Below are 49,470 nucleotides of genomic sequence, written 5' to 3' on the forward strand. Positions count from 1 at the left end.
ATATAGCGCTTGCGCGGTGTCATCGGCCTCACTAACGTAGCGGCTTTCGATGACACCACCCCCCGCAGGAGCTTTGCCATGGCCTCGCCAGCCCTTATTCAATTTCTACCCCGGTTCGGCGTTGCCGCGGCAGTAGTCAGCCTGTTGGGCTTGGCCGGTTGCCAGATAAACAACACCGCCACTGAAAGCCTGGTGCCAGCTTCCGGCGTGCAACCGCTCAAGGGCCTGGCGCAGAACGTGTCGGTGCGCCGCAACAGCCAGGGCATGCCGCTGATCGAAAGCAGCAGCTTTCATGACGCCCTGTTCACCATGGGTTACGTACATGCTGGCGACCGTATCAGCCAGATGGTGCGTTTGCGTTTGCTGGCCCAAGGCCGTTTGGCCGAACTCAACGGTGCCGATGCCCTGGAAACAGACCGGTTGATGCGCACCATCAATCTGAAAAGGAACGCCGACGAACTATATAAAAGCGCATCGCCACGCCTTAAAAAGTTCTTCGAAGTCTACGCCCGCGGGGTCAATGCCTACCTGTTCCGCTACCGCGACAAGCTCCCGGCTGATCTGGCGCAGGCCAGCTACAAGGTCGAGTACTGGAAACCCGAGGATTCGGCGCTGATTTTCAGCCTGTTGAACTTCGGCATGTCGGTCAACCTGCAAGAAGAGCTCAACGCCCTGGCGCTGGCGCAAAAAGTCGGCACTGACAAACTGCCCTGGCTGATGCCGACCTACCCCAACGAAGCCTTGCCCACCAGCGAAGCCGACAAGCTCAAGGGGCTGGCCCTGGGCAGCCAGTTGCAAGGTTTGAACGGCGTAACCCTGGCCCTTGAGCAGGTAAAACAACTGAGCCTGCCAGGCGTTACGGCATCCAGTGACTGGGCGATTGGCCCGCAGCGCAGTCGCAGCGGCAAGAGCCTGCTGGCCAACGATATCCATCAGCCCATAGGCGTGCCTTCAGCCTGGAGCTACGTGCAGATTCGTGCCCCCAAATACCAGGCGGCCGGTGCAACCATTGCTGGCTTGCCGACCCTGTTTGCCGGGTTTAACGGCAAGGTGGCGTGGGGCATGAGCATGGCCATGGGCGATAACCAGGACGTATTCCTGGAGAAACTCAAACGCCAGGGCAGCAGCCTGTACTACATGGCTAACGGAAAGTGGCAACCCGCGACTGTGCGCAACGAAACCTTTTTCGTCAAAGGTCAGCGCCCGGTTCGCGAAGTCGTCTACGAAACCGGTCACGGCCCGTTGCTCAACAGCCTCCTGGGCAGCCCCAATGCACTCAACAGCAGCCTGGGCCTCGCCCTGCAAACCCCGGACTTGAAGGGCGACAAAACCCTCGACGCTTTTTTTGACCTGTCCCGCGCCCAGAACAGCGACAAAGCCTCGGATGCCAGCCGCGAAATACGCGCTGTAGCACTGAACCTGCTGTACGCCGACGCCAACCATATTGGCTGGCAAGTCACCGGGCTCTACCCCAATCGCCGCGAAGGCCTTGGCCTGTTCCCGTCGCCGGGCTGGGATGGCCGCTACGACTGGGAAGGTTACGCCGACCCGATGCTGCACCCCTACGACCAGGACCCGACCCAAGGCTGGCTGGGTACCGCCAACCAGCGTACGGCCGCCTATGGCTACGGCATGCAACTGTCCAACTCGTGGCTGTCACCTGAGCGCAGCGAACGCCTTGCGCAACTGGCAGGCAGCGGCAAGCAGGACACCCGCAGCATGATCGCCATGCAATACGATCAAACCACCCTGTTCGCGGCCAAGCTGAAAACCATGTTTACCGCCCCAGGTATGGCGCAGCCGCTCAAGCAAGCGATTGCAGCCTTGCCCCCCGCAGACCAGGCCAAGGCCCGCGAAGCCCTGGGCCGGCTGATGGCCTTTGACGGCAAGCTCTCCGCGACCTCGGCCGATGCAGCACTGTATGAACTGTTCCTGCAGGAAAGCACCCGGCAAATCTTTCTTGATGAACTGGGCCCCGAAAGCAGCGCCAGCTGGAAGGCATTTGTTGCCAACAGCAACCTGTCGTACCCGGCCGTGGCTGATCACTTGCTGGGCCGCGAAGACAGCCCATTCTGGGACGACATCCGGACCCCGCAAAAAGAAGACAAACCGGCCATTCTGGCCCGCAGCCTGGCGGGCGCCATCAGCAGCAGTGACAGCCTGATGGGCAGCGACCACAAGGCCTGGCAATGGGGCAAGCTGCATCAGTACCTATGGCGCAATGCCAATGGCCAGACCGTTCGCGGCCCGGTCATGGCAGGCGGCGATCACACTACGCTCAACACGGCGGCCTACAACCTGGCAGGCACAGGCTTCGAGGTGACGCAGATCCCGGCCATGCGCATGATCATCGACTTCGGGCAAACCGAACCGATGATGGGGCAAAACAGTACCGGGCAATCCAGTAACCCGGCCAGCCCGCACTACATCGACGGCATCGACCCGTGGCTGAAAGGGCAGTACATCAGCTTCCCGCTCCAACCGCAGAACTTCGACAAAACCTACGGCAAAACCCGCCTGACCCTGGTTCCGGGCAAGTAACCGACAGCCACTGCCTGCCCTCTCCTGCACAAACCAGGGAGAGGGCTTATGCTTAATCAAACAGCGCAACATTTCATTTGTATGTCGCCCGCAATGTGATTGGATAAGGGGCGATCGGGTACAGCGCTACTGCCTGGCCATCACCACTTGGCTCACAAGGACGTTTCCATGCAGCGACATCAAATTCACCCCTTGCTGGCACCTGTTCCGGGTACTGAAAGGCTTATCCACAGCTTTCACTACGGGCCTGCCCAGCCACAGGGCAAGATTTATATCCAGGCTTCGCTGCATGCTGATGAATTGCCCGGCATGCTGGTGGCCTGGCACCTCAAGCAGCGCCTTACCGAACTGGAGGCAGCAGGGCGATTGCTCAGCGAGATCGTCGTGGTGCCCGTGGCCAACCCGGTGGGTCTGGAGCAGGTGCTGTTGGATATCCCGCTGGGCCGTTACGAGCTGCACAGCGGGCAGAATTTCAATCGCAACTTCCTCGACCTGAGCACCCAGATCGGTGACGAGCTTGAAGGCCAACTCAGCAATGATCCTGCGCAAAACCTGCAGTTGATCCGGCGTCGCTTGCGCGAACTGCTGGCTGCGCAAGTACCGACAACGCAGTTGCACTCACAACGCCTGACCCTGCAAACACTGGCCTGCGATGCCGATATGGTGCTGGATCTGCATTGCGATTATGAAGCCGTACCCCACCTGTACACCACGCCAGAGGCCTGGTTGCAGGTCGAGCCGCTGGCGCGCCACCTCGGCGCTCAAGCCAGCCTGCTGGCAACCGACTCCGGCGGACTGTCGTTCGATGAGTGTTTCACCCTGCTGTGGTGGCAATTACAGCAACGTTTCGGCCATTGTTACGCCATTCCCCAGGGCAGCTTTTCCGTCACCCTTGAGTTGCGCGGCCTGGCTGACGTGAACCACAGTTATGCCGAGCACGACTGTCAGGCGCTGATTGATTATCTGATCGATTTTGGCGCGATTGACGGCGAGTCCAGACCTTTACCTGCCCTTCTCTACCCCGCGACCCCCTTGGCTGGCGTAGAGCCCGTGGCATCGCCTGTGGGCGGGCTGCTGGTGTTCAATGCCAAGCCAGGGGAATACCTGTGCGCAGGCCAGTTGATTGCCGAGATCATTGACCCTATCAGCGACAGGCTCACACCGATCTACTGCACCAGCGCAGGTTTGCTCTATGCCCGCTCGCAACGGCGAATGGCCACCGCAGGCATGGTGATTGCCCACGTGGCAGGCCGTGAGGCCTACCGCAGCGGCTATCTGCTATCACCTTGAGCAAATACAGGCCCAGGCAACCGGGGCAGGCGGAGGCTCATCAGGCAGCGTTGGCACGCCCGGTTCGGGTTCGATCGGTTGCGGAGTGTCCGGGTCAGGCTGGCCGGGGATGCCACCTGCATGGATCTGGGGAAAGGCAAGCAGAGACCACGCCAGCAGCCCTACCTGATTAGGCTCAAGGTTTGCCAGTTGGGCGCGGATACTCGGATCAATCTTCATGAGGCACTCCTGAGCGATGATCCGGCTCGCTGAATGCGTAACCGGAAATACACTCAATAGAGTGCTTTATCGCTCAAGAATTCCCTCTGTTCGTCAGGTGCGTGGCAAGGTCACGCCGCGCTGGCCCTGATACTTGCCGCCACGGTCCTTGTACGACACTTCGCACTCTTCGTCAGATTCAAAGAACAGCATTTGCGCCACGCCTTCGTTGGCGTAGATCTTGGCTGGCAACGTGGTGGTGTTGGAGAACTCCAAAGTCACATGGCCTTCCCACTCAGGCTCAAGCGGCGTCACGTTAACGATAATGCCGCAACGTGCGTAGGTGCTTTTACCCAGGCAGATGGTCAGCACGTTGCGTGGAATACGGAAGTATTCAACGGTGCGCGCCAGGGCGAAGGAGTTGGGCGGGATGATGCAGACGTCGCTGGTGACATCGACAAAGCTTCCTGCGTCGAAATTCTTCGGATCTACGGTCGCCGAGTTGATATTGGTGAAGACCTTGAACTCGTTTGCGCAACGAACGTCATAGCCGTAGCTCGATACGCCGTAGGAAATCAGACGGTTCTCGCCTTCTTCACGCACCTGACGCTCGACGAAAGGTTCGATCATGCCGTGCTCTTGCGCCATGCGGCGAATCCACTTGTCCGGTTTGATGCTCATGGCGGGTGTCCTGAATAGCGAGGTAGAAAATTCTGTTGGGCATCTTACCGCCCCCCAAGGCCCGGTTCAAAAATCTCGGGCAAAAATATCGAAAATAGCGTTAGAACCCCTGAATACAGGCTGCAAAGGCAACCGTCAGTCACGTTTTTAGAGAAACCTTCGCAAAGACCCTTTGCACGTTCTGAAAAAAGCGTTAAGGTGGCGCCACTGTGTTGCTTGTGTCACTGAGAATCTCTACACGATATGTTGAATTTCGATCCAACCATCTCCAAGAATTTTTCCTGCTCTTTGCACTCAGTCTCGGCCAGGGCTTTTCCTGCGTCGCAGTTATCTTTGTTCAAGGAGTTACACCATGTCTAATCGCCAAACTGGTACCGTTAAGTGGTTCAACGATGAAAAAGGCTTCGGCTTCATCACTCCACAATCCGGTGACGACCTGTTTGTTCACTTCAAAGCAATCCAATCCGACGGCTTCAAAAGCCTGAAAGAAGGCCAACAGGTTTCTTTCATCGCTACCCGCGGTCAGAAAGGCATGCAAGCTGAGGAAGTTCAAGTTATCTAACTTGTACTGATCCAGTAAAAAACCCCGCCCTTAAAAGCGGGGTTTTTTTATGCCCGCAATAAATGCAACACCTTTTGTAGCAGTTGACGAGTAAAGCGAGGCTACGTTCGGCTGCGCAGCAGTCGTAAACCATTCAGCCCGGTGCATCAGATACACCGCGCTTACCGGGTTTGCGACGATTACATCGTCGAACGCAACCTCGTACTACTCGTCAGTTGTGACAAAAACCAGGAATCATTGCCTGCTCAGTCGTCGCTGGTAGTAATGGTCGGCATGGCCTGCGAAGCCGCTTCATGCAGAACAATACGCGCACCCACCTGACGGGCCAGCTCCTGATAGATCAAGGCAATCGGGCTATCAGGGTCAGCAACCGCTGTTGGCTTGCCATTATCGGCCTGCTCGCGGATCTCCATCGACAGCGGCAGTGAGGCCAGCACCTCAACGCCATATTGCGTCGCCAGCTTCTCGCCACCGCCCTCACCGAACAGATGCTCTGTGTGGCCGCAGTTTGAGCAAATATGTACCGCCATATTTTCCACTACGCCGAGCACCGGAATATTCACCTTGCGGAACATCTCGACCCCCTTGCGCGCATCCAGCAAGGCCAGATCCTGCGGCGTGGTCACAATCACCGAACCGGTCACAGGGACTTTTTGCGCCAGAGTCAGCTGGATATCACCAGTGCCCGGCGGCATATCGATGATCAGATAATCAAGATCATTCCACGCTGTTTGCGTAACCAACTGCAACAACGCACCCGACACCATCGGGCCGCGCCAGACCATCGGCGTGTTGTCGTCGGTCAGAAATGCCATCGACATCACTTCAACACCGTGGGCTTCAATGGGTACAAACCACTTTTGATCGCGAATCTTTGGCCGCGTACCTTCCGCGATGCCAAACATCACACCCTGGCTCGGGCCGTAAATGTCCGCATCCAGAATCCCCACCCGCGCGCCTTCACGGGCCAGCGCCAGGGCCAGGTTGGCTGCGGTGGTGGACTTGCCGACACCGCCCTTGCCGGAAGCCACGGCGACAATGTTTTTCACATTGGCCAGCCCAGGGATTTGCGCCTGGCCCTTGTGCGCAGCAATCACGCAGTTGATCTCGACCTTGGCCGAGGTCACCCCATCCATATTTTCGATGGCCATTTGCAACACTTGCGCCCAACCACTTTGGAACAGGCCGGCGGCATAACCCAGCTCAAGCTGAACGCTGACGCGCTCACCCTGAACCTCAATATTGCGCACGCACCCGGCACTGACCGGATCCTGATTCAAATAAGGGTCGGTGTATTGGCGAAGGACGGCCTCCACCGCTGCGCGATTGACTGCGCTCATGAGCAACTCCCGTAAAGACTGAGTAAAACAGGCCGCTATCGTACCTGTAATAAACCACCGGCAGCAGGCTTTTGAACCGGCCAAAAATAGCTCAAACGATCAGATGCACGACCACGGGGTGAAATATATTGCCCGGCGCTTTATAGTGGCCGACCACCGTCTCATCAAGTAGCCGAGCCCCATGTCCGAGCCACGCAATATCTTAGTCACCAGCGCCCTGCCCTATGCCAATGGTTCAATTCACCTTGGCCATATGCTTGAGTACATCCAGACTGATATGTGGGTGCGCTTCCAGAAACTTCGCGGCAATCAGTGCACTTACGTCTGCGCAGACGATGCCCACGGCTCGGCCATCATGTTGCGCGCCGAGAAAGAAGGCATCACCCCCGAGCAACTGATCGCCAACGTCCAGGCTGAACACAGCGCCGACTTTGCCGAGTTCCTCGTCGACTTCGACAACTTCCATTCGACCCACGCCGAAGAAAACCGTGAGCTGTCGAGTGCGATTTATATCAAGTTGCGCGAAGCCGGGCATATCGCTACCCGTTCGATCACCCAGTACTTCGACCCGGAAAAGAAAATGTTCCTGGCCGACCGCTTCATCAAGGGCACCTGCCCAAAATGTGGCACTGAAGATCAATACGGCGACAACTGCGAAAAATGCGGTGCCACCTACGCGCCAACCGACCTCAAGAACCCTAAGTCGGCCATTTCCGGCGCCACTCCGGTACTTAAGGACTCCGAGCACTTCTTCTTCAAGCTGCCCGACTTCGATGCCATGCTCAAAAGCTGGACCCGTAGCGGCGCCCTGCAAGATGCAGTAGCCAACAAGATCGCCGAATGGCTGGATGCCGGCCTGCAACAGTGGGATATTTCCCGCGATGCGCCGTACTTCGGCTTCGAGATCCCGGACGCGCCAGGCAAGTACTTCTATGTATGGCTGGACGCGCCAATCGGCTACATGGCCAGCTTCAAGAACCTCTGCGCCCGTCGCCCTGAACTGGACTTCGACGCGTACTGGGCCAAAGACTCCACCGCCGAGCTGTACCACTTTATCGGCAAGGACATCGTCAACTTCCACGCCCTGTTCTGGCCAGCCATGCTTGAAGGCGCAGGCTATCGCAAGCCAACCGCCATCAACGTTCACGGTTACCTGACCGTCAACGGCCAGAAGATGTCCAAATCCCGCGGCACCTTTATCAAGGCCCGCACCTATCTGGACCATCTGGCGCCTGAATATCTGCGCTACTACTACGCCTCCAAGCTGGGGCGCGGCGTTGATGACCTCGACCTGAACCTGGAAGACTTCGTACAGAAGGTCAACTCGGACCTGGTCGGTAAAGTGGTCAATATCGCCAGCCGTTGCGCAGGTTTTATTCACAAGGGCAACGCCGGGGTAATGGTCGAGGGCAATGCTGCTCCCGAACTGACCGAAGCGTTCCTGGCCGCGGCACCCAGCATTGCCGAAGCTTATGAAGCTCGCGACTTTGCCCGGGCCATGCGTGAAATCATGGCTTTGGCCGACCGTGCCAACGCCTGGATCGCTGATAAAGCACCTTGGGCAATGGCCAAGGTTGAAGGCAAGCAAACTGAAGTTCAGGCGGTCTGCGCTCTGGGCATCAACCTGTTCCGTCAGTTGATCATCTTCCTCAAGCCGGTCTTGCCAGTACTCGCAGCCGATGCAGAAGCATTCCTGAATATCGAACCCCTGACCTGGAACGATCACCAGGTATTGTTGGCCAACCACCAGTTGAACGCCTTCAAACCATTGTTGACCCGTATCGACCCGGTCAAGGTCCAGGCCATGACCGACGCTTCGAAAGAAGACCTGGTCGCCAGCCAGACCGACACCGGCAGCGCTGCACCACAAGGCAATGGCGAGTTGCTCAAGGAGCCGCTGGCCGCTGAGATCGAGTTCGACACCTTTGCTGCCGTGGACTTGCGCGTCGCGCTGATCCTTAAGGCTGAAGCCGTTGAAGGCGCCGACAAGCTGCTGCGCTTGACCCTGGATATTGGCGACGAGCAACGCAACGTGTTTTCCGGGATCAAGAGCGCCTACCCGAACCCGGCTGAGCTCGAAGGTCGCCTGACCATGATGATCGCCAACTTGAAGCCGCGTAAAATGCGCTTCGGCATGTCTGAAGGTATGGTGATGGCTGCCGGCCCTGGCGGTGAAGAAATTTACCTGCTGAGCCCGGATAGTGGCGCCAAGCCAGGCCAACGCATCAAGTAACACTGCCCCTTTGCACCGTCTGGTGGCCTGCAGGCCGCCAGACGCTGTTCATCAGTAGCCGCCCTTCCCGTCATGCCGGATAATCAGCAGCACTTGTCGAGCTGAACGATCCTGCACGCATGCTAGACCCTAACGCCCCCTATTTATCTCTGCGCATGTTGAGCGTCGCCCGGTTGCGACCCGCTGTAACTGGACTGATCACACCATGAGCCTGATTCAACGTATTGATGCTTTATTGCCGCAAACTCAATGCGGAAAATGTGGCCACCCCGGCTGCAAACCCTATGCGCAAGGCATTGCCCAAGGCGAGGCCATCAACAAGTGCCCGCCTGGCGGGGCCGAAACCATTGCAGCACTGGCCAGCCTGCTCAGTATTCCCGTGCTGGCACTGGATACCGATCGTGGAACTGCACCGCCACAAGTGGCCTATATCCGCGAAGCAGAATGCATAGGCTGCACCAAATGCATTCAGGCCTGCCCGATCGACGCCATTCTTGGCGCAGCCAAGCTTATGCACAGCGTGATTGTCGATGAATGCACTGGCTGCGACCTGTGCGTGGCACCGTGCCCGGTAGACTGCATTGAAATGCGCCCGCTGCCTGCCAATGTAATCCCGATTGTCGGCGGCCACGCGCAGGATGCAGCGCAGTACAACGCCCGCAACCAGAAACGCGAGCATGCCCGCAGACGCTATGAGCTACGCGACGAGCGCCTGCGCCGCGAAGAGCAACACAGGCAAGCCGAACGCCTTGCTCGAGCCCAGCGCCCGCCTGCAGGAGCAGCCAGCGGCACGCAAGCGCAAGCCCCCGGGGCAGAACCTGCCAGCCTCAGTGACGCCGCACTTAAAAAAGCCAAGGTCACACTGGCCATGGCCCGCGCGCAACTGAACAAATCGCTCAAGGCATTCGGGCATCCTCCAACCGCACAGCAGCAATCCCAACTGGTCATTCTGCAACAGCAGTTTGAATCTGCGGAGCAGGCATTGGCTCAACTGGAGTCCGCTCCCCAGGCCTTAAGTCCCGCACCGGTAGCCAATACTGCCGAACTCAAGCGCGCAAAAATCCAGCTGGCCATGCGCCGCGCCGAACTTAAAAAAGCCATAAGCCAGGAGCTGCCCGGCGCCGAGCTGACGCTTTTGACTGACGCTGTGACTCAAGCAGAATCAGCACTCCATGCGCTGGAGCCCGCCAAGGCTTGAAAGATTCATATAAACGCCCCACCGTTTAACGGACAGCTCTCCAGGAAACGTTTTTAACCATGAACGCCGCAAAGCGCCTTGAAATATTTCGCCGGTTTCACGAAGACAACCCTGAACCCAAAACCGAACTGGCCTATTCATCGCCTTTTGAACTGCTTATCGCCGTAATCCTTTCTGCACAGGCGACTGACGTCAGCGTAAACAAGGCAATGGCTAAACTGTTTCCGGTCGCCAATACACCAGAAGCCATCTACGCTCTGGGGGTGGAGGGTCTGTCGCAATACATCAAGACCATCGGTCTGTATAACAGCAAGGCCAAGAACGTCATTGAAACCTGCCGTTTATTGATTGAGCTCCATGACAGCCAGGTCCCACAAACCCGAGAAGAGCTTGAAGCACTCCCCGGTGTAGGTCGCAAAACGGCAAACGTTGTGCTTAATACGGCTTACCGGCAATTGACCATGGCCGTAGACACCCATATTTTCAGGGTCAGCAACCGAACCGGTATTGCACCAGGCAAAAACGTGGTGGAGGTCGAGAAAAACCTCATGAAGTTTGTACCAAAACCCTACCTGCTGGACGCCCATCACTGGCTTATCCTGCACGGGCGCTACGTGTGCCAGGCGCGCAAGCCACGGTGTGGCAGCTGTCGCATAGAAGACCTGTGCGATTTCAAGGAAAAAACCTCTGATGATTGAGCGATAGAGGTTTTATGGACTGATCGATTGAGAAAATCTTTTTTACCCGAGCCGCGATTATCGCTATAAGGGGCGCCATTGACTGTCTTAGCCTGGAGTGAACTAAATGAGCACTGGCAAAGAAGAACTGGAAGTAGAGGAAGATTTTGCAGTTGTCGATCCGGACGAAGTCGTGGAGCCCGTTGTCGAGGTCGCTAAAACCAATTTGGCCAAACGCCGCACCATTGACGCACTGCTGGAAGAAAAACGGCTCAGAAAAGAGCTGGAAGATTATGGATACGACCTGTAATCCGTAAGACACGACATCAAAAGCCTCCTGTAGCGGAGGCTTTTACACAGGGGCTTTGGGGGTCACATCCCTAGGCCCCTCGATTCACACCAAGCCATTACGTTGTGCCAGCTCAATCAAATCGACAAGTGAGCGGGCGTTCAGCTTCAGTAAGAGGCGCGTTTTGTAAGTACTTACCGTTTTATTACTCAGAAACATCCCATCCGCTATTTCCTTGTTGCTCTTGCCCCGCGCCAACTGCTGCAACACCATCATCTCTCGCCCCGAAAGGCGATTGACCATGTCCGCTTCACTGGCATTGCCCAAGCTTGAACGCACCGAGTGCAAGGCTTGATTGGGGAAATAGCTATAGCCAGACAGCACAGCCTTGATGGCACTCAACAGTTCGGTCAAGTCCTGCTGCTTGCATACATAGCCGGCTGCACCTGCCTGCATGCAACGCATGGAGAAATGACCAGGGGCTTGCGAAGTCAACACCAGCACCTTGATAGGCACTCCCGGCGTGGACAACCGCGCGATAACTTCAAGCCCGTCAAGCTTGGGTATTCCTATATCCAGAATTACAATATCAGGCGCATATACACGCGCAAGTTGCAAAGCATCCACACCGTTATCCGTCTCTGCAATGACCTCGTAGCCATGGCGTTCCATGAGCATACGCACAGCAAGACGAATTACAGGATGATCATCCACGATCAGCACTTTATTCATGGGCCATTCCAATTTATCGCTGTTCGAATTTTCAGAACCAGCACCATAGCCTAGTCGTAACAAACTGGGCATAGCGTCCCCCCCAAGCATCAACAACCAAAGACATTTCCTACAAATATCGAAGATTCACCCTACAGAAATCACCCATAAAAACTAACTACCCAGACTAATTGCACAAGCAGTCACACAGGCAACAAAAGCACGCCAACGAAAAACAAAATCGAAAACCTGATATAAACGCACATCAAAAAGCGGTCCAGGCAGCTCAAAAAACCAACTGCATATTTCACCTCCCGACATAAAAATATTACATATCGCATTCAGAATAAATCACCAGAACTGCATAGGCAGCCCTGATATTCATCCAAACTGAAATCTACTATTTTTCCAGGAGAAAGTATTACAATTTCATACTTACAGAATTGGACTACAGACTATTCAGAAAACACCCAAAAACAAGATCAACTCCAAGGCCATTCAACCCCCTGTAATTCATTTGGACTAAAAATAAAAAATCGATAGATCCGCTCATCGAAGAACAGCTCTCAGCCCTGCATTTCCCGTCAAATTCAATTCTAGACTAAAAAACTTAAGCCCCCTCCTACAGAACAGGCTGAATAACACGCAAACAATTCAGTTTAAACAACGGTATATCTCCTACAAAACAACCATTATCCACAAAAATTCGAAAATACCGCTCGACCGACGCTTCACCAGGACCTGCCATTGATTTGCGACTTTAAAAAAACACGACTAACTTTAAAAAAACGTTCCCAGCCGCCAAAGGGAACACCCCCCCATCGCCAGATTTGAATTTACGCGAAACTTCCACACACTCCAGAGCCCCTTTTCTTACTGGCCACCTCAATCTCATTTACAGGTAGTCACATGATAAAAAACACCCTAAAAATCAACAACCCGCTGACCGTTATAGCGGTCTTCTCAATGTTGACCGAAGCCTCGGCGGCAGTATCACTGCCCTATATCGACAGTGAACATCAAAAAATATACGTCTGGTTCCTGATTGTTTTTCCATTACTTTTAATAGTACTGTTTTTCCTGACCCTGAACTTCAACAACAAAACACTTTATACGCCGGCAGATTTTTCCAAAGCCGAAAACACTCATACAGCAACCCCTTGCTCCGCCATGCCGTGCATGGAGCCAGCCACGCGGGTTGAAAACACCGAAACACCCGTACAAAGTCCTTTTCCCCCTGTGCAACTTTCAGGCATTAAATACAACCTTTATAGCCCACAGAACTTTATCTTCCTGCCCCAAGAGCAAAGGATTTACGACTGCGCCCCACCTCCCTTTTCTGTAACTGAAAAAGCCCCCGAAACACTCGTTACAAAAAGCCAGGTGCTGATAGAAGCTATCGACTTACAAAGTATTCATCTCATTGACCTGAGCCACCCACAGTTACGGCCATCCGCCAAAAGCACACCCGAAGATGTGCTGCATAGTTATTACAAGGCAACACGCAAATACAAAAACCAAATTCACAAGCATGACGTACTGCTGCTACTTACCCACAAGCACTCAAACATCCCGCCAGAGGCTCTACGACTTGCTATCGAAAAATTCAAGCATGCTTCTGCCATCGCCCATACCACGATTATCAGTTACAACATAAACACACACCGACTGGCCATCCTGAATTCACCCTGATACGCCCACAAGCGCCTGAATTTCAAGCAAAAAAAAGCCCCGACCAATCGGCCGGGGCTTTTTATCTGGGCACGTATCAGAACAACTTACGGCCTTTGTTTGCAGCAATGCGCATGCGCAATGCATTCAACTTGATGAAGCCGGCAGCGTCAGCCTGGTTGTAAGCACCGCCATCTTCTTCAAAGGTTGCGATGTTGGCATCAAACAACGACTCATCAGACTTTCGGCCAGTAACAATTACGTTGCCTTTGTACAGTTTAAGGCGAACAACACCGTTAACATGAGCCTGGGAAGCATCAATCATCTGTTGCAGCATGATGCGCTCAGGGCTCCACCAGTAGCCGGTGTAGATCAGGCTGGCGTACTTTGGCATCAACTCGTCTTTGAGGTGAGCCACTTCACGGTCCAGAGTAATCGACTCGATAGCGCGGTGAGCACGCAGCATGATGGTGCCGCCCGGAGTTTCGTAGCAACCACGGGACTTCATGCCAACGTAACGGTTCTCAACGATGTCGAGACGACCGATACCATTCTCGCCGCCAATACGGTTGAGCGTGGCCAGCACGGTGGCCGGAGTCATCTCAACACCGTCCAGCGCAACGATATCGCCGTTGCGGTAAGTCAGCTCCAGATAAGTCGGCGTGTTAGGCGCGTCTTCCGGCGACTTGGTCCAACGCCACATGTCTTCTTCGTGCTCGGTCCAGGTATCTTCCAGCACACCGCCCTCGTAAGAGATGTGCAGCAAGTTGGCATCCATCGAGTACGGAGATTTTTTCTTGCCGTGACGTTCGATCGGGATTGCATGCTTTTCAGCGTAATCCATCAGTTTTTCACGGGAAAGCAAGTCCCACTCACGCCAAGGAGCAATAACCTTGACCCCTGGTTTCAAGGCATAGGCACCCAGTTCAAAACGAACCTGGTCATTGCCTTTACCCGTTGCGCCGTGGGAAATGGCATCTGCGCCAGTTTCGTTGGCGATTTCAATCAGGCGTTTGGCGATCAGCGGACGAGCGATCGAAGTACCCAGCAGGTACTCGCCTTCGTAAACAGTGTTGGCGCGGAACATCGGGAAAACGAAGTCTCGAACAAACTCTTCGCGCAGGTCATCAATGTAGATTTCCTTGACGCCCATGGCTTGCGCCTTGGCACGTGCAGGTTCGACCTCTTCACCCTGACCCAGGTCAGCGGTAAAGGTTACGACTTCACAGTTATAAGTATCCTGCAGCCACTTCAGGATCACCGAAGTGTCCAGGCCGCCCGAATAAGCCAGAACGACCTTGTTTACGTCCGCCATGCCATCACTCCACGGGTTGTTCGAAAAGCCGAACAGTCTACCGCCCATATCCATGAAATTACAGAGGCGCGACAGCTTAAGACGACAAAGCGACAGTTTATATCAAAGACGCGACGACAGCCTTACCTCAGGAAATGGCCGCAGGGTTGTCGACGCCTACAGATGGCGCTGCTTTTTCAGGCTCCGGGAGTCGCTCCAGACGGACGCTTACCCGGCGGTTTTTCGCACGGTTTGCCGGACTGGTATTCGTCGCCAAGGGGTATTGCTCACCGTGAAAGCGCACCGTGATCTGCGACTCCTGCAGGCCACTCAGCTTGAAGTACTCCATTACCGCCAATGCCCGGCGCCGGGACAGCTCACGATTGGTCAGACGATTGCCCTGGTTGTCGGAGTAACCGTCGAGGATTACGTGGTTGACCGTTGGGTCGGCCTTCAAGTACTCCACCATGACTTGCAGGTTAATTCGCGCCGCAGCGTCCAGCTCGGTACCGCCCCCGGGGAAACCGATCTGGCTTTGCCTGACCTGTTCGAAGTTTTTCGGCAAAAGCTTTGTCGTGCACGCCTCGTAATCGCTGTAAGCCTGCCGGAACCTGGCAGGCAACAAGCGTACCTCCGAGACATTACCCTCACGGGAGTAATGCCTGACCAATGGGCTGCGCCCCTCGATCAAGCCTCGAAACAAATTGGCCGCCTGGGCCTGGGAACTGTTGAACAGTACCTGGCCTCGGCCGATCCGTACCGACCCCAGATCGATGTCCCCCCTGCCCGGTTGCCACGGCGCTGCAGCGGCCAATAGCTTTGCAGAGCCCTCGCCCAGCATCGAGTTGTAGGCATTGAGGCGAAACACCGCCTGCTCTCCTGCACGTCTGACAAAAGCGCCTGAACCAAAATCGGTGATGGGCTGAATCAATCGGCATTCAAACTTGTCGCCTTCCACTTTCCACTCGATATTCTCCAGCCGTGTCTGAAAAGTCAGAGCCATGGCCGGCAGGCTGGCAAACATACTGAGCAGGATGAAATAACACTGGCGCACGGGAGGCTCCAAAGGCTTGTACTGCAAAAACACAGTCCACAGATTTACGACATACCCATCAGATATCGGTCAGCAATCACAAAACTTGATAGCGAGTGCCTGACAGTGTCTTTTCCGGTAGCATTCACCTCAGTTCGACCCGCCTGGAATTCCCAATGTCTGACCGCCTGACCCTGCTGCGTCCCGACGACTGGCATATACATCTTCGCGATGGTGCTGTGTTGCCTCACACTGTCGCGGATGTCGCGCGCACTTTTGGCCGCGCCATCATCATGCCCAACCTGGTACCTCCGGTGCGTAATGCTGCCGAAGCCGATGCCTATCGCCAGCGCATTCTGGCTGCTCGCCCGGCCGGTAGCCGTTTCGAGCCGCTGATGGTGCTGTACCTCACTGACCGAACACAGCCAGATGACATTCGTACGGCCAAGGCCAGCGGATTCGTTCATGCTGCCAAGCTGTATCCGGCTGGGGCAACGACCAACTCCGACTCCGGTGTTACCAGCATTGACGCGATCTTCCCGGTTCTGGAAGTCATGGCCGAAGTCGGCATGCCTTTGCTGATCCATGGTGAAGTGACCCGCGCTGGCGTCGACGTCTTTGACCGCGAAAAGATCTTCATCGACGAGCATATGCGCCGCGTTGTCGATCGTTTCCCGACGCTGAAAGTCGTGTTTGAGCACATCACCACCGCAGAAGCCGTGCAGTTCGTCAACGAGGCCCCGGCCAACGTCGGCGCAACCATCACCGCTCACCACCTGCTTTACAACCGCAATCACATGCTGGTTGGCGGCATTCGTCCGCACTTCTATTGCCTGCCGATCCTCAAGCGCAACACCCATCAGGAAGCCCTGCTGGATGCAGCCACGAGCGGCAGCGAGAAGTTTTTCCTTGGCACCGACTCGGCACCCCATGCCCAGCACGCCAAGGAAGCAGCGTGCGGTTGTGCCGGTTGCTATACCGCCTACGCAGCCATCGAGATGTACGCTGAAGCTTTCGAACAGCGCAATGCGCTGGACAAACTGGAAGCCTTTGCCAGCCTCAACGGCCCGCGCTTCTACGGACTGCCCGTCAGCACCGAACAGATCACCCTGGTTCGCCAGGAATGGACCGCCCCTGCCAGCCTGCCTTTCGGCGAGCTGACCGTAATTCCGCTGCGCGCCGGTGAAAAACTGCGCTGGCGCCTGCTGGAGGAACAACTGTGAGTGACGACCATTATGATGACGAACACGAAGGCGGCCATGGCGGCGGACCACGCCACCCGATGGCAGAGCGCTTTCGCGGTTATCTGCCGGTCGTAATCGATGTTGAAACCGGCGGTTTCAACAGTGCTACTGATGCCTTGCTGGAAATTGCTGCCGTAACGATCGGCATGGACGAAAGAGGCTTTGTGTTCCCTGAACACACCTATTTCCACCGTGTAGAGCCGTTTGAAGGCGCCAATATCGAAGCCGCTGCACTGGAATTCACCGGAATCAAGCTCGATCACCCGCTGCGCATGGCTGTCAGTGAAGAGACGGCCCTGACCGATATCTTCCGGGGCGTACGCAAGGCCCTGAAAGCCAATGGTTGCAAGCGCGCCATTCTGGTCGGCCACAACAGCAGCTTCGACCTGGGCTTCCTCAACGCAGCTGTCGCGCGCCTGGACATGAAACGCAACCCGTTTCATCCGTTCTCCAGCTTCGACACCGCGACCCTTGCTGGCCTGGCCTATGGCCAGACAGTACTGGCCAAAGCCTGCCAGGCCGCCGACATCGATTTTGACGGGCGTGAGGCGCACTCGGCACGTTACGACACCGAAAAAACCGCCGAGCTGTTCTGTGGCATCGTCAACAGCTGGAAACAAATGGGCGGCTGGAAAGACTTCAACGACTGATCCTGTCGTTCAGGCCATTCCCGCAGCATAAAAAAACCGGACACTGGGTCCGGTTTTTTTATGCCTGAAAGCTACCCTTACAGCTGGTCAGCATTCTCAGTCAGGTAAGCCGCTACACCTGCAGTGGAAGCGGTCATGCCCTTATCGCCTTTTTTCCAGTTGGCCGGGCACACTTCGCCGTGCTCTTCGTGGAATTGCAGAGCATCTACCAGACGCAGCAGCTCGTCCATGTTACGGCCCAGTGGCAGGTCGTTGACGATCTGGGAACGGACAACGCCCTTGTCGTCGATCAGGAACGCGCCGCGCAGAGCAACGCCGCCTTCGGTTTCAACGTCGTAAGCCTTGCAGATGGCGTGATTGATGTCGGCAGCCATGGTGTATTTCACCTGGCCGATGCCGCCATTGTTCACTGGCGTGTTGCGCCATGCGTTGTGAGTGAAATGGGAGTCGATGGACACGGCAACCACTTCAACGTTACGCGCCTGGAACTCAGGGATGCGGTGATCCAGAGCGATCAGCTCGGACGGGCATACGAAAGTGAAGTCCAGCGGGTAGAAGAACACCAGGCCATATTTGCCTTTGATGGCGGTGGACAGCGAGAAGCTGTCAACGATTTCGCCATTGCCAAGTACGGCGGCGACGGTGAAGTCAGGGGCTTGTTTGCCTACGAGTACGCTCATTGGATATCTCCTGGTGTGCTACGCAAAGAACAGGATCTGACCGCCATCGTGCAACTGCAGTCGTGTGGCCAGCCCCTGCGTAAAAATGACCGACCATCATACACCGCTCGTCGGAACCGGCCTTAACCCTTTTTCAGCTCTGGCAAAAATCCGTAACAGACCGTTCGTCAGCACAGTGCCAACAAAGCTCAATTGAGACTCAAGGTACTTTGACAATCATTCTCGTTAACATTAAGATCCTTGGCATTGAATCCCAACCAGCGATGGTTCTTATTTATGTACGTTTGCCTTTGCACCGGCGTCACTGATGGAAAAATCCGCGACGCAATCTACGACGGTTGCTGCAGCTACCGTGAAGTGCGCGAAGCGACCGGTGTAGCCAGCCAATGCGGTAAATGTGCATGTGTGGCCAAGCAAGTGGTTCGCGAAACCCTGGCTTCACTGCAAACCAGCCAGGCCGTCATGAGTTTTCCGGCAGAATATTCAGTCGCCTGAACAACAGATTTCAAAGAACCGGACCTTGTGTCCGGTTTTTTTATGCTCAGAATTCAAGTGCTTAGGGCCAAGACGCGGAACACAAACATTCTTATTCCGATTAATTTTCATTTATTATTCAAATACTTAGGTTTGACAGCCAGCAAGGTGCGGCTCAAACTCTGCCGTATATACAGTTAAATAAGGCAGGCTCCAGCCATGAAAGGCGACATTTCGGTTATTCAGCACCTCAATAAAATTCTCGGCAATGAACTGGTCGCAATCAACCAATACTTCCTGCATGCACGCATGTATCAGGATTGGGGCCTGGAGAAGTTGGGTGCACATGAGTACCACGAGTCCATCGACGAGATGAAACACGCGGACAAGCTGATCAAGCGCATCCTGTTCCTGGAAGGCCTGCCAAACGTACAGGACCTGGGCAAGCTGCATATCGGCGAGAACACCAAGGAAATGCTGGAGTGCGATCTGCGCATCGAGAAGACCGGCCACGCCGACCTCAAGGCCGCTATCGCCCACTGTGAAGTCGTAGGCGACTTTGGCAGCCGCGAGATGCTCGAAGATATTCTTGAATCTGAAGAAGAACATATCGACTGGCTGGAAACTCAGTTGGGCCTGATCGATAAAGTAGGTATTGAGAATTACCTGCAATCGCAAATGGGTGAGTAACTAACACCCATTAAAAAGCCCCGCCCTGCTTATCACAGGGGCGGGGCTTTTTTATGCGCGTTACATGACAACTGTAACTACGCGACTGTCATCAGGCTTCAGTCTTGTTTGCAGCGGCTTTCTCTACAGCTTCTTTAATCAAAGCCTGCAAAGAACCATCGGCAGCCATTTCGGCCATGATGTCGCTACCGCCGACCAGCTCACCACCGACCCACAGCTGCGGGAAAGTTGGCCAGTTGGCGTATTTTGGCAGATTGGCGCGAATTTCCGGGTTCTGCAGGATGTCCACGTAAGCGAACTTCTCGCCACAGCCCATGACTGCCTGAGCAGCTTTAGCCGAAAAGCCGCACTGCGGGGCATTCGGGGAGCCTTTCATGTAGAGCAGGATGGTGTTGTTGGCAATCTGGTCTTTAATAGTTTCAATGATATCCACGGAGCACCTCGGCTGAACTTTCCGACTCAGATGTCGGCACGGTGGCATATTGTAACGGAAAGCCGAGCGTCACGCTCGGTCTCCCCGACAGACAATCCAACCCGTAGTGGCTCGTTGAAAGCCCCCCATCGCAGCCTTAGTTGCTCGGCAGCGACCACCAGCCTGGTAACCGTAACCTGACCCGCACAATTGCCAAGCAACGTCAGGGCAGTGTACAAATGAGCAGCTGAGGTGAGGCAAACCGGTTAAACCTGGTTATGGCCGCGTGCTCATGCAGCGCAAGACCCGCTCAAACCTCTATACACGCGACCTTATTGGCAAGACGCGACATTTCCTTATAAGATCGCGCCTTCCCCTATTTCGTCGCCCCGTGCGGCTTTCGCCGCAGGTCTCGCCCGTTTTCCCGAAAACCCCGGCTTTGAGCATCTGCGGTCGTTGCAAAAAAGGTAGTTAATGATGAGCGCAAGGCACTTTCTCTCCCTGATGGATTGCACGCCCGAAGAGCTAGTCAGCGTGATCCGTCGCGGTATCGAGCTGAAGGACCTGCGCGAACGCGGCGTTCTCTTCGAACCCCTGAAAGGTCGTGTACTGGGCATGATTTTCGAGAAGTCGTCGACCCGTACCCGCCTGTCATTTGAAGCTGGCATGATCCAGCTTGGTGGCCAGGCCATTTTCCTGTCGCCACGTGACACCCAACTGGGTCGTGGCGAGCCGATCGGCGACTGTGCCATCGTGATGTCGCGCATGCTCGACGCCGTCATGATCCGTACCTTCGCCCATAGCACGCTCACCGAGTTCGCAGCCAATTCCCGCGTACCTGTCATTAACGGCCTGTCAGACGACCTGCACCCGTGCCAGCTGCTGGCCGATATGCAGACCTTCCTCGAACATCGCGGATCGATCAAAGGCAAGACCGTGGCCTGGATTGGTGACGGCAACAACATGTGCAACAGCTATATAGAAGCAGCCATCCAGTTCGACTTCCAGTTGCGTGTTGCCTGCCCCGAAGGCTATGAGCCAAACCCGGAATTCGTGGCGTTGGCAGGTGATCGCGTAACCATCGTTCGTGATCCGCGTGACGCCGTGATGGGCGCCCACCTGGTGAGCACTGACGTCTGGACCTCGATGGGCCAGGAAGAAGAAACTGCCAAGCGCCTCGAGCTGTTCGCTCCCTACCAGGTCAACCGCGCCCTGCTCGACCTGGCTGCCGACGACGTTCTGTTCATGCATTGCCTGCCGGCTCACCGTGGCGAAGAGATCAGTATCGATCTGCTGGACGACCCGCGCTCGGTGGCATGGGACCAGGCCGAAAACCGCCTGCATGCGCAAAAAGCGCTGCTCGAATTTCTTGTCCAACCGGCGTACCAACCCGCATGAGTCAGCCGTTATTGCTCAACCTCAGCGATCTGGCCTGTGGCTATCAAGGCCAGAGCGTCGTACAAAACCTCAACCTGCACCTCAATGCCGGTGATATAGGTTGCCTGCTAGGCTCCTCAGGCTGCGGTAAAACTACCACCCTGCGCGCGATTGCCGGTTTTGAACCAGTGCATCAGGGCGAAATCACCCTGGCAGGTGAAGTGATCTCCAAAGCCGGCTTCACTCTGGCTCCCGAGAAGCGCCGTATCGGCATGGTGTTTCAGGACTACGCCCTGTTTCCGCATTTGAGCGTGGCTGACAATATCGCGTTCGGGATTCGCAAAAACCCGAACAAAGACCGCGTGACCGAAGAGCTGCTTGAACTGGTCAATCTCAAGAACCTCGGCAAGCGCTTCCCCCATGAGCTCTCCGGCGGCCAGCAGCAACGAGTCGCCCTTGCCCGCGCATTGGCACCCGAGCCGCAATTGCTGTTGCTGGATGAGCCCTTCTCCAACCTCGATGGTGAGTTGCGACGCAAACTCAGCCACGAAGTGCGCGACATTCTGAAAGCGCGTGGCACCAGCGCGATTCTGGTGACACACGACCAGGAAGAAGCCTTCGCTGTAAGCGATCATGTCGGGGTTTTCAAGGAAGGCCGTCTTGAGCAGTGGGACACGCCCTACAACCTCTACCACGAGCCTCAGACACCCTTTGTGGCCAGCTTTATCGGTCAGGGCTACTTTATCCGCGGTCAACTGCTAAGCCCCGAGTCGGTACAAACCGAACTGGGGGTTTTACGCGGCAACCGCGCCTATACCTGGCCAACTGGCTGCGCAGTCGATGTATTGCTGCGCCCGGACGATATCGTCTACGCACCGGACAGCGATTTGAAGGCCCGGATCATCGGCAAAACATTCCTCGGTGCTTCAACCCTGTATCGCCTGCAACTGCCCACTGGCAGCCAGCTGGAGTCGATCTTCCCGAGCCATGCCGATCACTTGCCGGGCGCAGAAGTGGGTATTCGCGTTTCCGCCGAGCATCTGGTGATGTTTCAAACCAGTGGCAGCATCGCCGCGCAAATCCCCCACCCTGAATCTGGCGTAAGGCGTTTCAGCACAGCCAACTAAAACCTTGTGGTACGGGGCTTATACTCTGCCCACCTCTGCAAACTTCGCCTGCGTGTGCTCTGCCAGCACCGCAGGCGCCAGTTCTACTTCCAGCCCGCGTCGTCCGGCGCTGACAAAAATACTCGCAAACCCCTCAGCACTTTTATCAATAAAAGTGCGCAGGCGCTTCTTCTGCCCCAACGGGCTGATCCCGCCCAGCAAATAACCTGTGGAACGCTGAGCCGCTGCCGGGTCCGCCATTTCGACTTTTTTCACCCCCGCAGCCTGTGCCAGCGCTTTCAAATCAAGACTTCCGACGACCGGTACAACTGCGACCAATAACTCGCCCTTTTCACTGCTGGCCAATAGCGTCTTGAACACTTGTGCAGGCTCCAGGCCAAGCTTCTCTGCGGCCTCCAGGCCGTAGGATGCCGCCTTGGGGTCGTGTTCATAGCTGTGTACCCGATGTTCGGCGCGAACTTTTTTCAGCAGGTCCAGTGCAGGCGTCATGACAGCTCCAGTCTTGAAGGGGATAAACGAATCCGATGGCCGATTTTAGGCTATCAGTCAGCAAAAAGGCGCTGAAACAAGGGTTCTGCGCCCAGCTTTTAGCTGAAACGTTACATTCACTCCTCTCAATTTGTAGTCTTTGTTTACATAAAAACCAATACCAAAGCACCAGTGAGGAGTCAGAATGTGAATACCCGTTCACTTTCGACCTTTGACAGCAGTGTTTCTTGTCTATATTTTTTCGAATCTGAATATACTCATACGACTTTGCCTGACCTTACTAAACGTGGATACACATTTCCCGGTTCAGACCAAGACGCACTGCCACCCTGATTGACGACGTCAAAAAACAACAATAACGAGGTTTAACATGTCGACTGCATCGCAGCACCCAACACTTTCAGGCCAGTGCCTGGCCGAATTTCTCGGCACCGCACTATTGATCTTCTTCGGCACCGGTTGTGTCGCGGCCCTCAAGGTCGCGGGCGCCAGTTTTGGCTTATGGGAAATCAGCATCATCTGGGGCATCGGTGTGAGCATGGCGATTTACCTGACGGCAGGCGTTTCCGGCGCACATCTGAACCCGGCTGTCAGCATTGCACTGTGCCTGTTCACCGACTTCGAAAAGCGCAAACTGCCTTTCTATATCCTTGCCCAGGTCGCTGGCGCCTTCTGTGCCGCCGCGTTGGTTTACACGCTCTATAGCAACCTGTTCTTCGATTACGAACAAGCCCATGAAATGGTTCGCGGCAGTCAGGCCAGCCTCGAACTGGCGTCAGTGTTCTCGACTTACCCGCACCCTTCGCTCACCACCCTGCAGGCCTTCCTCGTCGAAGTCGTGATTACTGCCATCCTCATGGGCGTGATCATGGCCCTGACCGACGACAAGAACGGCTTGCCACGTGGCGCTTTGGCCCCGTTGCTGATCGGTTTGCTGATTGCCGTGATTGGCAGCTCGATGGGCCCGCTGACCGGTTTTGCGATGAACCCTGCGCGTGATTTCGGGCCTAAGCTGATGACTTTTTTTGCGGGCTGGGGTGAAATCTCGTTCACTGGTGGACGCGATATTCCTTATTTTCTGATTCCAATTTTTGCACCCATTGTTGGCGCATGCTTGGGCGCAGCAATTTATCGCGGGCTGATTGCCCGCCATTTGCCTGATGTTGCTCCAGCTGCGGCAGAGACCCAGGCGGCAGAACAAGCGAAAACCCAGGCTTCCTGATATCGAATCATGAAACGGGGCGCATGAGACCAACTGCCCGTTACCTGTCTCGCGCCCGCAACCTCCCTCATTCTGCAAGGCACTTTCAAATGACCGACATTCAGAATAAGAACTACATCATTGCACTGGACCAAGGCACCACCAGTTCGCGAGCGATCATCTTCGATCGTGACGCCAACGTGGTGTGCACCGCCCAGCGCGAGTTTCAACAGCACTACCCGCAACCGGGCTGGGTTGAACACGACCCGATGGAGATTTTCGCCACCCAGAGTGCGGTCATGGTTGAGGCCCTGGCCCAGGCTGGCCTGCATCACGACCAGGTGGCCGCCATCGGCATCACCAACCAGCGTGAAACCACCGTGGTATGGGACAAGGACACCGGCCGCCCGATCTACAACGCTATCGTCTGGCAATGCCGTCGCAGTACCGAGATCTGCGAACAGCTCAAGCGCGACGGTCACGAGCAGTACATTGGTGACACCACAGGCCTGGTGACCGATCCGTACTTCTCCGGCACCAAATTGAAGTGGATCCTTGACCATGTCGAAGGCAGCCGCGAACGCGCGCGCAAAGGCGAGTTGCTGTTCGGCACCATCGACAGCTGGCTGATCTGGAAATTTACCGGCGGCAAAACCCACGTTACCGACTACACCAACGCCTCGCGCACCATGCTCTTCAACATCCACACTCTGGAGTGGGATGCCAAGATGCTGGAGGTGCTGGATATCCCGCGTGAAATGCTGCCTGAAGTGAAATCCTCTTCAGAAATCTACGGTCGCACCAAAAGCGGTATCGCCATTGGCGGTATTGCGGGCGACCAGCAAGCCGCTTTGTTTGGCCAAATGTGTGTAGAGCCCGGCCAGGCGAAAAACACCTACGGCACCGGCTGCTTCCTGCTAATGAACACTGGCGCCAAAGCCGTCAAGTCGACGCACGGCATGCTGACCACCATCGCCTGCGGCCCACGCGGCGAAGTGGCCTACGCACTGGAAGGCGCAGTCTTCAACGGCGGCTCTACGGTGCAATGGCTGCGCGACGAACTGAAGATCATCAATGACGCCCACGACACCGAATACTTTGCCAATAAGGTTAAAGACAGTAACGGCGTGTATCTGGTGCCAGCATTCACCGGCCTCGGCGCCCCTTACTGGGACCCGTATGCCCGTGGCGCATTGTTCGGCCTGACTCGCGGCGTACGCGTGGATCACATCATTCGTGCAGCGCTGGAGTCGATTGCCTACCAGACACGCGACGTGCTGGACGCCATGCAACAAGACTCGGGCGAGCGTCTCAAGGCCCTGCGCGTAGACGGTGGCGCCGTAGCCAACAACTTCCTGATGCAATTTCAGGCCGACATTCTCGGCACTCAGGTTGAGCGCCCGCAAATGCGTGAAACCACTGCTCTGGGTGCTGCCTACCTGGCCGGTCTGGCCTGCGGTTTCTGGGGCAGCCTGGATGAGCTGCGTGGCAAGGCGGTGATCGAGCGCGAGTTCGAACCCGCACTGGACGAAGTCAGCAAAGAGAAGCTCTATGCCGGCTGGAAAAAGGCCGTGAGCCGTACCCGTGACTGGGAACCCCACGAAGAAAGCAATTAACAACGAGCTATAACAACAGCGGGCGCCATAGGCGCCCGCTGTTGCTTGAGGCACCTGCGAGTAGCAGATGGCGCTTTCCTGCGGCATCATGGGCAAATTTGCTTCGCCGCCCAAAGGAAACTCCATGAATCTGCCTCCACGCCAACAGCAGATCCTCGAACTCGTCCGCGAGCGCGGGTATGTCAGCATCGAGGAAATGGCTCAGCTGTTCGTTGTCACGCCGCAGACTATTCGTCGCGACATCAACCAGTTGGCAGAAGCCGACCTGTTGCGCCGCTACCACGGCGGGGCCGCCTATGACTCCAGCGTTGAAAACACCGCCTACGCCATGCGCGCCGATCAGATGCGCGATGAAAAACGCCGGATTGGCGAAGCCATTGCTGCTCAAATTCCCGACCACGCCTCGATCTTCATCAATATCGGTACCACCACCGAGTCGATTGCCCGGGCGCTGCTCAACCACAACCACCTGAAGATCATCACCAATAACCTGCACGTGGCCTCGATCCTGAGCGCCAAGGATGACTTTGAAGTCCTGATTGCTGGCGGTAATGTTCGCCGCGATGGTGGCATCGTGGGTCAGGCCAGCGTCGACTTTATCAACCAGTTCAAGTTCGACTTCGCACTGGTGGGTATCAGTGGTATCGATTCAGACGGCAGCCTGCTGGACTTTGACTACCAGGAAGTACGCGTATCCCAGGCGATTATCGCCAATGCCCGACAAACCATCCTGGCAGCCGACTCCAGCAAGTTCGGCCGCAATGCGATGGTCCGCCTTGGCCCCATTACCCTGATTGATTGCCTGGTCACCGACCAGCCGCCCGTGCCGGAACTGGCGCAACTACTGGCCCAAAACAAGATTCGTCTGGAAGTGGTGTAACCACCACAGATATTGATGCTAGTTGGGTTTTTTGTGGGAGCGGGCTTGCTCGCGATGGCATCACCGCAATCTGACAGGTGAACCGCAGCGCCTGCATCGCGAGCAAGCCCGCTCCCACAGAATCAATACTCTCACGCTAAAATGTTCGAAATTCTTCCTTTCAATGCCCTTCGATGAGTTTTTTCAATCGAAGGGTGCTGGCTGTGCGCGCCTTTATCCGCTAATATTTTCGCAAATGAACATTAATGTTCGAATTCAAATATGCGTAAAGAACGCGAGGCCAACACATGCCCCTGACCACCTTGCCTGCCACTCCCCTCGCTGAGGTTTACGACGTTGCCGTTATTGGCGGCGGAATCAATGGCGTCGGGATTGCGGCAGACGCAGCCGGTCGCGGCCTCTCTGTGTTCCTTTGCGAAAAGGACGACCTGGCCAGCCACACCTCCTCAGCCAGCAGCAAGCTGATCCACGGTGGCCTGCGTTACCTGGAACATTACGAGTTCCGCCTGGTGCGCGAAGCCCTGGCCGAGCGCGAAGTGCTGTTGGCCAAAGCCCCGCATATCGTCAAACCCATGCGTTTTGTCTTGCCACACCGCCCGCACCTGCGCCCGGCGTGGATGATCCGTGCCGGGCTGTTCCTGTATGACCACCTGGGCAAGCGCGAAAAACTGGCCGGCTCCACCAGCCTCAAATTCGGTGCGGACAGCCCGCTGAAGGCTGAAATCACTAAAGGCTTTGAATACTCCGACTGCTGGGTGGATGACGCCCGCCTTGTAGTACTCAATGCCATGGCCGCACGGGAAAAAGGCGCCCACGTCCACACCCAGACCCGCTGCGTCGGCGCGCGTCGTAACAAAGGGCTGTGGGAATTGAATCTGGAACGCGCTGATGGCAGCCTGTTTTCCATTCGCAGCAAAGCCCTGGTCAATGCGGCCGGCCCTTGGGTCGCCAAGTTCATCAAGGACGACCTGAAGCTGGACTCGCCTTACGGCATCCGCCTGATCCAGGGCAGCCACCTGATCGTCCCCAAGCTGTATGACGCGCCGAATGCATTTATTCTGCAGAACGAAGACCAGCGGATTGTGTTCACCATTCCGTATATGGATCAGTTCACCATCATCGGTACTACCGACCGCGAGTACACCGGTGACCCGGCCAAGGTCAGCATTACCGAAGAAGAAACCGACTACCTGTTGAATGTGGTCAATGCCCACTTCAAGCAGCAAGTAAGCCGCAGCGATATCCTGCGCACCTACTCAGGCGTGCGCCCGCTGTGTAATGACGAGTCCGATAACCCTTCGGCAGTGACCCGTGATTACACCCTGGCATTGTCCGGCGTACCGGGCGAAGCGCCGCTGCTGTCGGTATTTGGCGGCAAGCTGACCACCTACCGCAAACTGGCCGAATCGGCCATGGCGCAGCTGACACCGTTCTTCACCCAGATCAAGCCAAGCTGGACCGCCAGCGCGACCCTCCCCGGCGGCGAAGACATGACCACGCCAAAAGCCCTCAGCGCAGCCCTTGTAAGCAAGTACAGCTGGCTGGATGCCGCGATTGCCAAACGCTGGGCAATCACCTATGGCAACCGCTCGTGGAGCTTGCTGGAGGGTGCACAAGGCCTGAGCGATCTGGGCGAGCATATCGGCAGCGGCCTCTATAGCCGTGAAGTCGATTACTTGTGCAGCCAGGAATGGGCGCTGGAAGCACAGGACGTCCTGTGGCGCCGCACCAAGCTGGGCCTGTTCACCACCGCTGAAGAACAAGCGCACCTGGCCAGCTACATGGCCACCCTGAACCTCAAGCACCGCAAGGTGCAAGCAGCCTAAGGCTCAACTCGCACCCTGATGGCAGCCTGCTCTCCTTACTGTGGGAGCGGGCTTGCTCGCGATTGGGGCGCCTCGGTTCAACTGAAAAAACCATTGCCTGAATCGCAGGCAAGCACGTCACCACCCCCTCCCCTTATTCGGTTTTCCGAACGCTCTCACCCTCAATGATTCGGCTTTCCGGGCACTAGCATGCCTGACACCCACCAAAACAAAACAACAAAACCTTTATATACAAAGACTTAAGCTTAAATTGCGTGTCTGGCACGACTCATGCTCTACACTCTAAGCCGAATGCTTAAACAGAGCGTTTAGCCTGTTGAGACGTTCGAAGTACAAAAGGGCCCACAAACGGGCTCAATAAAAAAAACAATGTCGAGGAAACATCGATGCGCATCGTTCCGCAACTTTTGGGCGCAGCAATTGCTGCAGCTCTGATTAGCACTCCAGTTTTTGCAGCCGAATTGACCGGCACACTGAAGAAAATCAAAGAATCCGGCACCATCACCCTTGGGCATCGTGACTCCTCCATTCCGTTCTCCTACATCGCGGACGCTTCCGGCAAGCCGGTTGGCTACTCCCATGATGTACAACTGGCTATCGTTGAAGGGCTGAAAAAACAGCTCGACATGCCGGACCTGAAGGTCAAGTACAACCTCGTTACCTCCCAGACCCGTATCCCGCTGGTGCAGAACGGCACCGTTGACGTTGAATGTGGTTCCACCACCAACAACGTTGAACGCCAACAGCAAGTCGACTTCTCGGTCGGCATCTTCGAGATCGGTACGCGTCTGCTGTCCAAAAAGGACTCGCCTTACAAGGACTTCGCTGACCTGAAAGGCAAAAACGTGGTGACTACTGCAGGTACCACTTCCGAGCGCATCCTCAAGGCAATGAACGCCGACAAGCAGATGGGCATGAACGTGATCTCGGCAAAAGACCACGGTGAAGCCTTCAACATGCTTGAGTCGGGCCGTGCTGTTGCTTTCATGATGGACGACGCCCTGCTGGCCGGCGAAATGGCCAAGGCTAAAAAGCCAGCTGACTGGGCCGTTACCGGCACTCCACAGTCGTACGAAATCTACGGCTGCATGCTGCGCAAAGGCGACCCGGACTTCAAGAAAGCCGTGGATGACGCCATCGTTGCCTACTACAAGTCGGGCAAGATCAACGACACCTACAAAACCTGGTTCGAGTCGCCTATTCCACCAAAAGGCCTGAACCTGATGTTCCCGATGAGCGATGAGCTCAAGGCACTGATTGCCACCCCGACCGACAAGGCCGCTGACGAAAAACCGGCAGAAGAAAAGAAATCCTGATTTCTGGCCTTCGCTACTCCCGTGCGTAAGCAATTACGCACGGGAGGTTGTCGAGCAACTTTGTACCAAGCTTCTGATTGCATTAGAGAGCACTCGAACCGCTGGTTATCGAGCGGGTTTTGTGTGCCCGGCGACCCTGTCGGGTGAGAACGGATTCCCTGAAGCAAGTGCTTGTTTATAGACCCACCTGAGGGGAGACCCTGCATGAATTACAACTGGGACTGGAGCGTGTTCTTCAAGTCCACCGGCGTAGGCAGCGAGACGTATCTCGACTGGTTTATTTCCGGCCTGGGCTGGACCATCGCTATCGCTGTTGTCGCCTGGATTGTCGCGTTGATCCTGGGTTCGCTGCTGGGTGTCATGCGCACACTGCCGAACCGTTTTATCGCCGGCATCGCCACGGTTTACGTGGAAATCTTCCGTAACGTACCACTGCTGGTGCAGCTGTTTATCTGGTACTTCCTGGTCCCCGATCTGCTGCCGCCTGATCTGCAGGAGTGGTACAAGCAAGACCTCAACCCGACCACCTCGGCTTACCTGAGCGTTGTCGTGTGCCTGGGCCTGTTTACCGCTGCCCGTGTGTGCGAGCAAGTGCGCACCGGTATCGAAGCACTGCCGCGAGGCCAGGAAGCTGCCGCCCGCGCCATGGGCTTCAGCATGGCGCAGATCTACTGGAACGTGCTGCTGCCACAGGCCTACCGCATCATCATTCCACCACTCACCTCCGAATTCCTCAACGTGTTCAAGAACTCGTCCGTGGCTTCGTTGATCGGTTTGATGGAGCTGCTGGCACAAACCAAACAGACGGCCGAATTTTCCGCCAACCTGTTTGAAGCCTTCACCCTGGCCACACTGATCTACTTCACCCTGAACATGAGCCTGATGCTGTTGATGCGCATGATCGAGAAGAAAGTAGCAGTACCCGGCCTGATGTCTCTGGGGGGCAAATAATGGACTTCTTCGATTTCAGCGGGATTGTCCCCGCCCTGCCGGGCCTGTGGAACGGCATGATCATGACCTTGAAGCTCATGGTCATGGGTGTTGTCGGCGGCGTGGCCCTGGGCACCGTGCTGGCATTGATGCGTTTGTCGTCAAGCAAGTGGATGGCCAACCTGGCCGGCGCTTACGTGAACTACTTCCGCTCGATCCCGCTGCTGCTGGTGATCACCTGGTTCTACCTGGCCGTACCTTTTGTACTGCGCTGGATCACCGGCAAGGACACCCCGATCGGGGCCTTTGAGTCGTGCCTGGTCGCGTTCGTGATGTTTGAAGCGGCCTACTTCTGCGAAATCGTTCGAGCTGGCGTACAGGCCATTCCGAAAGGCCAGATGGGTGCAGCCAAGGCTCTGGGCATGAGCTATGGCCAGGCCATGCGCCTGATCATCCTGCCCCAGGCCTTTCGCAAAATGACCCCGTTGCTGCTGCAACAGAGCATTATCCTGTTCCAGGACACCTCGCTGGTTTACACCGTGGGCCTGGTGGACTTCCTCAATGCCTCGCGTTCCAGTGGCGACATCATCGGCCGCTCCAATGAGTTCCTGATCTTCGCCGGTCTGGTGTATTTCATCATCAGCTTTTCCGCCTCGCTGCTGGTCAAGCGTCTGCAAAAAAGGTTTGCCGTATGATCTCGATCAAGAACATCAACAAGTGGTACGGGGACTTCCAGGTACTGACCGATTGCAGTACCGAAGTCAAAAAAGGCGAAGTGGTCGTAGTCTGTGGCCCTTCGGGCTCGGGCAAGTCGACCCTGATCAAGTGCGTCAACGCCCTTGAACCGTTCCAGAAAGGCGACATCGTGGTCGACGGCACATCCATTGCCGATCCGAAGACCAACCTGCCAAAACTGCGCTCGCGGGTTGGCATGGTGTTCCAGCACTTTGAACTGTTTCCGCACATGACCATCACCGAAAACCTGACCATCGCCCAGGTCAAGGTACTGGGTCGCAGCAAGGCCGAAGCCACCAAAAAAGGCCTCGAACTGCTGGAGCGCGTAGGTCTGTCGGCCCATGCCCACAAGCACCCTGGCCAGCTTTCCGGTGGTCAGCAGCAGCGTGTGGCCATCGCTCGCGCACTGGCCATGGACCCGATCGTCATGCTGTTTGACGAGCCGACCTCGGCACTCGACCCGGAAATGGTCAACGAAGTACTCGACGTAATGGTGCAACTGGCCAACGAAGGCATGACCATGATGTGCGTTACCCACGAAATGGGTTTTGCGCGCAAGGTGGCCAACCGGGTGATCTTTATGGACCAAGGCAAAATCGTCGAAGACTGTGAGAAAGAAGAGTTTTTCGGTGACGTAACCGCCCGCTCCGAGCGTGCCCAGCACTTCCTTGCCAAAATCCTGCAGCACTAAAAACCCGCACCGCCTGCAGGGAAAGGTAACTCCCTGTGGGAGCGGGCTTGCTCGCGATGCAGACGACGCGGTCTATCTGAAAGACCGCAGAGCTGCCATCGCGAGCAAGCCCGCTCCCACTCCAGACCTGCGCTTGCCCGAGTTTCAGTGGTTGACCCAAGGCATCTGTGATGAAATGCGACCCCACTCTTTATCGCGGTGCTCCGCCCTCACTTGCCGTGAAACCTCGTCTGCTTCGCCATTTCCTGCTGCCGTTGCTGATCATCCTGTTGACGATCGGCCTGGGCTACGCGGGCTATCGCATCAGTGAACACTTTGGTATTCGCACCCTTAGCGAAACCGGCGAACGCCAGCTTGAACTGCATGCCCGTACCGTCGAGAGCGAACTGGGTAAATACACCTACCTGCCCAGCCTGCTGGAGCTGGAGTCCAGTGTTTCGCAATTGCTGGCCGACCCGACCGTGCAGAACCGGGTTACCGTCAATCAATACCTCGAAGGCCTCAACCGCCGCAGCCGCAGCCGGGCCATCTATGTACTCGACACCACTGGCCGGGTAATGGCCACCAGCAACTGGCGGGATACCGACAGTTATCTGGGCGAGGACCTGTCATTTCGCGCCTACTTCCAGGACGCCGTGCGCGGTCAGCCAGGGCGTTTTTACGGGATAGGCAGTACCAATGGCGAGCCGGGCTACTACCTGGCTCACGGCCTCGAAGAGCAGGGCAAGATCATTGGTGTCGCCGTAATCAAGGTCCGCCTGGAAGCCCTTGAAGAGCGCTGGCAACGCGCCCGCCTCGAAGCCTATGTCAGTGACGAGAACGGCATCATTATTCTGTCCAGCGACCCGTCCCGGCGACTCAAGTCAATTCGCCCGCTCAGCCCCGACACCAAAGAAAAACTGGCACGCAGCCTTCAATACTACTGGTGGCCGCTAAATGAGCTGGAACCGCTGGAACGCGAAACCCTGGCCGAAGGGGTAGAAAAAGTCACCTTCGCCAACAATAACCAAGTCGTCACCGACCAGGATCAAGTCAGCTACCTGGCGCAAAGCCGCCGGCTCAATGACACCCCTTGGGACATTACCCTGCTCACCCCGCTGCAAGACCTGCGCCGTGAAGCGGCCAATCAGGGGATGCTGGTAGCGGTGGCCTTTGCCTTGCTGGCCTTTTTGCTGATTGCCTGGAATGAGCGACGCAAAGTCGTTGCCACCCGCCTCGCCGCACGCGAAGCCCTGCAAGAGGCCAATAACCAGCTCGAACGCAAGATCACCGAGCGCACCACCCACCTGCGGGCCAGCAACGAACGGCTCAAAGGCCAGATCCGTGAGCGGCGCCAGGCTGAAGACACGCTGCGCCGGGCCCAGGACGAACTGGTCCAGGCAGGCAAGCTGGCGGCCATCGGGCAAATGTCCACCAGCATTGCCCATGAACTCAACCAGCCGCTGGCCGCCTTGCGCACGCTGTCGGGCAATACCGTGCGTTTTCTTGAGCGCGGCGACCTCAAAGTCGCGGCAGCCAACCTTGGCACCATCAACAATCTGGTCGACCGTATGGGTCGCATCACGGCCAACCTGCGCTCGTTTGCCCGGCGTGGTGACGACCATGGCCAGGCCAGTCTGGGCAAGGCCGTCGACGCGGCACTGCAACTGCTTGCCAGCCGCCTGGATGAATCAGGCGTGCAACTGCATCGCGAAATCAGTGATGTGGACCTCAAGATTGATCAAACCCGCCTGGAGCAGATTCTGGTCAACCTTGTTGGCAACGCCCTGGACGCCATGCAGGGCCAGCCAATCCCGCCGCAGCTATGGCTCACGGGCGAATTCGCTGAAGATAAATACCGCCTGCGTGTGCGTGATAACGGCCCCGGCATCGAGCCCGAAGCCCGCAAGCATCTGTTTGAACCGTTCTTCACCACCAAACCCGGCGAACAGGGCCTGGGCCTGGGCCTGACCTTGTCGGCCAGCCTCGCGGCAGCCGCGGGTGGTAACCTCAGCGTCGAGTTCCCGGTGATTGGTGGTGTCGCATTTGTCCTTCTTTTACCGCTGGTACAACCCGCCAAGGCCGAGCCGATATGAATAACGACCTGACCGTCCTGATTGTTGAAGACGACCCCCATGTCCTGCTCGGATGCCAACAGGCGCTGGCACTCGAAGATATCCGCAGCGAAGGCGTCAGCAGCGCCGAACAGGCCCTGGCGCTGGTAGGCGACAACTTCCCCGGCATCGTTATCAGTGACATCCGCCTGCCCGGGATGGATGGCCTTGAGTTGCTTAAGCATCTCAAGGCCCGCGACCGCAGCCTGCCAGTGGTACTGATTACCGGGCATGGCGATATCTCCATGGCCGTGGGCGCCATGCGTGACGGCGCCTATGACTTTATGGAAAAACCCTTTTCCCCGGAGCGTCTGGTCGATGTTGCGCGTCGCGCCCTGGAGCAACGCAGCCTGGCGCGAGAAGTCTGGTCACTACGCCGCCAATTGGCCGAGCGCGACTCGCTGGAGGGGCGGATTATCGGACGCTCGCCAGCCATGCAGCAATTGCGCGAATTGATCGCCAACGTCGCCGACACCTCGGCGAACGTGTTGATTGAAGGCGAAACCGGCACCGGCAAAGAGCTGGTCGCCCGCTGCCTGCACGACTTCAGCAGGCGCCAGCCCCAGCAGTTTGTCGCCCTTAACTGCGGCGGTCTGCCTGAGAACCTGTTTGAAAGCGAAATTTTCGGCCACGAAGCCAATGCCTTCACCGGCGCTGGCAAACGCCGCATCGGCAAAATCGAACACGCCCACGGCGGTACGCTATTTCTCGACGAAGTCGAAAGCATGCCACTTAACCTGCAAATCAAGCTGCTGCGAGTGTTGCAAGAGCGCACGCTGGAACGCCTGGGCTCCAACCAGAGCATCGATGTGGATTGCCGGGTAATCGCAGCCACCAAGTCCGATCTCGATCAACTGAGCAAGGCCAGCCAGTTTCGCAGTGACCTGTATTACCGCCTGAACGTAGTCACTCTTGAGTTGCCACCGTTACGCGAACGCCGCGAAGATATCCTGCAACTATTCGAGTACTTCCTGCAGCAATCGTCCCTGCGCTTCGACCGCACAGCGCCGGAACTGGACAACCAGACCCTGTCCAGCCTGATGAGCCATGACTGGCCCGGCAACGTGCGGGAGCTGCGCAACGTGGCCGAGCGTTTTGCCCTGGGCCTGCCGGCATTCAAAAAGCCGGGCAGCAACGCAGCACAGGGGCTGGGGTTTTCCGAGGCGGTTGAAGCCTTCGAGCGCAATTTGCTTAACGATGCCCTGCAACGCAGTGGCGGCAACCTGACCCAGGCCAGCCTGGAGCTGGGCATGGCCAAGACCACACTGTTCGACAAAGTCAAAAAATACGGGCTCACACACTGATGGATCTGATTCTGAAAGCGGCTTTGGGCGCGGGGGTGGTGATCATTCTGGCGATGCTGGCCAAGACCAAAAACTACTACATTGCAGGCCTTGTCCCACTGTTTCCAACCTTTGCCTTGATCGCCCATTACATCGTCGGCAAAGGGCGATCGGTGGACGACCTGAAAACCACCATTGTCTTCGGCATGTGGTCGATCATCCCCTACTTTGTTTACCTTGCCGCGCTGTATGTACTGGTCGACCGCATGCGCCTTGAAGCGTCATTGGCGCTGGCCGCCGTAGCCTGGTTGATGGCTGCGACGGTACTGGTCAGCGTGTGGGTGCGCTTGCACTGATACCTTGGGAGCTGGCTTGCCTGCGATGCAGGCGCTGCGATGCATCTGATGCCATCGAACCCAGAGGGTACAGACCGCTGCCGCGCAACTGATCGGCATTTCAGAACGCAGTTTCGGGTACCGCCTGAAAAAGCTCGATGTCCATGTTGATATAATCGCCAGGTAAAAAAATGTAGCCACTGACACTGCTGTGCCAGTGGCTACAAAGTTACATCCCCCCCTTTTTTTTATACGGTTAACGAATCGTGTAACTGATATGCAAAATAACATCGCTCAAACTAAGCAACATCGCCTTCTGGCTGCTGCTGGCATGTGGAAACACCAGTGAAAACGTACCTGTTTCAATCGGCACACCTTCAAACGGCAGGTATTTGCCATCATTGAAGTCCAGCTGGAATTGCCCACTGTCATCTAGACCATGGGATATCGCCACGGCCTTGCAACCATCGGCCAACGGGCTGTTGCTCTGATAACGCAACAGGGCTTTCACGTTTTCATAGGGCCCCAGCAAAGCCGGCAGCGACACGCTGAGGGTCTTGATCAGACGGCTACTGCCCAGGTTAAGGCTCGATGGGTAGTCACCCTGGATGTTCATGTCTGCAAGCGTGAAGGTCATGCTCAAGTTGTTGTCGCCATCCATCGCCACCTCGACCTTGGGTTGGGCATTGTCAGGGTCCACAATGACCGGGCTGTCGGGCGTCAGTAGTTGTTTGACCCTGTCGATCAGCAGTGGGGATAGGGAGCGTAATGAAGCCGTTTTACGCACTTCGAGCGCACGTTTATCCCAGCTCAAATAAGCAGCCTCCATCTGCTGCAGGCTCAGCAACAGACTTTCGCCCGCAAGCAGGCCTTGATGCTGGTCACTCCAGTTGCCGGGGCGCAGGTAATTACGCGCGTCCTGGGTTTCCCAGCGCAAGCTGGTCTGTGTCTGAGTGCACATCGAGGACACCGTATCGTAGAGCTGGTAATACAGTGTGGACAGGCGCGCAGCCTGCCAGTTGAACAGGGCCTTGCCAGTAAAGCGGGTGCTGAGCATTTCCAGCACCACATCGTTATGGGCCAGTTCCAGCTCAGTTTGCTCACGTTGTTTTGTGGCCATCTTTATCTGCTCATTGAGAGCCGCGATCTGGGCTGTAATCACATCGCCTTCACGCCGAGCCTGATCACGCTGCAAGTCCCAGTCTTGATGCCGGCGACGGTATTGTTCGGAGATATCCACCTTAGATGCTTCGCCCTGCATGATATCTGAGGCCAGGCGCAGCACATCACTGCTTGCATCCACCACGCTCCCGAGCTTGCCCCAACCTGCGCCCGCCATGGCAAAACCAATCCCGCCCCCAGCCATGGCCATTGTCGGCAGGGTATTAAGCCCTCCGGCAACGAGCCGCAGGACACCCGCAGTGCCATCGATGTAGGCCGCATCACTGCGCAAGTCCATTGCATGCTGCTCACGTTCGGAGATGTTTTCCTGGAACAACGCATCAAAGTGCTCTTGACGTGCCAGGGCGGTTGCCTGACTGCCTTCCAGCCCGGCCTTGGTATGTTCCAACGAGGCCAGATTGTGCGTATGCGCTTCCCCCATCAGGGCCAGCAAACCGCCCTGCTGGGTTTGTTGCAGCACGCTCAGGGCATCGGCGTCTCGACGCTCTAATACGCCCTGCAAATTAGCGCCAAACTGGATCACCTGCTGCACGGCATTACGGGTACGCTCCAGCAACACCATAAAGCGTTGCGGCCACAGCGCTTGGGCAACCCCCACCTGCATACCGCCCGCACTGTCGCCGGACTGTCGCGCCAGTTGCAGCGAGCGAGGGTCCGTTGGAGTCTCAAACAATGCCAGCGACAATGGCTGACCATCGATAGACAGGTGACGACGCAGGTTGTAAAGACGTGCTTCAAAGCGGTCCCAATAGGCCAGCACTGCGGTATCTACCGGAGGCTGAAACGGTCTGCTAACTACATCGACTTGCCGCACCGAGCCTGGTGCCAACAATACTGACGTCTCCTCGACCAGGTCCTCAAGTTCCAACAACCGTGTGTTGTAGGTAGAGCTGGCAACCTCCAGCGTCGGCGCATTCCAGGCCAGCGCCAGCGGAATAACCGGGCGTTTACCCAGCATCTGCAAGGCCTGTACGTACCACATTTTGGCCTCGCTCAAACTGTCGCGGGTTTGCTGGCGATACAATTGGTCACCTCGGGCCATCAACAGTTCCAGCCCACGCAAAAAGACTGCCAATTTGTAGTGCGTGGGATCGGCGGCTGCGATGACGTCCGGATCATCGGTATCGACCGCAGACGACGTCAACAAGGTATCTGCCTCCTGGAGCGGCCGGACATTCCAGTAGCGCGTGTGCGTACCGGCCATTTGCAGCTCACCGCTAGAGTTTCGATAACCCGCCGGGTCGAAAATACGCTTGAACCAGAATTCGGCTTCATCAAAACGCTGTTCTGCCAGCAGGCGGTTGGCGATCAGCAAAGGGACGTGGAAGAACAACTCCCAAGTATAGAGCCCGACCCCCCCTTGAAAACTGAGTTTTCGAGAAATATTTTCGCCGGCCCATCCATTCGGATCAATATTGGTCTGCTGCACATCCCATGACAACAGGGCCTGCACGCCTTCCAGCGCTTTTTGTTCCAGCAGTGGTCCGGCCAGCGAGGTGAGTACGTACTCACTTTTGTTGCCGGGCTTGGTGTACAGCATTTGTGTACGGCCTGCAGTCTTATGGGCGGTAGGAATCCACAATTCATACCCAGGGTTGAGGTTAGTTAACTTTGTAGGAGTGCTAGGCGCACTTCTTTGCAGAGGTATCGTCTCGACTCTGGATGACATTGTCAGGCGCACAGAATATGAATGTTCTTTACAAAAGTCAGCGAATAACAATTGAGTTTCAAACTCATAAATCTTCGCCTGGGATGTAGCAATCACAGTTCTCTCGTAACGCACCCACCCCATCATAGTTATAATAATTTTGAAAGTCTTGGTGAAAAACATATTCGATGCTATTCTTGCTGACAGAACCAGATTTTTATTTTTTTCAGAAAACACTAACGTATCAAAATAAGCGATTCCATCACCCACAGAATGCAGAAATTCATAGTTACTCGTAACACCGGGCGTTGCTGCCGCCGTGCCAGGCACATACATGAGTGGTTGCCGCACCGGAATATCATAATAGTCCTGAAATACCTTGTTACGATAAATAAAATCCATTGCCAACCCTACTCCTGGCGAATTAGTCATGTGCATATTTTTACTGAAAAGGTACAGAGCATGTTCCTCAGTAGTTTTAATAAACACACCCAGTTCAGGTTGGCTATTTGGTACAGAACTGCGCACTACCGCGGCAAATACATCCGTGGCACTATCGGCAATTGGGTAATTTAGGATACTCCATTGACCGCTGGGCCGCAGGGTGGCTATCTGCAGTTCATGCGATATGATCACATTAGTGCTGGCGTTTTTGTCTGCCGTAATGCCACTGGTGAATTGATGCACGCACAACACATGCAGCCGATTAGCAAAAAACACGATTGATGGTGTGGTACCTGGTATCGGCTGCAAAGGCGCATCAATCTTCAGCCACTCACTCCAGAAGGCCGGATTGCGGACTTTCCCATTTGTGCCAGTATCCGTGTAATTAGCCCGGCGCCAGTAGTATTCACCATAGGTTCCGAGGATGCTGCCGCAGAAATACGTCACGCCCATCTCTATGGCCGATTCAACCTGATAAGCATTGTCATAACGAATATCAAGTACTGTGCGCAGGCTACTGACGTACTGGGTAAAGGCTTGTTCAACACGCTCTTCAGTTATACGGCCCTGGTTGATTGCAGACTCCAGTTCCTTGAACAATTGCGTTTTGTTGTAACGCAATTCAGGATCTATATAACTGGCCGGATAGTGCACTAGCCGCTGTAGACCGGCCCAGTTGGCATAGCGTTTATTGTAAGTATCCCAACGACTGAAATAACCGTTACTATTCGAAGCAGCCTGCATGGCAGCCTGGTTTGTATTGGGTTCCAACTGCTCGTGACAGCGGTGCAAATACAACTGGGTACTGGCCACGGCTTCAGCTATACGGCTGGTCTTGATCTGGCCCGATACCCCCGGATCCAGCAACAGGTATTCATACAGATCCTCGGCAGTCGTTATTTTCACCGCCAGGGTTCCAAGGTTTCGAGTGGGGATCACATATTTCAGGTAATACGGTACAAGAGCATTACGCCGGGATTCATTCAGGCCGGCCACCAGTTTTTCGTTCATGACGTTATCTCCCGGGTTAAACATGTGCAGCCGCAATGACTTTGGCAGCGATTAATGTGAGCGTGGCCTGATCAATTGTGGCGGTTTCAGTCAGTTTGCCGACCCACGACAGATCCATTGGGGACAGACCAAGGCGTTGGCAGAACTGTATCTTTTGCAATAACGGCAGCAACGCCACAAAACTGCGCGGCACTGCGCCGTTCATCAAGACAAGGGTTTGTGTGAGGTCCCAGCCGTGCAGATCGCTGATCACTTGCGCAGCAACTTGCAGCGTCAATGCCGGATCCTGTGCAGCAGTGCGCTGCAAAAAATCAAGCGCATCGGCCGCCGTGCCGCGCAGACGGCGTTGCCAGCTGCGATAGCGTGACAACAAGAGCAGGACATCCAGTGTCAATTGAGGGGCAGTCAGGGCCCCGCTCAGTGCCGAAGGTTGAGCCGGGCCAGCGGGCATCAGCAGATGCAGGTCTTGCTCACCGAACTGGGCCCAATGGCAGACCTGGGCAAACTGGCGCAGCAGGTAAGCGTACTGGACGGCCCGAGGCAGGCTGTCCAGCGTGGTTTCACCCGCACAGACCAACTCGATATCAGCCCAGAAGCTAAGCAGATCATAGCCATTGAGTGTCGGTGACATATCCTTGGCCGCAGCGTCGACCCAGATCATTACTGCACCAGCAATATTGGGTTTGAGATTAAATTCGGCACCAATATGACGTGCCAATTGGGCTCGTAACACCTCATCATCTGCGGGCTGCAGCAAAGACCCCACTACTCGGCCCGTCAGGGTGCTGTAGATACTTTCAACAAGAGCTTGTAATTCTGGGGTGCTCTGGGTCGGATAGCGGCGACTGGTCAAGGCGATCAGTTGCTCAGGGGCCAGTTTTGCTGCATGCATCCAGTCCACCAAATAGCCGGTGCGTATCATTACCCCCAGAGCGGCCAGATTGGGCCTGGGCTGAGCCAAAGCACGGACAATTGCCTCTGGAGCGGCAAGTAAATCCCATAACGGCAGGGCCTGTGCCACGCTCAGGTCGAACAAGCGAGGGATCGCCGTTAACCGGTATAACGCTGAAATCTGCGTCAGCCCCAGCACGGGTAATACACGGGTAGTTGCGTCAATGTCCGGCAGGTACTGTGCAAGCATGGTGAGGGTGGCATCGTCGATCTGCAGGCCCTGACACAAAAGGGCCCGAGCGCGCAGAGAGCTCTGATTCACAGTGGATTGATGGAAATCGACAGATCTCATATTGATCAGGCCATCGTCATCACCAAACAAGCTGGTGTAAAACGACGACTTACCAGCGGCATGGAAGGTATTGAGCAGGTGCAGGCAGGCGCCAAAGCTGTTTATCGTCATGCCATAGCGCTGACGCAGCGGCATATAAACCGCCAGCGCCTGCAGAGGCTGCGTCAGAGGGTGAACGGAAATATCGTCACTGGCCTGGCAAATCAGCCAGTCCAGCTCTTCGAAGGACAGCACTTTCAAATGGTTTTGCAGGCGAAGGATGCGGTTTAAGCGCCCAAATGCCGCATTGGTGCGGTTATAGAGCAGGCTATCAGCTGGGTTGTTGACGGGCGGCGATACCGGTTGGCCTAGCACAGCGCCGATATACCAGTAAAAATTGTTACCCCCGTTACCCCACCCATTGATATAACGGGCGCCATACGTGTGGGGAGTAACAACTTGAGGCACAGCCTCTTTGATAACTACAGGATCGCTGAAATAATATTGAATAACTCCGCTAAAAACGCTAAACGTGATAGAGGCTGAACTTTCAAAATACTGCGCCATGGTCATTCCAGTAGAAAACGACAACACTTCACCCGCCGCTGCTCGTCGAGGAGTATTATCTGTATTGCTCGGCAGCAAATTGTTAACCCGCAACTGAAATGAGTTAATATGGATCGGGAATACCTCCAAGCTCACTGGCACGAATGACAACCAAACAATATCGCTGGGGCGATCAACCCATACGGTCATTTCCGTCAACTGAGTCCTTGGCTCAGCGGCTATAATAAATATTTGCGAGGGATCGACCTCCCACATATTATCTGCACTTGGCACTTCATTAAAAGGCCCTGAGCCTAACGCCTCCAAAATTGTTTCCGTTGGCAGTTGAAGTGCGTCACGCATTACATGTTCAAAATACATATAATTATTATGTGCTTTTCCGTAGTATTTACCCACTGCATCGAAATCATTACTGAAAGGCTCCGTCAGGATTTTCAGTAACTCTGGCGAAATGCCAAGTGCATCACGCGCATATTTGACAGGCATCCTGGTCGTCCAACCGGTCAAACTGGTTTCATACTTGAGCGCCTTCCCTTCGAAATCCCCCAACACTGACCAAAGTTCGGCAAGGCTGCTTTTGCAGGCGGCCATACCCTGCACTATCTGTTCGTTGGCATGGTTGTAAGGCAGGCCCATCGGGTACACCTTCGTAAGCAGTTCTTGGTCCACGTCACCTGTCACGCCGGCTTCCAGCACTTCCAGGGTCAGTGCCAGGGTGCTGATTTCCTCATTCAGATTGGCATCGCTAAGTTTCAGCTGGCCCAGATCAGGCCGCCGCTGATTCACCTGCAAGCCGTTACCAGCTGGATGCAGCGGCTTGGCGACTCGATACAGGTCTGTCAGGTAGCTGGCGGGGGAAAACAATGAACCCGCCGAATCAGGGTGGGCATACCCGGAAATAGCACCTTGCGAAAACCAGGAGTTGTAAGTGCCGCCAGTACTGAGCGATCGCCCCAACGCGGAGGTTTCTTCAGCCACCTGAAGCTTGAGCACGGCATGCATGGCAGGCTCACCGCGCGAGCAGAGTTGCGTGTAAAACCGGGTCAGGCTGGCAGCGCGGGCTTGGGCCTGCTCATAAAATACTTGCGTAGGGGGGTTATCCATCGGTTGCGAGAACTGATGGATTTTAGTGAGCACCTCATCTGGCCCATCGCTCAACACCTCGAACACCGAGCTATACTCCAGGGCAGCAAGTTGCTCTTGAAGCACTGCCAGGGATTCGTGGGCGGCGATGTCGCTTTCAGACTCCCCGTCCTCTGGTGTTTCATCACTTATTGGGGGCTTATCGTCTACAGGAGAGTCTTCGCCTATCACTATGATCTCTAATGGAGGCTCTTCATCCGACAGTGACTCAGTGCCTTCGAAGGACGCGAAACCACTCGTTAAAATTCTGGGGGCAATGTCTTCTTCTTGCTGAGTTCCAGATTTATTAATATCCGATTTACCGGATTTTTTTTTGTTTGCCATGACCATAACCTCATGTGGGTAAGGCACCCGAATTGACTGGAAAGACTCTCAGAAATCTGCCATTACCATGGTCAGAAACCGGTGTTTTCAAGTTTGCTGACTGACTCCATTGAGGTTAATTACGCGCTTGGAAAGGGAGCTTGCCTACTGTCAAAAGTGACAGAGACAGCACCCATTCATCAGAATGGTTACACACGTAAAAATCAGATATTTCTCAGGATGGAGGAAGGGTGTGTCTGCGATTAAGTGCCCCTTGGTGGGAGCGACTGCACTGTTTTTTACTGAAATAACAAAAAATGCAACGGTGCATTATTGCAATGCACCGTTGTGTACTTGTGACCGCTCTCAAGCCACCTCGGCCCGCAACTTATCTATGTCGATCAGCGACGACTTTTTCAGAAACTTGACCCTCACAGCGGTGTCAGCCATTCGTGGCGAGTGGATGCCATATGCTCCCGGCCAATGTAGTACGGGTATTGAGCCATTTGGCCATTTCCTGAGCGTACTGGTCCCATGGGCCATGCCGAATCGGGTCTCCAGTTTAGCCGTGTGCAGCAGCAATGATTTTGGAAGCGATCAATGTGAGCGTGGCCTGATCAACTGCGGCAGTTTCAGTCAACTTGCCGACCCACGACAGATCCGTTGGGGACAGACCAAGGCGTTGGCAGAACTGCATCTTTTGCAACAAAGGCAGCAACGCAACAAAACTGCGCGGCACTGCGCCGTTCATCAAGACAAGGGTTTGTGTGAGGTCCCAGCCATGCAGCTCACTGATTTCTTGCGCAGCAGTTTGCAGCGTCAAAACCGGATCCTGCGCAGCAGCGCGCTGCAAAAAGCCAAGCCCCTCGGCCACCGTGCCGTGCAGTCGGCGTTGCCAACTGCGATAGCGTGACAACAACAGCAACACATCCAGCGTTAATTGGGGGGCAGCCACGGCGCCAGTCAGTGCCGAAGGCTGGGCCGTGCCTGCGGGCATCAGCAGATGCAGATCCAGCTCACCGAGTTGGGCCCAATGGCAAACCTGGGCAAACTGGCGCAACAGGTAGGCGTACTGCACAGCATTTGGCAAGCTGTCCAGCGTGCTTTCGCCCTGGCAGACGCGTTCGATATCGGCCCAGAAGCCGAGCAAGCCGTAGCCATTGAGTGTTGAGTTCATGTCATGGGCAACTGCATCGACCCAAACCATGGTTGCAGCGGCAACATTGGCTTTGAGATTGAACTCGGCACCGATATGACGTGCCAATTGAGCTCGCAATATCTCGTCAACGGCGGGCTGAAGCGAAGACTCCACGCTGGGGCGGCCAGTCAAGGTGCTGTAGATATTTTCGATAAAGACCTGCAACTCGGGTGTGCTCTGAACCGGGTAGCGACGGCTGGTCAGCGCGACAAGTTGCTCTGGCTCAAGCTGTGCGGCGTGCATCCAGTCAACCAGATAGCCCGTGCGTATCAGTACCCCCAAAGCGACTTGATTGGGTTTGGGTTCGGCCAGGGCTCGGACAATGCCCTGCGTATCAGCCAGCAAATCCCATAGCGCCAAGGCTTGAGCCACGCTCAGGCCGAATAGGTGAGGGATTGCCACTAACCGGTACAGCGCCGAAATATGCTCCAGGCCCAGTACCGGCAATACCCGACTTGTGGCGTCGATGCCAGGCAGGTACTGCGCAAGTTGAATAAGGGTGGCATCGTTGATCTTCAGCCCCTGGCACAAACGGGCCCGGGCGCGTAGAGAGTCCTTATTCGTGGTGGATTGCAGGAAGTCGACAGAGACCATATCGATCAGATCATCATCACCAAACAAACTGGTGTAAAACGATGACTTGCCGGTGCCATGGAAGGTATTGAGCAGGTGCAGGCAGGCGCCAAAGCTGTTTACCGTCATGCCATAGCGCCGACGCAATGGCATGTACACCGCAAGTGCCTGCAGAGACAGGGTCAGTGGGTGGTCGGTAATGTCGTTACAGGACTGGCAAATCAGCCAGTCCAATTCCTCGAACGTTAGCGCTTTAATATGGCGTTGCAGGCGAATGACGCGATTGAGGCGCTCGAAGGCTCGGCCATTACGTTTGTATAGATTACTCGTAGTCGGGCTGTTGGATGGTTTAGGCACTGGGTTACCAAGCGCGGCTCCTACATACCAATAGAGAGGTTTAATCTTTACCTCATAGTCGTCTGTCCAGCCGTTGATATAGCAAGCGCCATAGACCTCAGCAGAGATAATGGCCTGAGCCGATAGGATGTAGAACGGGCCGCCGCCCAATGCCTCAATGATGGTTTCTTCTGGCAGCTGTAGTGCCTGTTTCAGGATCAATTCTGAATTTATATTAGTAGATGAAGTGTGACCAAAATACTTTGCAACATTGGCCTCGGAGGCATTTCGCGATTCAGTAAAAATGCCTGCCAACTGCGCCGACATCCCCAACGCATCACGCGCATAGTTCACTGGCATCCTGCTCACCCAACCGGTCAAACTGGCTTCATACTTGAGCGCCTTCCCTTCGAAATCCCCCAACACTGACCAAAGTTCGGCAAGGCTGCTTTTGCATGCCGCCATACCTTGCACTATCTGTTCGCTGGCATGGTTATAAGGCAGGTTCATCGGGTACACCTTCGTAAGCAGTTCTTGGTCCACGTCACCTGTCACGCCGGCTTCCAGCACTTCCAGGGTCAGTGCCAGGGTGCTGATTTCATCATTCAGATTGGCATCGCTAAGCTTCAGTTGGCGAAGATCTGGCCGCCGCATGTCCAGCTGCAGGCCATTACCAGCCGGATGGAGTGGCTTGGAGACCCTGTATAGATCAGTCAGATAGCTGGCGGGAGAAAACAATGAGCCCGCCGAATCAGGGTGCGCATACCCGGAAATAGCACCTTGCGAAAACCAGGAGTTGTAAGTGCCGCCAGTACTGATCGATCGCCCCAACGCGGAGGTTTCTTCAGCCACCTGAAGCTTGAGCACGGCATGCATGGCAGGCTCACCGCGCGAGCAGAGTTGCGTGTAAAACCGGGTCAGGCTGGCGGCGCGGGCTTGGGCCTGCTCATAAAATGCTTGCGTAGGGGGGTTATCCATCTGTTGCGAGAACTGATGGATTTTAGTGAGCACCTCATCTGGCCCATCGCTCAACACCTCGAACACCGAGCTATACCCCAGGGCAGCAAGTTGCTCTTGAAGCACTGCCAGGGATTCGCGGGCGGCGATGTCGCTTTCAGACTCCACGTCCTCTGGAGTTTCATTACTTATTGGGGGCTTATCGTCTACAGGAGAGTCTTCGCCTATCACTATGACCTCTAAAGAAGGCTCCTCATCGGGGGGTGGCGTTTGCGTTGGCGGTACATAGGGCGGAGGTTGATCATCCCCGCCAAGGTACGGGTACACCCTCTCCAGTGATTTGGGTGCAATGTCTTCTGCTTGTCGGGCTCCAGCTTTCTTGGACCCTGTTTTTCTGGTTTCAGGTTTTCCGGTAGATTTTTTGCTAGCCATGACCATAACCTCATTGGGTTAGACACCCGAACTGACAGGAAGCATCGGCAGCAGTCCGCCATCACCATGGCCATAAACCGGTGTCTTTTGAGTCTGCTGACTGACTTCGTTGAGGTTGATTACGCGCTTGCAAAGGAAGCTTGCCTACTGTCAAAAGTGACAGAGACGGCGCCCATTCATCAGAAGATACGCAAGGAAAAAACAGCTTTTCTGGCGATCAAAAAATGACGTTCTGGCGAACGATTGCGCAATGGGGAAAAGGACGAATACCGTGCTTGTTGCTAAAAATAACGGAAATACAATGCAGCGGTGCATCATTGCGATGCACCGCCCTCCCTACTGGGTCACCGGGCCTGACAGCATGCCGTTCATCACCTTGTCGGCCAGACGTTGAGAATAATTGATCCACTCAACGGCCATGGCTTTCGGACGGCTTATGGCACCGAGGATGATTGGCGCTTTCACGCAACCTGAACCGTAGCTCTGCTGCCAATCGCATTGAGTGAATAGGTCGCCATCCAGCTTTTCAGCTCGGTATCCAGTTCAGTTTCGCAGTCCAGTTCCACCGGGCTGTGCAGCAGAGAACACGAACCGGCTACCCACAGGTTGTCACCGAAACGCTCTTGGGCTTCCTGCACTTGCGCGAGAGCGTTTTCCAGATCACCGCGCCCGACGTTGCGACCATTGGCCAGGCCCAGCGACAGCACTTTATAAGTTGGCAGACGATCCAGAATTGCATGCAACTGATCCGGAGCACGCACCAGCCCCACGTGCAGACCATCTACTGGCAGGCCAACGGCTAAGCCGAGGTTGTCATGCAGGCCGCTGAAGCAGGTGGCCACCAGTTTCTTCAAGGGTGAGTACTGCAGGATGTGATAAGCGCGTTCAAAAGCGTTTTTCCACTCCTGAGGCAGGTCAAGGGACAGGATCGGCTCGTCGATCTGCACCCACTCCACGCCCTGCTCGGCCAGACGGGAAAGAATGTCAGCGTATACCGGCAGCAGGTTTTCCAACAGTTCAAGCTTGTTCAAGTCGTTGCCCTTACCCAGCCACAGCCAGGTTAGCGGGCCGATGATGACAGGCTTGACCTTATGGCCCAGCGCCAGGGCTTCGGCGGTTTCTTCAAATAGCTGATTCCAGCTCAGTTCACAGCGCTGGTCCTGGCTGAACTCCGGCACCAGAGCGTGGTAATCACCATCGAACCATTGGCTCAGCTCTTGTGCGTACTGGCCGTTGCAGGAGGCTTCGAGGGCTTTTTTCAGCTCGCGGTCTGCGTCGATACGCGGGAAACCAAGGTTGTGTGCCAGGGCCATAACAACATTCCTTCGTGTAAGTAATGGCACTATTATCGACACGCACCACAACATGAGACAAACTCAACGTTTTCGTGTTGATCATCAAATCTGTTCATGGAGCCATTGTGCTGGAAATTCGTCACCTCAAAACCCTGCACGCGTTGCGCGAGTCAGACAGTCTGGTCGAAGCAGCCGAACGCCTGCACCTGACCCAGTCCGCTTTATCCCACCAGTTCAAAGAGCTCGAAGAGCGCATGGGCATGCCTCTGTTCGTACGCAAAACCAAGCCCGTACGTTTCACCAGCGGCGGCTTGCGCCTGCTGCAACTGGCCGATGCCATGCTGCCGCTGCTGCGCGGTGCCGAGCGTGATATCGCCCGTTTGGTCGGCGGTACGGCCGGGCGCTTGCACATGGCGATTGAATGCCACAGCTGCTTCCAGTGGCTGATGCCGACCATCGATCAGTTCCGCGATGCCTGGCCCGAGGTCGAGCTGGATTTGGCATCCGGTTTCGCCTTCGCTCCGCTACCGGCTCTGGCCCGGGGTGATCTGGATCTGGTGGTGACATCCGACCCGCAGGAAATTGCCGGGCTGACCTATGTGCCGCTGTTTACCTACGAAGCCATGCTCGCGGTAGCCAATCAGCATCCATTGGCCAGCAAGCCGTTTATCGTGCCAGAAGATCTGAGTGCCGAGATTCTGATCACCTACCCGGTGGAGCGCGACCGACTCGACATTTTCACCCGTTTTCTGGAGCCGGCCGACGTCGAACCGGCCCAGGTACGCACTTCGGAACTGACCGTAATGATGATGCAGCTGGTCGCCAGCGGCCGTGGTGTCTGCGGGATGCCGCACTGGGCGCTGCATGAATACAGTTCAAGGGGTTATGTGAAAGCCAAGCGCCTGGGCGAAAAAGGCTTGTTTGCCACGCTCTATGCCGCCATCCGCGCCGACATGCTGGATGCCCCTTATATGCGCGACTTTTTGCTGACCGCCAAGGACACCTCGTTCTCGACGCTGGATGGGGTGAGTGCAGTGCGTTAAGCACAAGCACACCTCAGATCTTCTGTGGGAGCGGGCTTGCTCGCGATGGCATCACCGCGGTTTGCCAGACTGACCGTGCCGTCTGCATCGCGAGCAGGCTCGCTCCCACAATAATCTCAGAAAATTTTGAATTTTGTGGGTGCCACACACCCTGTGGGAGCGGGCTTGCTCGCGAAGGCATCACCGCGGTTTGCCAGACTGACCGCGCTGTCTGCATCGCGAGCAGGCTCGCTCCCACAATAATCTCAGCAAATTTTGAATTTTGTGGGTGCCACACACCCTGTGGGAGCGGGCTTGCTCGCGAAGGCATCACCGCGGTTTGCCAGACTGACCGCGCTGTCTGCATCGC

The 49,470-nt window shown here is 55.8% G+C and carries 38 protein-coding genes and 2 pseudogenes; 27 read left to right on the forward strand and 13 right to left on the reverse strand.

Annotated features, from left to right (window positions below; all coding sequences use genetic code 11):
• Nucleotides 1–78 precede the first annotated feature (78 nt).
• Nucleotides 79–2,541 carry a penicillin acylase family protein gene (locus ACZRMH_RS08965; RefSeq protein WP_464013114.1) on the forward strand — a complete coding sequence of 821 codons (2,463 nt, stop codon included), beginning with the start codon at nucleotides 79–81 and terminating at the stop codon, nucleotides 2,539–2,541.
• 168 nt (nucleotides 2,542–2,709) lie between these two features.
• Nucleotides 2,710–3,831 carry a succinylglutamate desuccinylase/aspartoacylase family protein gene (locus ACZRMH_RS08970; protein ID WP_464013115.1) on the forward strand — a complete coding sequence of 374 codons (1,122 nt, stop codon included), beginning with the start codon at nucleotides 2,710–2,712 and terminating at the stop codon, nucleotides 3,829–3,831.
• Here the strand turns inward: ACZRMH_RS08970 and ACZRMH_RS08975 are convergent.
• A complete protein-coding gene (locus tag ACZRMH_RS08975) occupies nucleotides 3,823–4,050 on the reverse strand; it encodes a hypothetical protein (protein ID WP_464013116.1) in 228 nt (75 codons plus the stop codon). The two genes, ACZRMH_RS08970 and ACZRMH_RS08975, sit on opposite strands and share 9 nt — an antisense overlap.
• 93 nt (nucleotides 4,051–4,143) lie before the next feature.
• Nucleotides 4,144–4,710, reverse strand: a complete 567-nt coding sequence (gene dcd, locus ACZRMH_RS08980) for a dCTP deaminase (RefSeq protein ID WP_016779707.1) — start codon at nucleotides 4,708–4,710, stop codon at nucleotides 4,144–4,146.
• A 352-nt stretch (nucleotides 4,711–5,062) separates the two neighbouring features.
• Between dcd and ACZRMH_RS08985 the strand changes: the two genes are divergently transcribed.
• Entirely contained in the window at nucleotides 5,063–5,272 is a 210-nt protein-coding gene (locus tag ACZRMH_RS08985; RefSeq protein ID WP_002554837.1) for a cold-shock protein, read from the forward strand.
• 245 nt (nucleotides 5,273–5,517) lie between these two features.
• On the opposite strand, the gene apbC is transcribed toward ACZRMH_RS08985, so the two are convergent.
• On the reverse strand, nucleotides 5,518–6,612 hold the full coding sequence (apbC, locus tag ACZRMH_RS08990) for an iron-sulfur cluster carrier protein ApbC (protein WP_464013117.1): 1,095 nt from the start codon (nucleotides 6,610–6,612) through the stop codon (nucleotides 5,518–5,520).
• 181 nt (nucleotides 6,613–6,793) lie between these two features.
• On the opposite strand from apbC, the gene metG reads away from it, so the two are divergent.
• The 4 genes from metG to ACZRMH_RS09010 all read left to right on the forward strand — a co-directional run bounded on the left by metG (nucleotide 6,794) and on the right by ACZRMH_RS09010 (nucleotide 11,030).
• Nucleotides 6,794–8,845 carry a methionine--tRNA ligase gene (metG, locus tag ACZRMH_RS08995; RefSeq protein WP_464013118.1) on the forward strand — a complete coding sequence of 684 codons (2,052 nt, stop codon included), beginning with the start codon at nucleotides 6,794–6,796 and terminating at the stop codon, nucleotides 8,843–8,845.
• Between the two features lie 205 nt (nucleotides 8,846–9,050).
• On the forward strand, nucleotides 9,051–10,043 hold the full coding sequence (rsxB, locus tag ACZRMH_RS09000; RefSeq protein WP_464013119.1) for an electron transport complex subunit RsxB: 993 nt from the start codon (nucleotides 9,051–9,053) through the stop codon (nucleotides 10,041–10,043).
• A 59-nt stretch (nucleotides 10,044–10,102) separates the two neighbouring features.
• Nucleotides 10,103–10,741 (forward strand): endonuclease III, encoded by a 639-nt coding sequence (gene nth, locus ACZRMH_RS09005; protein WP_464013120.1) that lies wholly within the window; start codon nucleotides 10,103–10,105, stop codon nucleotides 10,739–10,741.
• A gap of 106 nt (nucleotides 10,742–10,847) precedes the next feature.
• Nucleotides 10,848–11,030, forward strand: coding sequence for a PA3496 family putative envelope integrity protein (locus ACZRMH_RS09010; protein WP_095037272.1), 183 nt, complete (start codon nucleotides 10,848–10,850; stop codon nucleotides 11,028–11,030).
• Between the two features lie 84 nt (nucleotides 11,031–11,114).
• Here the strand turns inward: ACZRMH_RS09010 and ACZRMH_RS09015 are convergent, their stop codons facing one another.
• Nucleotides 11,115–11,741 carry a response regulator gene (locus ACZRMH_RS09015; protein WP_464013121.1) on the reverse strand — a complete coding sequence of 209 codons (627 nt, stop codon included), beginning with the start codon at nucleotides 11,739–11,741 and terminating at the stop codon, nucleotides 11,115–11,117.
• A gap of 888 nt (nucleotides 11,742–12,629) precedes the next feature.
• On the opposite strand from ACZRMH_RS09015, the gene ACZRMH_RS09020 reads away from it, so the two are divergent.
• Entirely contained in the window at nucleotides 12,630–13,412 is a 783-nt protein-coding gene (locus tag ACZRMH_RS09020; RefSeq protein WP_464013122.1) for a hypothetical protein, read from the forward strand.
• Nucleotides 13,413–13,488: 76 nt separating this feature from the next.
• On the opposite strand, the gene ACZRMH_RS09025 is transcribed toward ACZRMH_RS09020, so the two are convergent.
• Both ACZRMH_RS09025 and ACZRMH_RS09030 read right to left on the reverse strand, forming a co-directional pair.
• Nucleotides 13,489–14,706 (reverse strand): argininosuccinate synthase, encoded by a 1,218-nt coding sequence (locus ACZRMH_RS09025; RefSeq protein ID WP_464013123.1) that lies wholly within the window; start codon nucleotides 14,704–14,706, stop codon nucleotides 13,489–13,491.
• A 127-nt stretch (nucleotides 14,707–14,833) separates the two neighbouring features.
• A complete protein-coding gene (locus ACZRMH_RS09030) occupies nucleotides 14,834–15,739 on the reverse strand; it encodes a flagellar protein MotY (RefSeq protein ID WP_464013124.1) in 906 nt (301 codons plus the stop codon).
• A 155-nt stretch (nucleotides 15,740–15,894) separates the two neighbouring features.
• On the opposite strand from ACZRMH_RS09030, the gene pyrC reads away from it, so the two are divergent.
• Nucleotides 15,895–16,941 (forward strand): dihydroorotase, encoded by a 1,047-nt coding sequence (pyrC, locus tag ACZRMH_RS09035; RefSeq protein WP_464013125.1) that lies wholly within the window; start codon nucleotides 15,895–15,897, stop codon nucleotides 16,939–16,941.
• Nucleotides 16,938–17,612 carry a ribonuclease T gene (gene rnt / locus ACZRMH_RS09040; RefSeq protein WP_016779695.1) on the forward strand — a complete coding sequence of 225 codons (675 nt, stop codon included), beginning with the start codon at nucleotides 16,938–16,940 and terminating at the stop codon, nucleotides 17,610–17,612. Before pyrC ends, rnt begins: the two co-directional genes overlap by 4 nt.
• 77 nt (nucleotides 17,613–17,689) lie before the next feature.
• Here the strand turns inward: rnt and ACZRMH_RS09045 are convergent, their stop codons facing one another.
• Complete coding sequence (locus tag ACZRMH_RS09045) at nucleotides 17,690–18,292, reverse strand: peroxiredoxin (RefSeq protein WP_003443181.1); 603 nt, start codon at nucleotides 18,290–18,292, stop codon at nucleotides 17,690–17,692.
• Between the two features lie 276 nt (nucleotides 18,293–18,568).
• Here ACZRMH_RS09045 and ACZRMH_RS09050 point away from each other — a divergent pair, with 276 nt between their 5' ends.
• Both ACZRMH_RS09050 and bfr read left to right on the forward strand, forming a co-directional pair.
• Nucleotides 18,569–18,787 carry a bacterioferritin-associated ferredoxin gene (locus ACZRMH_RS09050; protein WP_464013126.1) on the forward strand — a complete coding sequence of 73 codons (219 nt, stop codon included), beginning with the start codon at nucleotides 18,569–18,571 and terminating at the stop codon, nucleotides 18,785–18,787.
• A gap of 198 nt (nucleotides 18,788–18,985) precedes the next feature.
• Entirely contained in the window at nucleotides 18,986–19,456 is a 471-nt protein-coding gene (gene bfr, locus ACZRMH_RS09055) for a bacterioferritin (protein WP_464013127.1), read from the forward strand.
• Between the two features lie 91 nt (nucleotides 19,457–19,547).
• Here bfr and grxD read toward each other — a convergent pair whose 3' ends face one another.
• Nucleotides 19,548–19,889 (reverse strand): Grx4 family monothiol glutaredoxin, encoded by a 342-nt coding sequence (grxD, locus tag ACZRMH_RS09060; protein WP_016779691.1) that lies wholly within the window; start codon nucleotides 19,887–19,889, stop codon nucleotides 19,548–19,550.
• A gap of 456 nt (nucleotides 19,890–20,345) precedes the next feature.
• Between grxD and argF the strand changes: the two genes are divergently transcribed.
• Entirely contained in the window at nucleotides 20,346–21,266 is a 921-nt protein-coding gene (gene argF, locus ACZRMH_RS09065) for an ornithine carbamoyltransferase (protein WP_464013128.1), read from the forward strand.
• Entirely contained in the window at nucleotides 21,263–22,372 is a 1,110-nt protein-coding gene (locus tag ACZRMH_RS09070) for an ABC transporter ATP-binding protein (protein WP_464013129.1), read from the forward strand. Before argF ends, ACZRMH_RS09070 begins: the two co-directional genes overlap by 4 nt.
• Before the next feature lie 18 nt (nucleotides 22,373–22,390).
• On the opposite strand, the gene ybaK is transcribed toward ACZRMH_RS09070, so the two are convergent.
• Nucleotides 22,391–22,861 carry a Cys-tRNA(Pro) deacylase gene (gene ybaK / locus ACZRMH_RS09075; protein ID WP_464013130.1) on the reverse strand — a complete coding sequence of 157 codons (471 nt, stop codon included), beginning with the start codon at nucleotides 22,859–22,861 and terminating at the stop codon, nucleotides 22,391–22,393.
• A gap of 370 nt (nucleotides 22,862–23,231) precedes the next feature.
• Here ybaK and ACZRMH_RS09080 point away from each other — a divergent pair, with 370 nt between their 5' ends.
• The 12 genes and pseudogenes from ACZRMH_RS09080 to ACZRMH_RS09135 all read left to right on the forward strand — a co-directional run.
• Nucleotides 23,232–24,083 carry an MIP/aquaporin family protein gene (locus ACZRMH_RS09080; protein ID WP_464013131.1) on the forward strand — a complete coding sequence of 284 codons (852 nt, stop codon included), beginning with the start codon at nucleotides 23,232–23,234 and terminating at the stop codon, nucleotides 24,081–24,083.
• 89 nt (nucleotides 24,084–24,172) lie between these two features.
• Complete coding sequence (gene glpK / locus ACZRMH_RS09085; protein WP_464013132.1) at nucleotides 24,173–25,678, forward strand: glycerol kinase GlpK; 1,506 nt, start codon at nucleotides 24,173–24,175, stop codon at nucleotides 25,676–25,678.
• Nucleotides 25,679–25,802: 124 nt separating this feature from the next.
• Entirely contained in the window at nucleotides 25,803–26,558 is a 756-nt protein-coding gene (locus ACZRMH_RS09090) for a DeoR family transcriptional regulator (RefSeq protein WP_019823558.1), read from the forward strand.
• 287 nt (nucleotides 26,559–26,845) lie between these two features.
• Nucleotides 26,846–28,384 (forward strand): glycerol-3-phosphate dehydrogenase, encoded by a 1,539-nt coding sequence (glpD, locus tag ACZRMH_RS09095; protein WP_464013133.1) that lies wholly within the window; start codon nucleotides 26,846–26,848, stop codon nucleotides 28,382–28,384.
• A gap of 386 nt (nucleotides 28,385–28,770) precedes the next feature.
• Complete coding sequence (locus ACZRMH_RS09100; RefSeq protein ID WP_464013134.1) at nucleotides 28,771–29,700, forward strand: glutamate/aspartate ABC transporter substrate-binding protein; 930 nt, start codon at nucleotides 28,771–28,773, stop codon at nucleotides 29,698–29,700.
• Nucleotides 29,701–29,904: 204 nt separating this feature from the next.
• Nucleotides 29,905–30,651 (forward strand): amino acid ABC transporter permease, encoded by a 747-nt coding sequence (locus ACZRMH_RS09105; RefSeq protein WP_464013135.1) that lies wholly within the window; start codon nucleotides 29,905–29,907, stop codon nucleotides 30,649–30,651.
• Nucleotides 30,651–31,325, forward strand: a complete 675-nt coding sequence (locus ACZRMH_RS09110; protein ID WP_019823564.1) for an amino acid ABC transporter permease — start codon at nucleotides 30,651–30,653, stop codon at nucleotides 31,323–31,325. The genes ACZRMH_RS09105 and ACZRMH_RS09110 overlap by 1 nt, the downstream gene beginning before the upstream one ends.
• Nucleotides 31,322–32,056, forward strand: a complete 735-nt coding sequence (locus ACZRMH_RS09115; protein ID WP_464013136.1) for an amino acid ABC transporter ATP-binding protein — start codon at nucleotides 31,322–31,324, stop codon at nucleotides 32,054–32,056. Before ACZRMH_RS09110 ends, ACZRMH_RS09115 begins: the two co-directional genes overlap by 4 nt.
• A 170-nt stretch (nucleotides 32,057–32,226) precedes the next feature.
• A complete protein-coding gene (gene aauS / locus ACZRMH_RS09120; protein WP_464013137.1) occupies nucleotides 32,227–34,131 on the forward strand; it encodes a two-component sensor histidine kinase AauS in 1,905 nt (634 codons plus the stop codon).
• Nucleotides 34,128–35,453, forward strand: coding sequence for a two-component response regulator AauR (aauR, locus tag ACZRMH_RS09125; RefSeq protein ID WP_464013138.1), 1,326 nt, complete (start codon nucleotides 34,128–34,130; stop codon nucleotides 35,451–35,453). The genes aauS and aauR overlap by 4 nt, the downstream gene beginning before the upstream one ends.
• A gap of 8 nt (nucleotides 35,454–35,461) precedes the next feature.
• Nucleotides 35,462–35,788 (forward strand): GlpM family protein, encoded by a 327-nt coding sequence (locus ACZRMH_RS09130; RefSeq protein ID WP_169844883.1) that lies wholly within the window; start codon nucleotides 35,462–35,464, stop codon nucleotides 35,786–35,788.
• 67 nt (nucleotides 35,789–35,855) lie between these two features.
• Nucleotides 35,856–35,954: pseudogene (locus ACZRMH_RS09135) on the forward strand (helix-turn-helix domain-containing protein); the annotation flags it as partial.
• A 69-nt stretch (nucleotides 35,955–36,023) separates the two neighbouring features.
• Here ACZRMH_RS09135 and ACZRMH_RS09140 read toward each other — a convergent pair.
• From ACZRMH_RS09140 to ACZRMH_RS09155, 4 genes and pseudogenes are all read right to left on the reverse strand, one after another.
• Nucleotides 36,024–40,052, reverse strand: a complete 4,029-nt coding sequence (locus ACZRMH_RS09140; protein ID WP_464013139.1) for a Tc toxin subunit A-related protein — start codon at nucleotides 40,050–40,052, stop codon at nucleotides 36,024–36,026.
• A gap of 16 nt (nucleotides 40,053–40,068) precedes the next feature.
• Nucleotides 40,069–43,308 carry a Tc toxin subunit A gene (locus tag ACZRMH_RS09145; protein WP_464013140.1) on the reverse strand — a complete coding sequence of 1,080 codons (3,240 nt, stop codon included), beginning with the start codon at nucleotides 43,306–43,308 and terminating at the stop codon, nucleotides 40,069–40,071.
• A 541-nt stretch (nucleotides 43,309–43,849) separates the two neighbouring features.
• Complete coding sequence (locus ACZRMH_RS09150; protein WP_464013141.1) at nucleotides 43,850–46,519, reverse strand: Tc toxin subunit A; 2,670 nt, start codon at nucleotides 46,517–46,519, stop codon at nucleotides 43,850–43,852.
• A gap of 606 nt (nucleotides 46,520–47,125) precedes the next feature.
• Nucleotides 47,126–48,096 (reverse strand): annotated as a pseudogene (locus ACZRMH_RS09155) (hypothetical protein); the annotation flags it as partial.
• A 107-nt stretch (nucleotides 48,097–48,203) separates the two neighbouring features.
• On the opposite strand from ACZRMH_RS09155, the gene metR reads away from it, so the two are divergent.
• Nucleotides 48,204–49,121, forward strand: coding sequence for a transcriptional regulator MetR (gene metR / locus ACZRMH_RS09160; RefSeq protein ID WP_464013142.1), 918 nt, complete (start codon nucleotides 48,204–48,206; stop codon nucleotides 49,119–49,121).
• The last annotated feature ends 349 nt before the right edge of the window (nucleotides 49,122–49,470 follow it).

This window comes from Pseudomonas sp. B414 (genome assembly GCF_055408445.1).

What these genes read in the sequence shown, in the direction of transcription:
- metG (WP_464013118.1), top strand. Translation starts at nt 6,794, where the DNA reads ATGTCCGAGCCACGCAATATCTTAGTCACCAGCGCCCTGCCCTATGCC.
- ACZRMH_RS09050 (WP_464013126.1), top strand. Translation starts at nt 18,569, where the DNA reads ATGTACGTTTGCCTTTGCACCGGCGTCACTGATGGAAAAATCCGCGAC.
- ACZRMH_RS09115 (WP_464013136.1), top strand. Translation starts at nt 31,322, where the DNA reads ATGATCTCGATCAAGAACATCAACAAGTGGTACGGGGACTTCCAGGTA.
- ACZRMH_RS09080 (WP_464013131.1), top strand. Translation starts at nt 23,232, where the DNA reads ATGTCGACTGCATCGCAGCACCCAACACTTTCAGGCCAGTGCCTGGCC.
- ACZRMH_RS09090 (WP_019823558.1), top strand. Translation starts at nt 25,803, where the DNA reads ATGAATCTGCCTCCACGCCAACAGCAGATCCTCGAACTCGTCCGCGAG.
- glpD (WP_464013133.1), top strand. Translation starts at nt 26,846, where the DNA reads ATGCCCCTGACCACCTTGCCTGCCACTCCCCTCGCTGAGGTTTACGAC.
- ACZRMH_RS08985 (WP_002554837.1), top strand. Translation starts at nt 5,063, where the DNA reads ATGTCTAATCGCCAAACTGGTACCGTTAAGTGGTTCAACGATGAAAAA.
- ACZRMH_RS08970 (WP_464013115.1), top strand. Translation starts at nt 2,710, where the DNA reads ATGCAGCGACATCAAATTCACCCCTTGCTGGCACCTGTTCCGGGTACT.
- apbC (WP_464013117.1), bottom strand. Translation starts at nt 6,612, where the DNA reads ATGAGCGCAGTCAATCGCGCAGCGGTGGAGGCCGTCCTTCGCCAATAC.
- ACZRMH_RS09025 (WP_464013123.1), bottom strand. Translation starts at nt 14,706, where the DNA reads ATGGCGGACGTAAACAAGGTCGTTCTGGCTTATTCGGGCGGCCTGGAC.
- dcd (WP_016779707.1), bottom strand. Translation starts at nt 4,710, where the DNA reads ATGAGCATCAAACCGGACAAGTGGATTCGCCGCATGGCGCAAGAGCAC.
- ACZRMH_RS09070 (WP_464013129.1), top strand. Translation starts at nt 21,263, where the DNA reads ATGAGTCAGCCGTTATTGCTCAACCTCAGCGATCTGGCCTGTGGCTAT.
- nth (WP_464013120.1), top strand. Translation starts at nt 10,103, where the DNA reads ATGAACGCCGCAAAGCGCCTTGAAATATTTCGCCGGTTTCACGAAGAC.
- ACZRMH_RS09100 (WP_464013134.1), top strand. Translation starts at nt 28,771, where the DNA reads ATGCGCATCGTTCCGCAACTTTTGGGCGCAGCAATTGCTGCAGCTCTG.
- pyrC (WP_464013125.1), top strand. Translation starts at nt 15,895, where the DNA reads ATGTCTGACCGCCTGACCCTGCTGCGTCCCGACGACTGGCATATACAT.
- ACZRMH_RS08965 (WP_464013114.1), top strand. Translation starts at nt 79, where the DNA reads ATGGCCTCGCCAGCCCTTATTCAATTTCTACCCCGGTTCGGCGTTGCC.
- ACZRMH_RS09110 (WP_019823564.1), top strand. Translation starts at nt 30,651, where the DNA reads ATGGACTTCTTCGATTTCAGCGGGATTGTCCCCGCCCTGCCGGGCCTG.
- ACZRMH_RS09045 (WP_003443181.1), bottom strand. Translation starts at nt 18,292, where the DNA reads ATGAGCGTACTCGTAGGCAAACAAGCCCCTGACTTCACCGTCGCCGCC.
- aauR (WP_464013138.1), top strand. Translation starts at nt 34,128, where the DNA reads ATGAATAACGACCTGACCGTCCTGATTGTTGAAGACGACCCCCATGTC.
- ACZRMH_RS09010 (WP_095037272.1), top strand. Translation starts at nt 10,848, where the DNA reads ATGAGCACTGGCAAAGAAGAACTGGAAGTAGAGGAAGATTTTGCAGTT.
- argF (WP_464013128.1), top strand. Translation starts at nt 20,346, where the DNA reads ATGAGCGCAAGGCACTTTCTCTCCCTGATGGATTGCACGCCCGAAGAG.
- ACZRMH_RS08975 (WP_464013116.1), bottom strand. Translation starts at nt 4,050, where the DNA reads ATGAAGATTGATCCGAGTATCCGCGCCCAACTGGCAAACCTTGAGCCT.
- ACZRMH_RS09015 (WP_464013121.1), bottom strand. Translation starts at nt 11,741, where the DNA reads ATGAATAAAGTGCTGATCGTGGATGATCATCCTGTAATTCGTCTTGCT.
- aauS (WP_464013137.1), top strand. Translation starts at nt 32,227, where the DNA reads ATGAAATGCGACCCCACTCTTTATCGCGGTGCTCCGCCCTCACTTGCC.
- glpK (WP_464013132.1), top strand. Translation starts at nt 24,173, where the DNA reads ATGACCGACATTCAGAATAAGAACTACATCATTGCACTGGACCAAGGC.
- ybaK (WP_464013130.1), bottom strand. Translation starts at nt 22,861, where the DNA reads ATGACGCCTGCACTGGACCTGCTGAAAAAAGTTCGCGCCGAACATCGG.
- rsxB (WP_464013119.1), top strand. Translation starts at nt 9,051, where the DNA reads ATGAGCCTGATTCAACGTATTGATGCTTTATTGCCGCAAACTCAATGC.
- bfr (WP_464013127.1), top strand. Translation starts at nt 18,986, where the DNA reads ATGAAAGGCGACATTTCGGTTATTCAGCACCTCAATAAAATTCTCGGC.
- ACZRMH_RS09145 (WP_464013140.1), bottom strand. Translation starts at nt 43,308, where the DNA reads ATGGCAAACAAAAAAAAATCCGGTAAATCGGATATTAATAAATCTGGA.
- ACZRMH_RS09140 (WP_464013139.1), bottom strand. Translation starts at nt 40,052, where the DNA reads ATGAACGAAAAACTGGTGGCCGGCCTGAATGAATCCCGGCGTAATGCT.
- ACZRMH_RS09105 (WP_464013135.1), top strand. Translation starts at nt 29,905, where the DNA reads ATGAATTACAACTGGGACTGGAGCGTGTTCTTCAAGTCCACCGGCGTA.
- ACZRMH_RS09020 (WP_464013122.1), top strand. Translation starts at nt 12,630, where the DNA reads ATGATAAAAAACACCCTAAAAATCAACAACCCGCTGACCGTTATAGCG.